The sequence below is a fragment of the Neisseria weaveri genome, assembly GCF_900638685.1.
In the GTDB taxonomy this organism is placed as follows: Bacteria; Pseudomonadota; Gammaproteobacteria; order Burkholderiales; family Neisseriaceae; genus Neisseria; species Neisseria weaveri.
Window position 1 is genome coordinate 1153433 of sequence record NZ_LR134533.1, and the last position, 57671, is coordinate 1211103.

Sequence of the window (57671 nt, forward strand, 5' to 3'; positions counted from 1 at the left end):
TAACAAACACCATGAATAATTTTAATATATACTGTTTATATCCTAATAAAAGTCTTATGGTCTTATGGATTCCATTATCGAATTACGCCATCTGAAAACCCTTTTGGCTTTGGAAGAAACCGGCAGCGTTTCATTGGCCGCCAAACGCGTTTTCCTGACACAATCCGCGTTATCCCACCAAATCCGCGCATTGGAAAACTACTACGAAACCCCTTTGTTTGAACGGAAATCCAATCCGCTGCGTTTCACTCCGGCCGGACAGCGTCTGCTGCAATTAGCCCGCGAACTGCTGCCGAAAGTGGCCGCCGCCGAACGCGATATGGCCCAAATCATCGAAGGCGAAGCCGGAGAGCTGAGATTGGCCGTCGAATGCCACACTTGTTTCGACTGGCTGATGCCCGCAATGGGCGAATTCCGCCCCCTTTGGCCGCAAGTAGAATTGGACATCGTTTCCGGCTTCCATGCCGACCCCGTCGGCCTGCTGCTAACCCACCGCGCAGACCTGGCTATCGTTTCCGAAGCCTTACCCCAACCGGGCATTACTTACCAACCGCTGTTTGCTTACGAAATGGTCGGCATTTGCGCCAAAGACCATCCCTTAGCCGAAAAAGACGTTTGGGAAGCCGAAGACTTCGCCGACGAAACGCTGATTACCTATCCCGTTCCCGACGATATGCTGGATCTGCTCCGAAAAATCCTGCTGCCGCGCGGCATCAATCCCAACCGCCGCCACAGCGAATTAACCATCGCCATTATCCAACTGGTTGCCAGCCGACGCGGTTTGGCCGCATTGCCGTATTGGACGGTTATGCCTTATTTGGAAAAAGACTATGTAATCGCCAAACCGATTACTTCAGACGGCCTCTACAGCGAACTGTATGCCGCCATGCGCGAGGAAGACAAAGACAAAAGCTATTTGGGCAACTTCTGCAAAATCGTTCGCGAACGCGGCTTCGCCGACCTGCCCGGACTCAGCGTTCTGCATTTGGACGATTAAACCCGAAACGTCAATTGTCAATTAAAGAAGGCCGTCTGAATTTTCAGACGGCCTTGTGCTTTCAACTCAAACCGATAAACGGTTTAGCGCACACCGCGAATATCGATAAACGCACCTTCATGCAGCTGCTTGAGCAGCTCGATAGTGGCCTGCTCGGTTTTTTTCTCGGCGATAAACTGGCGGACGGCATTTCTACGGCGCTCCTCCGGCGTACCCGCATCGCGGACATCCGTTAGTTTAATGATATGCCAACCAAATTGGGTTTTAACCGGACGGCTGACCTGACCGGCTTTCAACGTATGCACGGCATGTTCGAATTCCGGCACCATCTGACCGTCTGTAAACCAGCCCAAATCACCGCCGGCCGCCGCGCTGCCGTCTTGTGAAAACTGACGTGCCAACATCGCAAAATCCGCACCGCTGCGCGCTTGGTCATATAACTTGCGGATACCGCTTTCCGCCGCAGCCAAAGCGTTCGCACTCTCGCCTTTCAGCAGAATATGCTGCGCACGGTATTGGCGGATAGGTGCACCTTCAGGCAAGGCAATGCCCTGTTCGGACGCACGGGCAATCATGGCATCGATTTCGGCTTCGCTCACACGCGCATTCTGCATTACCGCCTGCTGCTGCACACGCTGCATAATAATGCCGTCGGCAATCTCGCGGCGTAAAGCCGCCCGGCTCAGGCCGTCTTTGGCCGCCGCCGCATACAAACCGTCTATATTGGTTTTTCTTTCGGCAGCCAACTGTTGCAGCGCGGCATCGATTTCGGCATTGCCTACACTGATATTGCGGCGTTTACCGGCTTCAATCATCAAAGTGCGGTTAATCAGCTGGCTTAAAACCTGACTGCGCAATTCCGCATCATCCACTTGGGCGTTTTTAGGCAGCGACGCTTTGGCCGTCGCCATCGCTTTGCGGACATCTTTATGCGTAATCACCGCACCGTCGGCCACAGCGGCAATACCGTCAACCAATTTGATATCGGCAGCAGAGGCCGTCTGAAAAGACAAGGCCACTGCAGCGGCTAAAATCAGAGATTTGAAATTCATTTTTTAACTACCTCGTTGGTTTTGCGATAGCCCGGAATGGCCAAACGCAATTGTTCGAATGGATTGTTACCGATATTGCTTAAATCTTTCAGCTGGAGGTTGAAAAACACGGCATTCTTACGGCTGTTCAAGCCGGTTACATAACGCTGCGCCACCACGCTGGCACTCCAACAGCCGCAACCGCTTTTATATTCCAAACCGGCCAGCATTTCCAACGGCTTTTTCACATTGAGCGCATAGTTGAAGCGGCCGACTGCATACAGATTTTTATTCAGCGGCCATTGTGCGCCCATATCGATCTGGCTCAGTTTGTCGTAGAAGTAACGTCTGTCTTCCTGCAGGTAAATTTTTTCGTTGCGACCGTATTTATAACGCAAACTCAATACTTTGCCGTCTTCAGGCTGATAACGGATACCGGCTACATAGCTGTCGAGCTGCTCTTGGTTTTGATTGTAGTGTACGTTTAAATCGACACGCACGCTGTTGGTCACCTGACCGTTGGCAAAAGCAACCCAATCCGAGCGGTTGCGGTTGTAGTAGCCGATGCTGCCGTCTTCCAACACGTTATCGTTTTTAAAATAAAACTTTTGACCAATACCGGCACGGAAATATTCCAAACCTGTTTCCGGATTCAAAATACGGGTTTGTACCGCAGTGGAAATGCTGTTTGCCGAATTGATGCGGTCGTTGCCGGAATAAAGGTTTTCGCGGAACAGCTGCTGGTAATTGAAGCTGTTTTCCGAAGAATCGAAGTTCGGCAGATCGTTTTGCGGTTTTGTCGGGATATAGTTGTAAAACAGGCGCGGTTCCAAAGTCTGCAGATAATCTTTGCCCAACCAGGAAGCCTTGCGTTCGAGATTCACACCGCTGTCTATGCTGAAAGTCGGCAATACACGGCTCACGCTGCGCTCCTTCAATTCGCCGAAACTGTCCAAATTATAGTAAGTGGCGTGTACGCCGATTTTCGGCCGCACATAACCCCACGAATTGTGAATATCCCAGCGCACACTCGGATACAGCACCGCCCGGTTGCCCGCCTGTTTGTTTTTGTGGGAGAAGCGGGTGAATTGGCCGAACACGTCGAAATTCAGGTTGTCATGATTTTTCTGCCAACGCCCCGACAAACGAGGCAACAAAGCGTAGGGCTCGTCTTTGAAACCGTCTTCGCTCTTTAACGTTTGGTATTTCTGTACGGTCAGATAAGCGCTCAACGATCCGCCCCATACTTGATCACGGTAATTCAGCCAAGCTTGGCGGTTAAGGTTTACATTGCGGGCAATGTCGTTGCGGCCGTAGAAATCGCGGTAATAATCGTGGTCGGAAACCTGATTGTAGTCCAAACGGCCTGTCAGGCTTGGGGTCAGCTGCTGTTGGTGCGACCACTGAAACTGGTAACGGTTGCGTTTGTCTCGACGGCGGTCGTACGGCATCCAGCGGCCCGACATTTTCCCGGAATATTCGGGACGCAAATAACGGAATTCGCCGTCCACATAAGCACCGCGTCCGCTAATCAAACCGGGCGCCACAGTCGCATCGTAATTGGGCGCAAGATTCAAATAATACGGCAGTTCCAACTCGAGGCCGTCTGAACCCGCGCCGACAGTCGGCACCAATAAGCCGCTTTTCCGGTTGCCGTTAAGCGGAAAATCCGCCCACGGCGTATAAAGAACGGGAACGCCGCCAAACACCAGCGAAGCATTTTTAGCCACACCGATACCGCTGTTTTGGTCGGCTTCGATGCTGTCGGCACGAATATACCAACTGGCATCGCCGGGATGGCAGGTATTGAATTTGGTATTGATCAGCTGATAACGCCCCCGGCCTTTCATCAATGCCTGTTCGCTGACGCTTTGCAGCCTGCGGCCTTCGTGTTCGGCTTCCAAACGCGCGTGGTCGGCGGTACCGGTCTGCTGCGTCAGATTGTATTCGATACGGCTGCCTTGTACGGTGGTGCCGTCTTGATGGAGAACAAAAGTATCGCCGGCTTTAATCGTATCGCGGCGTTGGTCGTATTCCACCCATTGCGCATTCAAAACCTGATCGTTGCGCTCGATGATCACTTCCCCTTCGGCCTTAACGCCGATACGGGTTTGGCCGATGATTTTGTCTGCCGTAATACGGGTATAGTCGGCAGGAAGCGTTTCGCCGCCGCTGCGGTTGATGACCGCGGCAACCCTTGCCGCCGCCTCTTTGCGCAAGGCTTCTTCGTCGCAAAGCAGGCAAGTGCTGCCCAACGATAAATCGTCGGCTGTCTGTGCGGCCGCGGCTGTGCTAAATCCCACACTCAACGCCAGCGCAATCGGCTTTAATGAAAATAATCGGGCCAAAGTCTCACCTTAAATCGGTTTTGCCAGTTAGAATAGCAGTTATTTTAACCTGAAAACGACCATGCAACGACAAACTGAATTAAAAAAATGGCTGGAAGAAATTTTTCCAAGCCAATCTTTTGACTTGACTTTCGCGGCGGCCGATGCCGATTTCCGCCGTTATTTCCGTGCTACTTTTTCAGACGGCCGCAGTGTTGTCTGCATGGATGCACCGCCGGATAAGATGAGCGTTGCGCCTTATTTGAAAGTGCAGCAGTTGTTTTCCATGGTCAACGTTCCGCAGGTATTGCATGTGGATGAAACGCAGGGCTTCATGGTGTTGAACGATTTGGGCAACACCACGTTTTTGACGGCTATGCGGCACGACGGCCGTGAAGCCGTGCATAAAATCCTGCTTTTGGAAGCCATCGACGAATTGATCGAACTGCAAAAACACAGCCGGCCGGATGTTTTGCCCGAATACGACCGCGAAGTAATGCTTCGCGAAATCAACCTGTTCCCCGAATGGTTCGTTGCCAAAGAATTAGGCAAACCGCTGAATTTCAAACAGCGCCAGTTGTGGCAGCAAGTAGTGGATACTTTATTGCCGCCTCTGCTGGAACAGCCGAAAGTGTATGTGCATCGCGATTTTATCGTCCGCAACCTGATGCTGCAGAAAGGCAGACCGGGCGTATTGGATTTCCAAGATGCGCTGTACGGCCCGATTTCTTATGATTTGGTTTCGCTGCTGCGCGATGCGTTTATCGAATGGGAAGAAGAATTCGTCTTGGATTTGGTAATCCGTTATTGGGAAAAAGCGCGTACCGCCGGTTTGCCGGTTCCGGCTGGGTTTGACGAGTTTTACCGTTGGTTCGAGTGGATGGGTGTGCAGCGTCATTTGAAAGTGGCAGGCATTTTCGCACGGCTGCATTACCGCGACGGTAAAGACAAATACCGCCCTGAAATTCCGCGCTTCCTGAATTACCTGCGCCGTGCTTCACGCCGCTATATCGAACTGGCACCGCTGTATGCTTTGCTGGTGGACTTGGTCGGCGACGATGAACTGGAAACGGGTTATACGTTCTAAGTATTGTTTTCAGACGGCCTCAATCACTGCGATACCGTTACGGCAATCAACTGTTTTTGCAAACATTCATCTGCACAAACAATATTTACCCAGCATAAACAGGTTTGTCTGCCGCTGTAAAAGGCCGTCTGAATTTTCAGACGGCCTCATCGATTTCTACTTTAATATTTTTCAGAAACCGGATTTATGAATCTACTTAACGCCCTTGCCAAAGTCGGCAGCCTGACCATGCTTTCGCGCATACTCGGGTTTGTCCGCGATACCATTATTGCCCGGGCTTTCGGTGCCGGCGCGGCAACGGATGCTTTTTTCGTTGCTTTCAAACTGCCTAACTTATTGCGGCGTATTTTTGCCGAAGGCGCATTTGCCCAGGCGTTTGTACCGATTTTGGCGGAATACCGGCAAAACCGTTCGGCTGAAGCCACTCAGGCCTTTGTTCGGCACGTTGCCGGTATGCTCACGTTTATCCTGACGATTGTAACCGCCGTCGGCGTATTGGCCGCGCCGTGGATTATTTACATTACGGCGGCGGGTTTTGCCAACCAGCCGGAAAAATTCCAGCTGTCGGTTGATTTGCTGCGCGTAACCTTTCCCTATATTTTGTTTATTTCGCTGTCTTCTTTTGTGGGCAGTATTCTCAATACTTACCACAAATTCAGTATTCCTGCGGTTACACCGACCTTGCTGAACATTTCGTTTATCGTTTTTGCCTTATTTCTCGTTCCGTATTTCGACCCGCCCGTAATGGCGCTGGCGTGGGCGGTGTTTGTCGGCGGGATTTTGCAGCTGGCTTTCCAATTGCCGTGGCTGTTTAAAATCGGTTTTCTGAAAATGCCCAAGCTGGATTTCAAACATCATGCGGTGCAGCGGGTATTGAAACAGATGGCTCCGGCAATTTTGGGGGTGAGCGTGGCGCAGATTTCTTTGGTGATCAACACAATTTTCGCTTCGTTTCTGCAATCGGGCAGCGTATCTTGGATGTATTACGCCGACCGCCTGATGGAACTGCCGACTGGTGTTTTAGGTGCGGCTTTAGGTACGATTCTGCTGCCGACTTTATCCAAACACGCGAGCAGCCAGAATACGCAAGATTTTTCCGGCCTGCTGGACTGGGGTTTGCGTTTATGCCTGCTGCTGGCCTTGCCGGCTGCGGTCGGTTTGGCGGTATTGTCGTTTCCGCTGGTGGCAACCTTGTTTATGTATAAGGAATTTACCCTGAACGATGCGGTAATGACGCAAAACGCGCTGATGGCTTATTCTTTGGGCTTAATCGGTCTGATTACCATCAAGGTGTTGGCACCGGCTTTTTATGCGCGCCAAAACATTAAAACGCCGGTCAAAATTGCGATTTTCACCCTTATTGTTACTCAAGTTATGAATTTGATTTTTGTCGGCCCCCTGCAGCATGTCGGCTTGGCTTTGGCCATCGGCTTGGGTGCTTGTTTGAATGCGGGTTTATTGTTTGTGCTGTTGCGGGTAAAAGGCATTTATACGCCCGGCAACGGTTGGCAGGCTTTTATTGTGAAGCTGTTTGCGGCATTGGCGGTGATGGCGGGCGGTTTATGGGCGGCACAGCATTATCTGCCGCTGGAATGGGTCGGCGTAACCGGCTGGCAGAAAGCTGCGCAATTAGGCGGTTTGGTAGCTTTGGGCGGCGGTTTGTATTTTACTTCTTTAGGGCTGCTCGGCTTCCGTCCGCGCCATTTCAAACGCTCCGAACGTTAAGCGTTTCCGGCGTTTTTTACGGCCGATAAAGGGGGCTGTTTATTGGATAATGATGAGGCCGTCTGAAAATTCCGGCATAAATTTTCAGACGGCCTTTTCATATCTTTGATTTCCGATATCCGTTTATTTGTTGTATGCTTTATTTACCGATACAGTTGGATACGCAACCTGTCTTACTGTTTATCAACAAAAAACATCTCCGTTACACCACAAAACCATGGCTGAATTCGACACACTATCCTGGCTGCAACTCTTTCTTCTGCTTATCCCTATCTCGGCAACGCTGCTGCCGCTGATTAACCACAGCCACTGGGGATTCCGCATATTCGATTTTCCACGCATCCAGATTGCCGTTTCAGGTTTGCTGTTCGGCCTGTTCAACCGCTTGTTTTCACCCAACAGCCATCCGGTTTTTATCGTTCTAGAAATTCTCAATATTGCTTGTTTCCTGTATCAGATTAAAGAAATATCGGCCTACACGCGCCTGACCAAAACCGAAGTGCTGCACTATCAAGGCCCGGATAACGAGCGTACCATCTCTCTCATTACCAGCAATGTCTTAACGCACAACCACCGGTCCGACCTGCTGCTGCGTCAAGTCGAACAATACCGACCCGACGTGGTACTGACTTTGGAAAGCGATGAATGGTGGGAAAAACAGCTGTCTTGTTTGGAAGAGCAGCAGGATTACCGCTATACGGTCAAAATCCCGCTCGACAACCTTTACGGCATGCATTTATACAGCCGCCTGCCGTTGAGAAATGTCGAAATCCGGCATTGGGTTGCCGAAGACATTCCGTCTATCGTCGCCGAGCTGCAACTGCGTTCGGGCGAATGGATCTATATTTACTGCCTGCACCCGATGCCGCCCAGCCCGACCGAAGCCGAAACGTCTACCGACCGCGATGCCGAATTGCTGCTGGTCGGCAAAGAAATCGCCAAATACGACCATTCCGTTTTGGTTTTCGGAGATTTGAACGATGTGGCCTGGTCGCGCACTTCATGCCTGTTCCAACAAATCAGCGGCCTGCTTGATCCGCGCAAAGGCCGCGGTCTATACAATACTTTCCATGCCAAATATCCGCTGTTACGCTGGCCGCTCGACCATATTTTCCACAGCAGCGATTTCATGATGAGCGACATCAGAGTGCTGCCTTATATCGGCTCCGACCATTTCCCGGTATACGGCAAATTCCAATTTGCCCCCAAAGCGGAAGCGATTCAGGAAAAAGAACAAGCCGATGCGGAAGAAAAACGCGAAGCAGAAGAAAAAATCGCCGAAGCCGATCCGCTGAAAGAAGTGGTGAGAGAAAAATACACGGAAAAATAAAACCAACGGAGATTAAACCGCCCAATCGGCATTAATATTATCCGCAACCCTATTTATCCACAGAGGCCGTCTGAAAAATTCAGACGGCCTCTTTTCATTAAAAATGCTATCATAAGCGGCTAAAATACAAACCCTTACCCAGAAAAAGGAGTCATCATGCCCTTATTAGACAGCTTCAAAGTCGACCACACACGCATGCACGCCCCCGCCGTACGCATCGCCAAAACCATGCGTACGCCCAAAGGCGACGACATTACCGTATACGACCTGCGTTTCTGCGTACCCAACCAAGAAATCCTTTCCGAAAAAGGCATTCACACTTTGGAACACCTGTTTGCCGGCTTTATGCGCGACCACTTAAACAGCAAAGATGTGGAAATCATCGATATTTCCCCGATGGGTTGCCGTACCGGTTTCTACATGAGCCTGATCGGTACGCCGGACGAACAACAGGTGGCCGATGCATGGCAAGCTTCCATGCAGGACGTGCTCAACGTACAAAGCCAAAACCAAATTCCCGAGCTAAACGAATACCAATGCGGCACATACCAAATGCATTCTCTGATTGAAGCACAAGACATCGCCCGCAATATTCTGGCACGAGACATCCGCGTCAACAAAAACGACGACTTAACTTTAGACGAAAGTCTGCTGCAATCATAATCATCAGGCCGTCTGAAAATTCAGACGGCCTCAATCATACAGGACACCCATGAAAGCCATGATACTCGCGGCCGGACGCGGCGAACGTATGCGCCCGTTAACCGATACCTGCCCGAAACCGCTGCTCAAAGCCGGTAAAGAACCATTAATAGGCTGGCATTTACGCCGTCTGAAAGCAGCAGGATTTGAAGACATCGTCATCAACCACGCCTGGCTCGGCCGACAAATCGAAGAAACACTGAAAGACGGCTCCGCCTACGGCGTGCGTATCCGTTATTCCGCCGAAGGCGCACAAGGCTTGGAAACCGCCGGCGGTATCGCCACAGCCTTGCCCCTGTTGGGCAACGAACCGTTTTTAGTCGTTAACGGCGATGTGTTAACCGATATCGACTTCAGCCAAGCTTACCAAACCGCCGAATCGATGCTGAAAAACCGAATGCTCGCCCATCTCTGGCTTGTGAATAACCCGCCGCATAACCCGAACGGCGACTTCGCCCTAAATTCAGACGGCCTCGTTCAGGCAGATACGGTTCCCAACCACACCTATACCTTCAGCGGCACCGGTATTTACCATCCGCAGCTATTCGACCATACACCGCCCCATCAGGCGGCCAAGCTCGCACCCTTGCTGCGGCAAGCCATGCAGAACCACAAAATCAGCGGCGAACACCATACCGGACTGTGGCTCGACGTCGGCACGGTCGAACGTTTGGAAGAAGCCAACCGTTTGGCCGAAAATTGGTCTTAAGCACCGCCCGATGCAATTTTCTACAAAAAAACGGCTGCAAACCCGAAAGTCTGCAGCCGTTTTATATGTTTCTATATACAGATAAACCCTTTTTTCACACAAACCGATAACGCCGCTGTGCAAACCAAGTTTATCTCGTTATCCACATTTAACTGCGGATACGTTTCAACACTTCTTCTTTACCGATTAAAGCCAATACCTCATCCACGCTAGGTGTTTTCGCCGTACCGCAAACCGCCAAGCGCAAAGGCATACCCAGCTTGCCCATTTTGATGCCTTCGGCATCGCAAAACGGCTTGAATAAGTCATGAACGGCTTCTGCATTCCAATCGCTCAAACCTTCCAGCTTCTCGGCAAAACGCAGCATACGGGCAGGTGCTTCTTCGTCCCAATGCTTGGCCACATCGGCCTCCGCAGGCGTGGCTTTTTCATAGAAATAAATGCATTCGTCCGCCAAAGTATTCAAATCTTGGGCACGGTCTTTCACCAAAGCCAATACATCTTCCAGTGCCGGTTTGTCGGTCTGGGCAATACCGCGTACCGCCAAACGCGGTTTAACCAGCTCTGCAAGCTCATGGTTTGCCGTTGCTTTGATATGTTCGGCATTGATCCAATACAGTTTTTTCAAATCCATGCGGCTGGGCGACGGGGAAACGTCTTTCAAATCAAACCATTCGATGAACTGTTCCATCGTAAAGAATTCGTCGTCACCGTGCGCCCAACCCAAACGGGCGAGATAATTCAGCATGGCTTCCGGCAGGATACCCATCGCACCGAAATCGGTAATCGCCACGGTATCGCCGCTGCGCTTGGAAATTTTCTTACCCTGTTCGTTCAAAATCATCGGTAAGTGCGCGTATTCGGGCAAAGCCGCACCCATTGCTTTTAAGATATTGATTTGCTTGGGTGTATTGTTCACATGGTCGTTGCCGCGGATCACATGGGTCACACCCATATCGTAATCGTCGACTACTACGCAGAAATTATAAGTCGGCGTACCGTCGGCGCGCGCAATAATCAAATCGTCCAAAGCTTCATTGGGAATGCTGATTTCGCCTTTGACCAAATCGTTCCATTTGGTTACGCCGTCTACCGGCGTTTTAAAGCGTACTACCGGCTCCACGCCTTCCGGCACGGACGGCAGGGTTTTGCCTTCTTCCGGGCGCCAGCGGCGGTCGTAAGTGGCCGTGCCTTCTTTTTCGGCTTTCTCACGCATGGCTTCCAATTCTTCTTTGCTGCAGTAGCAATAATAAGCCTGACCTTTTTCCAGCAGCTCGGCAATCACTTCTTTATAGCGGTCGAAACGGCGGGTTTGATAGACCACGTTGTCGGCATTGTCGTAATTCAAACCAACCCATTTCATGCCGTCGAGAATGATATTAACCGATTCGGCAGTCGAACGCGCCAAGTCGGTATCTTCGATACGCAACAGAAACTCACCTTTGTGTTTGCGGGCAAACGCCCATGAAAACAGAGCGGTACGTACACCGCCGATGTGCAGGTAGCCTGTCGGGCTGGGCGCAAAACGGGTTTTAACAGTCATATCGGGCCTTCTAAACAATTCGTTGCTTTAAAAGCCGTTATTTTATGCGTTTAGAGGCCGTCTGAACAGTTTTCAGACGGCCTTTATTGATTTCACTACATTCAACAATGCTACAATATCGCTTTTGCAAAACAAGCCGACAGATATGAAAAAATTCACGCAGCCCAAATCTTTCGAAGATGCACTAAAACGCTTGGAAACCCTAACCCAAGCCATGCAGAGCAGCGAAATGCCGTTGGAAGACGCGCTTGCCGCCTATCAGGAAGGCAACGAGTTGGTCAAATACTGCCAAGCCAAGCTCGCGGAAGTCGAGCAAAAACTGCAGGTTTTGGATGCCGGAGAACTGAAGGAGCTGGATCTTGAACAAAGCGAATGATCTCAAAGCTTGGCAGCATAAAGCTCAAGCGCATACAGAGCTGGTATTGGAACGCCTGATGCCGTCTGAAAAAAATGTCCCGTCCAAACTGCACGAAGCCATGCGCTATGTCACTTTGGGTGGCGGCAAACGCCTGCGGCCGCTCTTGGTTTTAGCCGCTTCCGAGCTGGGGGAAGCCGATGCCACCGCTGTCGAACAAGCCATGGCCGCGATTGAAATGATACATGTCTATTCATTAGTACACGACGATATGCCGGCTATGGATAACGACAGCCTGCGCAGAGGCAAGCCAACCTGCCATGTTCAATACGACGAAGCCACCGCCTTACTGGTAGGCGATGCCCTGCAAACCCAAGCATTCGACGTATTAAGCCGCCCTTGCGGCCTGCCTGCCGCCAGACAATTGAATATGCTGTCTGTTTTAGCAAAAGCTTCCGGCAGTTTCGGCATGGCCGGCGGACAAGCCATCGATTTAGCCAATGTCGGCAAACCCATGACCCAAACAGAGCTGGAACAGATGCACGGCTTAAAAACAGGCGCATTAATCCGCGCTGCCGTTGCTTTGGGTGCATTATCATGCCCCGGCTTGGACGATACCGCCCTGGCCGCATTAGACAACTATGCAACAAATCTAGGCTTGGCATTTCAAGTGATTGATGATGTTTTAGACTGCGAAGCCGATACGGCAACTTTGGGCAAAACCGCCGGCAAAGATGCCGATAACGATAAACCGACTTACGTCAAACTAATGGGATTGGAGCAGGCCCGAAGCTATGCCGAACAATTGATCGCCGAAGCAACCATCTATTTGGAATCTTTCGGTGAAAAAGCCGTTCATCTGCGTCTGCTGGCCGAATTTGTAACCGCACGAAAAAACTGAAAACTTATCCACAAACAAACAGGCCGTCTGAAAATTTCAGACGGCCTTAAATATTTATACAAAACAATTTATTAATTATAGGATCAATAAACCATTCCCAAGAAATCCACTAAATTATCCACAAGATTCTTTTCCGGCAAATAACCGATAAACCGTATTTTCAAGCATATTCGTTAATCTAAACCCTTAAAACTATCCACAAGGATAAAATCCTATTCCAACCTCATTGACATCTATTTCGGATGATTACATTGAATGTGGATAACCCAACTGGAAATCAACGTAAACGTCTTCCCGTTTCAGCATCAATAATCTGACTCGGCTGTTTCTGCCTGCCGATACGCCCGCCAACTATCCAAACTTCCCGACCGAATTGCCGCCGGACTTCCCGCTCGGTTTTACACGGGCGTTTTCCGGCACGGTTACATGAAGTAGACACCAAAGGCATACCTAAAATTGTGCATAAATTTCTAGCCAAATGGTGTTCGGGCACACGTACGGCCAATTTATTCCGGCCTTTCCCACGCAAAACCGGCAAAACCCGTTTATCCACATTCAATAGAAAAGTTTTCGGTGCAGGCCATTCCGATTCCAACATCAATTTAACCGCTTCCGACGGCTTTTCCAACAAAGACTGCAATTGGGATAAATCCGCACCGATTACAATCATGCCTTTATGCTGCGGCCGTTTTTTAACATGCACCAATTGGTTCAAAGCCCGCGAATGAACAGGCAGGCAGCCGATACCGTAACAAGATTCGGTCGGATAAGCCACCAATCCGCCATGCTTCAAGTGACTGATTAATTTGCGTTTAGCAGATGCAGAAAGAATACGGGAAAACGGAATCATATAAAATCGAAAGCCGTCTGAAATTCAGACGGCCTCTTTCATTTTCGGATTAACGCTTAACGGCCTTATCCGCAATATCCTTACGATACTGCATACCGTCAAAATGAACTTTGCCGAGTGCTTCATAGGCTTTTGCTTTAGCTTCCGCAACACCGTTACCCAAGCCGACAACGCATAATACACGACCGCCGTTAGTAACAATTTGCTGCTCTGCATTCAATGATGTACCCGCATGGAATACTTTGCCGATTTTGTCGGCTTCCGCCAAACCTGAAATCACATCGCCTTTTTTCGGAGTTTCGGGATAGTTTTCAGCAGCCAAAACCACACCGACTGCCGTCTGTTCATTCCATTCGGCTTGTACGCTATCCAGTTTGCCTGCCAATGCAGCTTCAAGCAAATCCACCAAATCACTATCCAAACGGCTCATAATAGGCTGGGTTTCAGGATCACCGAAACGACAGTTAAACTCAATAGTAAACGGTGCACCGTTTTTATCGATCATCAAACCGGCATATAAAAATCCGGTAAATTCATGACCTTCAGCTTTCATACCGGCAACAGTCGGTAGAATAATCTCATTCATTGCACGTTCGTAAACTTCCGGCGTTACCACCGGTGCGGGACTGTATGCACCCATACCGCCGGTATTCGGACCTTTATCATTGTCCAGCAAACGTTTATGGTCTTGGCTGGTTGCCATCGGCAACACATAGTTTCCGTCGACCATAACGATAAAGCTGGCTTCTTCGCCCTGTAGAAAATCTTCAATAACTACGCGCGCACCGGCATTACCCATTTTATTGCCCAATAGCATATCATCGATTGCCGCATGCGCTTCTTCCAACGTCATTGCCACAATCACGCCTTTTCCGGCAGCCAAACCGTCGGCTTTAATCACGATGGGCGCGCCTTTGCCATCAACATATTCATGCGCTTTTTCTGCATTTTCAAATGTCTGATATTGCGCGGTCGGAATATCGTATTTAGCCATAAAGGCTTTGGCAAAATCTTTCGAACTTTCCAATTGGGCTGCGTATTGGGTAGGACCGAAAATTTTCAATCCTGCTGCACGGAAATCATTTACAACACCCGCCGCCAATGGTGCTTCAGGACCAACAACGGTAAAAGCAATATTTTCCTTTTTGCAGAAATCAATCAATTCATTATGTGCGGATAAGGCAATATTTTTTAATTTAGGCTCAACCGCCGTACCTGCATTACCCGGCGCAACAAATACCGTTTCAACTTTCGGAGATTGTGCCAATTTCCAAGCCAAAGCATGTTCGCGTCCGCCGCTGCCGATAACGAGTAGTTTCATGATTTATCCTTAATCAATGCCAATATACGCAAATGAATCGAAGCCCGAATTATAGCCGATTTAACTGCTGAAATCAGCTTGAATGCCGTTTATTTTACAATTATTCCGATTACAAACAGACTTGACTCGAAATTGAAAAACCAAGGCCGTCTGAAATTCAGACGGCCTTGGTTATGAATCTTCTCCAACAATCTCACTGTTTACTTCAATAAAACGGGTATGCCGCCAAGCTGCAACACAAGCATCGTAATTAGCTAAAGGAATACGCACTGTCAAACGGCAATCCAACTGTAAATCCTGTTCGATGACTTCCGCACAATGCTGTTTGGCAATTCTGATAGCGTCATTCAAATGTGGATATTCACAACGGATAAAAACCGTTTTTTCCACATTTTTTTCCACAATCTCCGCTACCGACAAAGCTTCAGCAGTTGCAGTTTTATAAGCATGAATCAATCCGGGTACACCCAATAAAGTACCGCCGAAATAACGAACCACCACCACCAAAACATCTGTCAATTCGGCGGAATAAATCTGGCCTAAAATCGGACGGCCTGCACTGCCAGACGGCTCCCCATCATCATTCGCACGAAACTGAGTACCTTCAACACCGAGCCGGTAAGCATAACACCAATGCCGCGCTTTATGATGAGCTTCACGCAACGGCTCGACATAACGCTTCACATCCGCTATCGAATGGATAGGGTAAGCAAAAGCAATAAAACGGCTGCCTTTATCTTTAAACTCGGCTTCTGTCGGAGCAGCAATGGTTTTATAAACAGTTACGGTCATATTTAAATTCATCCTTTTCAGGCGGCCTGATAACAAAACCGGCCGTCTGAAAATAAAAGCAAAAACTTTATGCAACTTCCATTGCATAAAGTTTTTGAGTGTTTCACGTGAAACAATAGGAATCAGTTTTTCAACGCTTCAGTCAACTGTGGCACAATTTCAAACAAATCACCCACCAAACCGTAATCGGCAATATTGAAAATTTGCGCATCCGGATCTTTGTTGATTGCTACGATAACTTTGCTGTCCTGCATACCGGCAATATGCTGAATAGCTCCGGAAATACCGACTGCAATATACAATTCGGGCGCTACAACTTTACCGGTTTGTCCTACTTGATAATCGTTAGGTGCATAATCGGCATCTACCGCCGCGCGCGATGCGCCGATTGCCGCGCCCAAGACATCTGCCAACGGCGTTAAAACCGCTTGGAATTGCTCTGCACTACCCAACGCCCGTCCGCCGGACACCACTACTTTGGCTTGAGTCAATTCAGGACGGTCTGATTGCGTCAGTTTTCGATTAACAAACCGGCTTAAATTTTGAGCAGGCAATGCTTCTACTTGAACGGATTCCGCATTACCGGTTTGTGCATCTGCGGCATCAAAAGCAGTAGCACGGAAAGTGAGCACTAATTTATCCGCATTGCTTTGAACGGTTTCAAAAGCATTACCCGCATAAATCGGACGGACAAACGTGGTTTCATCAACCACTTCGGTCAAATCGGAAATCTGCGGAACATCCAATAAAGCAGCTACGCGCGGCAGCAAGTTTTTACCGAAAGCCGTTGCGGCGGCTGCGATATGTCGGTAATCGCAAGCCAATTTCACCACCAAAGGAGCCATCTCTTCTGCCAATCCCTCGCCGTAATGGCCGGCATCGGCAACCAATACTTTTGCTACACCGCTGATTTTTTTTGCCGACTCAACTACTGAACCCACAGCTTTACCGGCCACCAAAACGTGAACTTCACCCAGTTTTGCCGCAGCCGTAACCGCATGCAGAGTAGCGGGATTTAATTGCTGGTTATTATGTTCTGCAATAATCAATACGCTCATTTCATACTCCCTTAAATCACTTTGGCTTCGTTCTTCAGTTTTTCAACCAATTCACCGACATTGGCCAATTTGATACCGGCTTGGCGGGCTTTGGGTTCGGCAACTTTCAATACACTGATACGGGGAGAAATATCCACATTTAAATCGGCTGGAGCTAATTTTTCCAACGGCTTTTTCTTCGCAGCCATAATATTCGGTAATTTCACAAAGCGCGGTTCGTTCAAACGCAGATCCGTACTGATAACCGCCGGCAATTTGAGTGCAAGCGTTTCTTCGCCACCGTCGATTTCACGGGTAACGGTTACTTCTCCGTCTCCGACTTCCACTTTTGCTGCAAATGTCGCTTGAGCGGCATTCATCAATGCAGCCAGCATTTGTGCCGTTTGATTGGCATCATCATCAATCGCTTGCTTGCCCAATAATAAAATCTGCGGTTGCTCTTTGTCGGCAACAGCTTTCAATAGTTTGGCTACGGCCAAAGGTTCGAGTTTTGTATCGGTTTCCACATGAACGGCACGGTCTGCGCCCATTGCCAAAGCCGTACGCAGCGTTTCTTCGCATTTTTTTTCACCCAAAGAAACCGCAACGATTTCGGTAACCTTACCGGCTTCTTTCAATCGTACCGCTTCTTCAACTGCAATTTCATCAAATGGATTCATCGACATTTTGACATTACCGATATCCACATCCGAACCGTCGGCCTTTACCCGGACTTTTACGTTGTAATCCACCACGCGTTTGACAGCAACCAATGCTTTCATGGGTTCTCCTTAAACCGGACAAAAATCCGGGATAAAAAATTCAACTTTTCTGCAATACAGGTTTTATAAAAACAAACGACCAAATAATCTCGAACCGTGCTGCTTTTATAAAACCTGCCTGTTTTTCAGACGGCATAATACCGTTCTCAAACAAACAGCCGGTGTTTCTTTTCCATCCATATCCAAGCCCGTCCGCTTTTCAACCGTTGAAGAAACCGATTACTGCTTGGCAGAAATACATTTTTTCAAGCTCAGATAAACTTCTTCAGGCTTGGGAATTTGACCGATATTCCCCAAATTTTGCGCCCAATCCGAAGTTTGAACACCGGTTTTAACAGGGTCGGTGTCGGTATAAATCCCTATAACCGGTTTATCCAAAGCATTTGCCAAATGTAAAAGCCCAGTATCCACACCGATAATGCCTTCCGCTTTATCCAATAAATAAGCAGCCTGAAGCAGATTCATTTTTGGGCATACTTTGGCAAAAGGCAGTTTGGCAGCAATCGTTTCGGCTCTTAGCTTTTCAGTTTCATTTCCCCAAGGCAGATACACCTCAAGGCCGTCTGAATCATAAAGCTTCTGCAAACATGACAACCAATATTCAAGCGGCCATAATTTACTGTCGCGACTGGTTGCATGAAGTGCTACATAATACCGATCCGGCAAACCTTCGATTTTTGCTTCAATAGGCACATGCAAACCAAAACGGACAGGTTGATCAATCCGATAGCCGAACACCTGGGCAAACAAGGCCCGATTCCTCCATACCGCATCACGGCCTTTGGGAACGGAAAAAGTTTGATTATACGCCAAAGCAGCAAAAGCTTCACGAGCGCTGTGGAAATCCAAACCCTTAACCGGCGCATTAGAGATTTTGGCAAATACGGCACTTTTAAACAGACCTTGGCTGTCTAAAACAAAATCAAATTTTTCTCTCTGCAAGTCTTGTTTCAACCGACGCATTTCCTGCCAGGTTTCCGGTTTGGCCAACTGCTTACGCCACTGCCGCCAACGCATCACATGCACTTTTTTTACCAAAGGATGCAATCTGGCAATATCGGCAAAACCCGCTTCGCACAACCAATGCAATTCAATATCCAAACCTTGCCGTTTCAAATCTTCAACTGCCGGCAAAGTGTGGATTAAATCACCCATACTGGAAAGGCGGACGAGCAGGATTTTCATCATTCGATTCCGTTTGTTTTTAAAATTGATGTTTCACGTGAAACATTTAATTATAACTTATTGATTATTAATAAATTTATTAATTTGTTCCGCATTTTTCAAAATAAGGGCACCATGTTCGGCCATTTCTTGCCAAGCCTGTTTGATGGTTTCTTCGGCAATACCGCGACAAGCAGCTTCATTAACGATAACTTGCCAATCCCCACCTTTTAAAAGCTGTAAAACCGTTGTTTTTACACAATAATCCGTAGCCAAACCGCCTACAATCACGGTTTTTGCCGTTTTACTGTGCAGCCATTCCAGTAATCCCGTGCTCAGTTTTTCTTCGATATCGTGGTAACACGCTCCGTAAGGATGAAGCTCGGGATCCACGCCTTTCCAAACACAATAATCGTATTCGGAAACATCAGGCAAACCGTCGAGCAATTCGTAACCTTTTGTGCCGACCATAGCATGGGAAACCCATGTTACGTCAGCATTAGGCAAGCCGGTCGGTTTCAACATATCAGCAGGATTATCTACCAGCCATTTGGAAAACGGACTGTGAGCGTCTTTACTCATTACCCTCAAATCCGCCAATTTTGCTTGGGCGTTTAATTCATCCACAATCGTATCGCCGCCAGCGACCGGCAATTCGTCCGGGCACAAAGGCGTAAATGTTTTCTGCGCATCCACATCAATAGATACAATCATGTTTTCTTATCCTCAATCTGCGTAAAGCAAGAGCTTTTCATTATAGCAAACAAACCGGCCTTAGATACTTTGCAATATCTGCCGTTTGGTTTTCTATAAGTTTGCCGTCAGATTAAGGCCGTCTGAAAATTTGAATACCGCGGTCTTATATCAAAAACCGGTTTACCTGCTATACAATCTCAATTTATCCACATTTTTCAGACGGCCTTATGCAATACACTATTGAATCCATCGCTACCGTACATTCTCCTTATAAACAAAAATTCGGTATCGCCCGCCAACCCGGTTTGGTTCCTGCCGCAGAAATCTGTATAGAACTGCATTCCGATTTCCATATCGATTGCGTCAGAGGTTTGGAAAATTTCGAATATGTTTGGATAAGTTTTATTTTTCATGGAGTGCTGGGTGAAGGATGGTCGCCTTTGGTTCGTCCTCCCCGCTTGGGCGGTAAACAGAAAATGGGGGTATTTGCCACCAGAAGTCCGCACCGGCCTAATCATATCGGTTTGTCTTTATTGAAGTTGGAACGGATTGAAAACGGAAAAAATATCCGTTTGTATTGCAGCGGTGCCGATTTATTGGACGGTACGCCGGTCATCGACATTAAACCTTATATTCCTTTCGTTGAAGCCAAACCGAAAGCAGCCAGCGGATTTATCAACGGTAAACCCGATGAATTAAATGTTATCTGGCAACCGCAATGTGCAATAAACCGATTGTCTGAGAAAGAACAGACCCTTATTTTGCAAAGTATTGCTCAAGATCCCAGACCGGCGTATCAAAATATTCCCGAACGAGTTTACGTTATGGATATTCTACAATACGAAGTGAAATTTCAAATTCGAGACAATACTGCCGAAATTATTGATGTTATTCAAAAAACCAATTAAGAAATAAAATGTTTGTTCATTTAAAGTGTTGATGGATTTATGAGGCCGTCTGAAAATTTCAGACGGCCTTTGTTATTAGGTTTTTTATATAAATGGGTATTTTTAAAAAATACAGTTGTTTTTATTCTTAAATAAAAATTAAAAATAAACAGATGAATAAGATGAACAGCATATTTTAATGTGGATAACTTATTTTTTTAAATAAAAACATAAGTTTAAAAACCAAAAAAACCTAGGGATAAGTTGACGGTTCATTTGGGAAAAAACGGTATAAAAATCTTTGCAATCTGTTTTGGTGTGGATAACATTATTTTATCCACCTTTAAAACGACAGTTTTCAGACGGCCTTTGACTGTTTAATAACCTTATAAGTAAATACTATGAAAAAGATTAGATAACTCCTATATTTTTATCGTATTATCCTTGCAATATCATCAACAAAGGACTTGCCATGCTGCAAAGAACATTAGCCAAATCCATCAGCGTAACCGGAGTTGGCCTTCATTCCGGCGAACGCGTTGCCCTTACCCTGCACCCTGCGCCTGAAAACAGCGGCATTACTTTCAGAAGAACCGATTTATCTGGCGATCAGGCAGAAAAAATCGCCTTAACGCCTTATCTGATTAACGACACCCGTTTGTCTTCAACAATAGTTACCGATAACGGCGTCAGAGTCGGCACCATCGAACATATCATGTCCGCATTGGCCGCTTATGGTGTGGATAACGCATTAATCGAGTTGAATGCACCGGAAATTCCGATTATGGACGGCTCAAGTCTGCCGTTTATTTATCTGCTGCAAGATGCCGGAATCGTCGATCAAACCGCACGCAAGCGTTTTTTGAAAATTTTAAAGCAAGTGGAAGTGAAAGAACCCGGAAAATGGGTTCGTTTCAATCCCTACAACGGTTTTAAAGTAACGCTGACCATCGAATTCGACCACCCGGTTTTCAACCGCAGCAGCCCGACTTTTGAAATCGATTTCGCCGGAAAATCCTATGTAGACGAAATCGCACGCGCCCGTACTTTCGGCTTTATGCAGGAAGTCGAGCTGATGCGTTCCCATAATTTGGGTTTGGGCGGTAATTTGAACAATGCCATTGTGATTGACGACACCGATGTTTTAAATCCGGAAGGTTTGCGTTATCCCGATGAATTTGTCCGCCATAAAATTTTGGATGCGATCGGCGATTTATATATTGTCGGCCACCCGATTATCGGCGCGTTTGAGGGCTACAAATCCGGTCATGCCATCAACAATGCTTTGTTGAGAGCCATTTTAGCCGACGAAACTGCTTATGAGTGGGTGGAATTCCAAGATGAATCCGATCTGCCGCCGGCATTTCACAGTTTGTCGCAAGCAGCTTGAGTAAACTTAATGCGAGGCCGTCTGAATTTCAGACGGCCTTTTTTATACACATCAATCTTAAAACAACTATGTTTAAACCATGTTGATAAAATAGTTTACTGATTGAAAAATAGGAAGAAAAAATCAAATGCTTAAAGTTTAACCATATAAAAATACACGGATTCTGTTTATTCCGCTCTGAACGGATTGTGGAAAAATATCTTAAGATTTTATTTAATTTGAAGTTTTTTACATATGATTAAAATATAGTCAATAAGGAAAGCTGTAAACATCCTCTCAAATAAACAAGCAAACAGCTTTATATTGCGACTGTTCTGTATAGATTAAAAACCGTGCTGCTGAAAGCATGCTACATAACTGTTTTGTTTTACTTCATTCCGCAAAGGATAAATGCCCGTTCAAACTGTGTACGGCAATGTTTTTATCCACAGAAAAATTTCAAACCATAAAATTATCCACAATAACAAACATAGACCAAGCCGTATTGTCCCGATACTTTTATACCGTTTATCTAAATGAAAAATATAATAAAAATACAGTTATCAACAGATAAATTCCTCACTCTACATCAAAATCTTTTTATTATTTAATATTTATTTAATTAGTTATTTCATGCTTAAGGCCGTCTGAAATTTTTTTACAAAAATATCAAATAATCCAGATATTAGAGATTGTTTAATAACAGGCAATCAGTTAAAGTACCGACCATATAATTTCACATACTTAAGGAAACCTGATGAAAGGCAACATCGGTGTGATCGGTTTGGCCGTAATGGGTCAAAACCTGATTCTCAATATGAATGACAAAGGGTTTAAAGTTGTCGCATTTAACCGTACTACTTCCAAAGTCGATGATTTTTTAAACGGTGCTGCAAAAAATACCGATATTATCGGTGCTTATTCTTTGCAAGATTTGGTAGATAAACTGGAAAAACCAAGAAAAATCATGATGATGGTTCGTGCCGGCTCGGTAGTTGACGATTTTATCGCCCAATTGCTCCCCTTATTGGACGAGGGAGACATCATTATTGACGGTGGCAATGCCAATTATCCCGATTCAACCAGACGTACCCGTGAGCTCGCCGAAAAAGGCATCCGTTTTATCGGTGCAGGTGTGTCCGGTGGCGAAGAAGGTGCAAGAAACGGCCCTTCTATTATGCCCGGCGGCAACGAATCGGCCTGGCCCGAAGTTAAAGAAATTCTGCAAGCCATTTCGGCAAAAACACCGGAAGGCGAGTCCTGTTGCAATTGGGTCGGGCGCGACGGTGCCGGACATTTTGTGAAAATGGTTCACAACGGCATCGAATACGGCGATATGCAGCTGATTTGCGAAGCTTACCAATTTATGAAAGACGGTTTGGGGCTGACTTATCCACAAATGCATGAAATTTTCAGCGCTTGGAACCAAACCGAGTTGGATTCTTACTTAATTCAAATTACTGCCGATATTTTGGGTTACAAAGATGAAAACGGCGAACCGTTGGTGGAGAAAATTCTGGATACCGCAGGCCAAAAAGGTACCGGAAAATGGACAGGTATCAATGCTTTGGATTTAGGTATTCCTTTAACGTTGATTTCCGAATCCGTTTTTGCCCGTTGCGTTTCCGCTTTCAAAGATCAGCGCGTCGAAGCCGCCCGTTTGTTTGGTAAAACCGTTACCCCTATTGAAGGCGATAAATCAGAATGGGTGGAAGCCTTGCGTGAAGCATTATTGGCTTCAAAAATTATTTCTTATGCACAAGGTTTTATGCTGATCCGTGAAGCCAGTGAAACCAATAACTGGGATTTGAATTACGGCAATACCGCTTTATTGTGGCGTGAAGGCTGTATTATCCGCAGCGCATTCTTGGGCAACATCCGTGATGCTTACGAAAACAATCCGGATTTGATTTTCTTGGGTTCGGATGCCTATTTCAAAGCCATTTTGGAAAAATGTCTGTCTGCTTGGCGTAAAGTAGTGGCTAAATCGGTTGAAGCAGGCATTCCGATGCCTTGCATGGCTTCTGCGATTACTTTCTTGGACGGTTATACTACCGAGCGTTTGCCTGCCAATCTGTTGCAGGCCCAACGTGATTACTTCGGTGCGCATACTTACGAACGGTATCGACAGACCGCGCGGTGAATTTTTCCACACCAATTGGACCGGTAAAGGCGGCGATACCGCTTCTACTACTTACGATATTTGATTTTATCCGCTTGTTGGTTGGCAAAAGGCCGTCTGAATTTTCAGACGGCCTTTTTCATTTGAGTTATACACAAATAGGATAATTGATTTAATGGGAGATTATTTGCGTGGATAATTATAACTTTTTGAAAATAATAAATTAAATTTATTCCAATCAAGGCAGGTAATTAAAAATTTATTTTGCCCACATCTTTATCCACAAAGTTGTTCACACCACGTTTTTCGGATTACCGCCGACAAAGCTGTGGATATTGTCTGAAAGAATATCAAACAGGCGGTTGTGTGCTTCGGTGCTTGCCCATGCGATGTGCGGCGTAACAATCAAATTCGGCAAACGGGATTTAAGCAACGGATTGCCGTTTCGGGGCGGCTCTTCCGTTAACACGTCTACACCGGCTCCGCCCAATTGGCCGTATTTCAAAGCGGCGATTAATGCATGTTCGTTTACCAAGCCGCCGCGTCCGCAATTAATCAGAATGGCACCGGGTTTCATTTGCTGTAATTCTTTTTCGCTAATCATATCGGCCGTCTGTTCGGTTAGCGGATAATGCAGCGAGACTACATCTGCACTGCTTATCGCTTCATTAAATGCCGTGTAGCCTTCCCGAATTGCGGAAGCATGTTTGTGTTCGCCGAAAATTACCTTCATTCCGAAAGCCTGTGCATAAGTTGCCAAAGTCGTTCCGATATTGCCGCGTCCGAAAATGGCCAAGGTTTTGCCTTTCAAATCGCGTATCGGGGCACCGAAATGGCAGAAGTGCGGTGAATTTTGCCAGATTTCCGCAGCAATATCGCGCTGATAGGCCGGCAGGTTGCGCATTAGCGCGATCATCATCATGAAAGCGTGTTCGGCAACGGATTCATTGCCGTAAGCGCGAATATTGCAAACGGTAACCTTGGCGGCTTTCGCGGCTTCCAAATCGATATTGTTGGTGCCGGTTGCTGCAACGGCAATCAGTTTCAGTTGCGGATTGTCGGCGATGTGTTGGCGGTTAATCACGACTTTATTGGTGATGACGATGTGTGCGTCTTTAATTCTCGCTGCCGTTTCATCAGCCGCAGTTTGGCCGTATTCGGTCAAAGTGTGTGGAAAATCAAAGTGAAACGGGCGTTTCGGCAGCGTGTCGCCGTCCAATACGACAATATTCAGTTTCATAAGTATCCTTTGCTATCAAATATTTTGATTTAATAAATTTTTTCTAAATGTGGATAGTTGTAATTAACTTTCATTTTAACTTGATAATAATTATTATTTTTGCAATTAATTTTCATACAGTTTTTTCAGACGGCCTTTGCCGTCAGTCGGAGAAGTTTATGTTAAAAACCATTACCTTTGCCATTCTGCATTTCGGCGTTGCGTTTACGGTGGCCTATGTGTTGACCGGCAGCATCGGTATTTCGAGTGCGGTGGCTTTGATCGAGCCGATTGTGAATACGGTGGTTTTTTATTTTCATGAAAAAGCCTGGAAGCGTTATGAAGATAAAAAAGGCATCAAAATCACTACGCAAAGCAAGATTCCTTTGCATCAGTGTATCGGCAACTAAAGCCTGTTCCGGCCGGTTGTGTTTTAAAAAAAACGGCCGTTGTGTGATAATCCTGCCGTATTTTTAATCTTTTGCAAAGGGCAGAACGATGGGTTTGATTATTGAAGATATTGTAACCGGCCACGGTAAAGAAGCGGAAAAAGGTAAGGAAATCACCGTTCATTACACCGGTTGGTTGGAAGACGGTACCAAATTCGATTCGAGTTTGGACCGACGCCAGCCGTTGACCATTACTTTGGGTGTCGGCCAGGTTATTCAAGGCTGGGACGAAGGTTTCGGCGGGATGAAGGAAGGCGGTAAGCGTAAGCTGACGATTCCTTCTGAAATGGGTTACGGCGAGCGCGGTGCGGGCGGTGTGATTCCGCCGAATGCGACTTTGATTTTCGAAGTGGAACTGTTGAAAGTTTACGAATAAGTTATCCCCGATAAACTTGTAAAAAAAGTATTTAAATTTCAGTTTGTTGGTGTTTAAATTCACAAGATTTACAAAGTTATCCCTATATTTATCCACAAGGCCGTCTGAATTTCTTTATTTTTCAGACGGCCTTTTCTATTTTTCCGTCAATGAATTTAAGTTTTTTTATAACCGGTAAATTCTGTTTCGGGTTTTACGGTTGTGTATCTATGCAGTTGACCGGCTGCAGGCTTGGCAGGGCTTCGGTTATAATGCTGCTTTTAATCGATTAAACCGTTCGGTTTATCCACAAGAAAAAGGTTTTGAGTATGAGTTTTCCGGCTTGTCCGCAATGCGGTTCCGAATTTACTTATCACGACGGTATGCAGTTGGTTTGTCCCGAATGCGCCCATGAATGGCAGGAAGGCGAGGCGGCTGTCGAAGAAACGGCGGTGGTTAAAGATGCCAACGGCACGCCTCTGGCCGACGGTGATACGGTGGTGTTGATTAAAGATTTGAAGGTCAAAGGCAGCTCGCTGGTGATTAAACAGGGAACGAAAGTAAAAGGCATCCGCTTGCAGGAAGGCGATCATGATATTGCCTGTAAAATCGACGGCAGCGCGATGAATTTGAAATCTGAATTTGTGAAAAAAGCATAACGGCTGGTGTGCTTTAATTAAAAAAACGGCGGAATCAATCCGCCGTTTTTTTATGTTTTGCAGTTAACCGATATTTGTTTGTCTTAAGCGGTTTGCAGACCGGTTACGGGCTTGGGGTTGCCGGTATTGTGCAAAGTTTGATAGCTGGGTTTGAGCTGGCGGGCAATCAGGCTGAGTTGCTGCCACAATATTGCGTTTTGTCTGCATTCGCCGATTTCGTTTTTTAATGTGGCAAGTTTGTTTTCCAGCTCGGAAAAGGCCGTCTGAAAAGTGTCGGGCGTATGGGTTTGGATATGCTCCAAAATGTCGGCGGTTTGTTCGGCTGCTTCGTAAAAGCTGTGGATAAATCCGCTGTCGCTATGTGGTTCCATTTGGTTGCGGTAGGCGCCGAGCGCGGAAATATAGCCGATCAGGGCATAGTTGATTTTCAACAGGCTGAGGCCGTCTTGAAGTTTGTTGCCGTATTTTTTCGGTTCGCTGCTCATGTCGGACAGTGTGCTGCTTAAGGCTACGGCTCTTTCGTGTGTTTGGCGGCGTACGCTGCGGTAGACAACGTCGTCTGTGCTGCCGTATTGAAGCTGGCGGATAATCTGGCGCAGGTATTTGCCGTTGTGGCTGACGGCACGGCCTGCGGTTCGGTTGAGGGTCAGGTATTGCCAATCCGGCCACAGGTAGGAAACGGCTGCCCAGGCAATGGCCGAGCCGATAACGGTATCGACAATGCGCGGCAAAGTGGCGGCATAGACATCGAATCCGGCCAGAGAGAAGCTGGTTAGGGCTTGGACGGTAATGAAAAATGTGGAAAAGCTGTATTTGTTGGTTCGGAAAAAGAAAAACAGCGTGGTCGAAGCAATAATTATCCACAGCTTGGTTTCTACTGAAGGCGTGAAATACGGTACGAGCGAGCCGACAATCACGCCCAAAATGGTGCCGGCGATACGTTGGTTTACGCGGCTTTTGGTGGCCGAATAGTTGGGCTGGCAGACAAACAGCGCGGTCAGCAGAATCCAGTAGCCGAGATGGAGGTGCAGCAGTTCGACGATGACGCAGGACACAAATACCACGATGGCCAAGCGTACGGCATGGCGGAAAACGGCGGATTCGAGGTTGAATTGGTTGACCAAAACGCGCCAGGCATTTTTCAGGCTGCCGTTTTCGAGAGCGGCAATCCGGGTTTGTTCGGAATGTTCTTCCAAGGCATGATTGGCAGTATTTTCCAGATTGCTGAATTGGTGGTCGATGCTGAACAGGTTTTCAAGCAGGCGCTGGAGGGCGTGGGCTTCGGTGTTGTTGCCGTGGGTTTGGATATAGATTTTCAATGATTGGCGGCAGCCGTTGATGGCGCGTTCCAGACGCCGGCTGTATCGGTAAGGCCGGCTGATACGCAGGCTTTCGGCGATATCGCGGCAGGCTTGGCCCTGCAGTTCCATGAGGCGGTGGATGCGGAAAATCAGGTCGGTATTTTTCAATTTTTCCGCCAGTTCCCGGTAATCGACGTGTGCCGAACTGATGCGCTCGTGAATGTCCTGCGCGGTAAAGTAGTAATGCAGCATACGGGTGGTACGCGGATGGCGGTGTTGGCCGCGCATGCGGTAAAACAGTGCGCTGCGGCATTGGTTGAAAACCGAAATCACGCCGGTGTTTTTCATGGCCAGATCGATTTGCCGGTTTTCCAGCCAGTCGGCTTCATCGGGGTCGAAAAAAGCGGCTTTGGCATCGAAATAATCGCCTAAAGCGGCATAGGCGTCGGCCATGTTTTCCTGAACCGGCCGGTGCGGAAAAATCATGTGCATGATGAGCGTGGTGGTGCTGTACAGCAGTGTGCCGCATAAAATCATCAGCGGATTGGTAAACCAGGCGTTGTCGGGCGTATGGGTGAGCGAAGTATAGGTGGCGACGGCCAGCGTGCCGAAAGCGATGGTGCGGTAGCGCGTGCCGACCGCGCCCGAAAACGTGAACACAAACGTCATCAGGGTCATGGCCAAAACAAACCAAATGCCCTGCCCCAATGTGCTTTGTGCGGCCAAAGAAGCGGTGGAAAAAGCGATGACGGTAACCACGATATTTTTCAGACGGCCTGTGAGACGGTTGTCCAAATCGACCAAGCCGCCGGCGATAATGCCTAAAACAAACGGCATGGATAATTGCGGAATGTCGAAATACCAGACCAGCGAAGCGGCGGTGAAAACGCTGAAGAAAATCGGCAGCGTGGCAATGACTTTGGGATTGATCGGCGGTGTTCTCATGGTTGTTTGCGAATGCGTTCGGGTAAATGGAAAAAGGGTTGAGGATAAATATTGCAAACCGGCTTGGTTTGTTTGGCTGTTTTCGATGGTGGGTAAAGCAAAAGGCCGTCTGAAAATTTTTGACATCATGCCGTATCGGATACCGATGACGTTATCCGCAGTATAACGCCGGTTTGCTGCCTGAAATTTTCAGACGGCCTGCGGACAAATAACCATAACGCGCCGTCTTGGCGGTAGGTTTACTGCTGTTTGACCGTTTCGGCGATTTTCTCCGCCATTTTTTGGCTGGCTCCGCGGTGTTGTTCGATAAATGCGGCGGCTTGTTCGGCATAGCGTTGGCGCAGTTCGGAATCGGCAAGCCAGTTATCCACAGTATTCCGCCATGCTTCGGCAGAAGCGGTTTGCTTTGCCGCACCGCATGCCAATGCGCTTTGACAGGCGGCAGCGAAGTTGTAGGTGGAAAAGCCGAATAGTGTCGGAATGCCGCAAGCAATCGGTTCGATGATGTTTTGGCAGCCGGTATCGACCAAGCTGCCGCCGACAAATGCGATATCGGCAGCCAGATAATAGCCGAACAATTCGCCCATGCTGTCGCCTATCCAAACCTGCGTATCCGGTGCAACGGCCTGATTATCGCTGCGTTTCTGTGTTTTAAAGCCCAATCTTTCCGCTGTTTCAAAGGCCGTCTGAAAACGTTCGGGATGGCGCGGAACGATTACCAACAAAGCATCGCCCGCTTGTCCTTTCCATGCTTTCAGCAGCAGCTCGGCTTCGTCCGTGCCTTTATATTCGCGCGTGCTGGCGCAGACGACAACGGGGCGTTTACCGATATATTGCTTGAACATTTTGGCGGTTTCATACATTTCGGCAGGTGGTGAGATGTCGTATTTGGTGTTGCCGCATACATGAATGTTGGACGCGCCGATTAAATGCAGCCGTTCCGCATCGGCGGCGGTTTGCGCATAACAGCCGCTCAGTTTCTGCATGGCCGGAGCCACAAGGCTGTGGATTTTCAAATAGCCGTTTTGTGATTTTTCCGATAAACGTGCGTTGGCCAAAAACAGCGGAACCTGATGTTTTCCGCAGGCTTCCATTAAGTTCGGCCAAATTTCCGTTTCCATCAGAATGCCGAATTGCGGGCGGTGCTCGCTGAGAAACTGCGCTACCCATTCGGGATGGTCGTAAGGCAGATAGCGGCATTGTGCATCGGGATACAGCGATTCCGCCGTTGCCCGTCCTGTCGGCGTCATTTGCGTCAGCAGCAGCGGCGCGTCGGGAAAATCGGCGCGTAAGGCGTGTATCAAGGGCTGTGCGGCACGGGTTTCGCCGACGGAAACGGCGTGTATCCAAATCGGCTGCCGTACCGCGTTGGGGAAAGGTTCGCCGAAACGTTCGCCCCAATGCTCCAGATAAGCAGGATTTTTTCGGGCGCGTTTGCGTAAATAACGGCGGATTAGCGGCGGTGCAATGCGCCAAAGTCGGGTATAGAGCCAGCGGAGAATCATAAAGTGGGTTGCTTGGAAGAATTGTGCTTATTTTACAGCAAATAAACTGAAGTTTTGCGGCGGTGTTTGGGCTTGGGTCAGGGTTTTATCCGAATAGGCCGTCTGAAAATTCAGACGGCCTTTTAGATTAAGCCAAGTCTGTGTTTATATATTGCCGGTGTAAGAAAGGCCGTCTGAATTTTCAGACGGCCTTTTCATCATTGCCGATAAGTTTTATTCGGGACGCATTTGCGGGAACAAAATCACGTCGCGGATAGACGGCGCGTCGGTGAGCAGCATCACCAAGCGGTCCAAGCCGATGCCGCTGCCGCCGGTGGGGGGCAGGCCGTATTCCATGGCGCGGATGTAGTCGGCATCGTAGTGCATGGCTTCGTCGTCGCCGGCATCTTTCTGCGCCACTTGCGCTTTAAAGCGGGCGGCTTGATCTTCGGGGTCGTTTAACTCCGAATAGCCGTTGGCCAACTCGCGGCCGACGATAAACAGCTCGAAGCGGTCGGTCAGGCCGGGTTTGGTGTCGGATGCGCGCGCCAGCGGCGACACTTCCACCGGATAGTCGATGATAAACGTCGGGTTCCACAGTTTGCTTTCTGCACAGCCTTCAAACAAGGCCAGTTGCAGGCTGCCGATACCGGGCGACGGCGGGATTTTTTCGCCGTGTTTCACGATTTCTTTTTTCAGCCATTCGGCATCGTTCAACTGCTCATCGGTATATTGCGGGTTGTATTTTTTGATGGCTTCGAGAATGGTCAAACGCTCGAACGGGCTTTCCAAATCCACTTCTTTGCCGTTGTAGCTCACTTTGGCGGTGCCGCACACTTCTTTGGCAGCATGGCGGATCACGCCTTCGGTCATTTCCATCATGCGCTCGTAAGTGCAAAACGCTTCGTAGAATTCCATCATGGTGAATTCTGGGTTGTGGCGGGTGCTCATGCCTTCGTTGCGGAAGCTGCGGTTGATTTCAAACACGCGCTCCAAACCGCCTACGACCAAGCGTTTCAGATAAAGTTCGGGGGCGATGCGCAGGTAAAGCGGCATGTCGAGTGCGTTGTGGTGGGTAACGAAGGGCTTGGCCGTGGCACCGCCGGGAATCGGGTGCATCATCGGGGTTTCCACTTCGAGATAACGTTCGTTAACCATGTAGTTGCGCACGGCTTGGATGATTTTGCTGCGTTTGATAAAGGTGTCGCGCGAATCTTGGTTGGTAATCAGATCGGCGTAACGCTGGCGGTATTTCTGCTCTTGGTCGGTCAGGCCTTTGTGTTTGTCGGGCAGCGGGCGCAGTGATTTGGTGAGCAGATGCAGCTTGGATGCGCGCACGGTCAACTCGCCGTGATTGGTTTTGAACAGCGTGCCTTCCACGCCGATGATGTCGCCCAAATCCCAATGTTTGAAGGCGTTGTGCACGTCTTCGCCCACGCCTTGGTTGTTTACATACACCTGAATCTGGCCGCTCACGTCTTGGATGGTGGCGAAGCTGGCTTTACCCATGGCGCGTTGCAGCATCATGCGGCCGGCCACTTTAACGGGGATTTCCTGCGGGTCGAGTTCGGCTTTTTCCAGCGAACCGTATTGCGCCTGCAAATCGCCTGCGAAAGCATCGCGCTTGTATTGGTTGGGGAAGGCGGTGCCGTGTTTGCGCAGTTCGTTTAATTTTTCGCGGCGCAGCGCGATGATTTGGTTTTCGTCGAGTTGTACGTCTTGTACGTCGGCTTGTGGATTATTTTGTTCGCTCATGGGAATTTCCGGAAAAATAAGACAGGCCGTATGAAAAGGCGGCCTGATTTAGTTAAATATTTTTCGGCATTTTACGCGGTTTCGCCGTTTTTTTCTATGTTTCGGCTGATTTTGCCGGGCAGCAAAAAGCCGCGGCAGGGAGACGGCTGCCACGGCTTTGGGGAGGACGGCGTTTATTTCAATACGGTGCGCGTCCAACGGTTTACCCAGCTTTTCTGTTTGCGGGTCATTTGTGCGGTTCCGGGCGTATCGTGTTTTTCCGGAATTTTGGCAAAATCGAACACTTGCGGCAGTGCCGTACCCGGTACGGCAGGATAAACCCACATTTCAGACGGCACGGCTTGCTGAACTTCTTTGCTTTGCAGGAAAGACACCAGCTTCACCGCCAATTCGGGCTGTTTCGCACCTTTCAAAACCGCCGAGCCTTCGATTTGGCGGAATACGCCGCCGTTCAAAAACAGATTGCCGGTCGGCGGCGTGGTGTATTTGCCTTTGCTGAAGTGGACTTCGGCAGCCGGGCTGGTGGCGTAGCTGACAATCAGCGGACGCGAACCGCCGTTTTGGCTGAAATCAGTATAGTAGGCATCGCTCCAGCTTTTGGTTACTTTTACGCCGTTTTTACGCATATCCGCCCACCATTTGAAAGCATTGCCCTCGCCCATGCCGGCGATGTTGGCCATCAGGAAGCCCAAGCCGGGGCTGGAGGTGGCGGGGTTGGGTACGACCAACAGGTCTTTGTATTCGGGTTTGGTTAAGTCTTGCAGCGATTTCGGCAGAGGCAGGCCTTTTTGTTCGAACCATTTTTTATCGTAGTTTAACGTAACATACGCATAGTTCACGGCCAATGCGCCCGGCAAACCGGCAACAGTCTTCACGCTGCGCGGCTGATGTGGGGAAAGAATGCCGTTTTGCGAGGCTTTGCCGATATTGGCGTTGTCCAAACCGTAAACCGCGTCGGCAATCGGGTTGGCTTTGCTCAAAATCAGTTTGTTGAGCATTTCGTTGCTGCTGCCGGCTTTGATCAATACCACTTTCGCATCATTGGCCTGCTCGAAACGCGCAATGGTTTCTTTGGGCAGGCTGAACGATTTGTGTACCGCCAGACGCACTTCGGTTTGCGCCCAGGCATTCCATGCCAACAGGCACAGACCTAAGCCGAATAAGGTTGGTTTTTTCATGAAGTTTCTCCTTGCCGGAAATCAAACGGGAAATATCAGACGGCATTATACCGTTTGGCCGTCTGAAAATAAGTTTATTTGCGGTATCGGCGCGTGTATTCGATATACATTGTCCAAGGCCGTCTGAATTTTCAGACGGCCTGACCGTAAGGCGGAACGGTATCGGCCGTATTCATACGGTATCAGTTGCTATATGATACTTATCAGTAGATTGTTGTGTTTGACTTTTGTTTCGGGTAAACGATTTGATGAACGACCGTACTGTTTGGCTGTTTGATTTGGACAATACGCTGCACCATGCCGATGCTGGCATTTTTACTTTGATCAACCGGCATATGACCGCTTATCTGGCGGAACGTTTGGGCTTGGACGAAGAAGCCGCATCCGCTTTGCGCCAAGACTACTGGCACCGCTACGGCGCAACGCTCACGGGCTTGAGACACCATCATCCCGAGATTTGCGTCGACGAGTTCCTCCGCAGCAGCCATCCCTTGCCCGAGATACTGTCGGCACTGGTTCCCATGGAAAGTGTGGCGGAAACTTTAGGCCGTTTGCAAGGTCGAAAAACTGTTTTTTCAAACGGTCCTTCGTTTTATGTACAGAGTCTGACAGAGGCTTTGGGCATCCGCAGCCATTTCGAAGCAGTGTTGGGCACGGACGACTTCGGTTTGTTGAGCAAACCCGACGAACAGGCGTATCGGATTGCCTGCCGCCTTATCGGCGCAGATCCGGCCGACTGCATAATGGTCGACGACAGCGCAGACAATCTGCATCAGGCCAAAGCCTTGGGCATGCGGACGGTTTGGTTCGGCGCACATACGCATCCTCTGCCGTTTGTCGATTTCGCCGCAAAAGACCTGCCTGCTTTGGCAGATTGGGCGGAAACATTAAATCTCGCTCCGGCTATATAAACCGTTGCCGTACTCGGCTACAATATTATTCCAACTGTCATTCTGTTTATATTAATTTTTGAAATAGAGGGATTCCGTTATGCGTTATTCAGCACTGATTCTGATCGGCTTGGCACTCACAGGCTGTTCTTGGGAAACTTATCAAAACGCCGAAGGCAAAACCGCGCTGCGCCAGAAACACGCACCTGGTACGGCGGTGGTGTATCAGGACGGTTCTTATTCGCGCAATATGCAGTACAACCAATACCGCCCCGAGCAGCGTGTCGTGAAGCCCGCACCGGCCGGACACGATGTGCGCGGTACGCATTGGCAGAAGCCCGAAATGAAATAATGCGTTTTGAAGCAGTCGGAAATTTTCAGACGGCCTTATCACAAATATCGACTAAATAAAGAGCAAAACAATGACTACAACACCTTTGCATATCGTGATTCTCGCCGCCGGCAAAGGCACGAGAATGTATTCCAAGCTTCCCAAAGTGCTGCATGAAATCGGCGGCAAGCCGATGGTTGCCCGGGTAATTGACACGGCGCAAGCCTTGAATCCGGCCGGAATTACCGTCGTAATCGGGCACGGCAAAGAAAAAGTTTTGGAGCGTGTCAAACGTGATGTGAATTGGGTTGAGCAGGCCGAACAGCTCGGTACCGGCCACGCTGTTAAAATGGCTCTGCCGCACCTGCCCAAAGAAGGCCGCACGCTGGTGTTGTACGGCGATGTGCCGCTTACCGATGCGGAAACCCTGCAAAAACTGCTCGAAGCCGCCGGCAACGAAGTCGGCCTGCTGACCGATGTGCTCGACGACCCCACCGGCTACGGCCGCATCATCCGCGAAGGCGGCAAAGTGGTGGCGATTGTCGAAGAAAAAGATGCCGACGATTCCCAAAAAGCCGTGAAAGAAACCAACACCGGCATTCTCGTGTTGCCCAACGCCAAGCTCGAAGGCTGGCTGAATTCATTGCAAAGCAACAACGCCCAAGGCGAATATTACTTAACCGATCTGATCGCACTCGCCAATTCAGACGGCATCGCCGTGCATCCCGTGCAGGTTGCCGCCTCTTACTTGGCGGCGGGCGTCAACAACAAAGTACAGCTTGCCGAATTGGAACGTATTTTCCAAAACAATCAGGCGCAAGCCTTGCTCAAAGCCGGCGTTACCCTGCGCGACCCCGCCCGCTTCGATTTGAGAGGCCGTCTGAAACACGGCCAAGATGTCGTGATTGACGTAAACGTGGTGATTGAAGGCGATGTCGAACTGGGCGACGACGTGGAAATCGGCGCCAACTGCGTTATCTGCAATGCCAAAATTGCCTCAGGTACCAAGATCGCCCCGTTCTCCCATCTTGAAGGCTGTGAAGTCGGCGAAGACGGACGCATCGGCCCGTTTGCCCGTCTGCGCCCGAATGCGAAATTAGACAGCGGCGTACATATCGGCAACTTCGTCGAAGTGAAAAACACCGTGATGGGCAAAGGCAGCAAAGCCAACCATCTGGCTTACTTGGGCGACGCCGAAATCGGCAGCAAAACCAATATCGGCGCGGGTACGATTACCGCCAACTACGACGGTGTGAATAAACACAAAACCGAAATCGGTGATGAAGTCCGCATCGGCTCCAACGTCGTACTGGTGGCTCCGGTGAAATTAGGCAACAAAGTCACCATCGGCGCAGGCAGCTCGATTACCAAAAACTGCGAAGACAACGCCCTCGTCCTCGCCCGCGCGCGCCAAACCGTGATTGAAGGCTGGATTCGTCCTGAAAAGGAAGAAAAGGAATAATCCCGGTATCGGTTTGATGATAATTGAGAAAGGCCGTCTGAAAATTCAGACGGCCTTATTTATTGAAAAACACAGATTTTTCAGACGGCCTTATGTCGGGATAGATGAAGTTTGCCGTCACAAGCCGGCTGCATGACGATTTTTATGCTGAAAAGATATGTGTAAATAAAACCGATAATTATGAATAAATCCTAATTTGTTACCAAGGAAACATTCACAATAGTTTGATTATTGGCTTAAGATAAATCCAGCAGCAATCTTGGGCAATTCCGCATACAGGCTGTTGATTCTGAACGGTTTGGCCGGACAGCAATGATTATTGAAGTTATTTTCTTATATTATTCATACAGCTATGAAAAAAATCAAACTATACGGCCTGAAGCAACTCAAATACAGGTAAGATTTTTTATATGAGGCCGTCTGAAAAAAAGCCGGTCTTATTCCTCCAACCAACTGATACTAAGGAACAATTATGTGCGGTATCGTCGGCGCCATCCGCGCCAATCACAATGTAGTAGATTTTCTGACCGACGGTTTGAAGCGTTTGGAATACCGCGGTTATGATTCTTCGGGCATTGCCGTGAATATGGACGGCAAAATCAAGCGTGTCCGCCGTGTCGGCCGCGTGGCTTTGATGGAAGAAGCCGCCAAAGAAAAAGGCATGTTCGGCCATATCGGCATCGGCCACACCCGTTGGGCCACCCACGGCGGCGTTACCGAGCCGAACGCGCATCCCCATATTTCCAGCGGCACGATTGCGGTGGTGCACAACGGCATCATCGAAAACTTCGAAGAAGAACGCGCCCGCCTGCAAAAGCTCGGCTATATCTTCGAATCGCAAACCGACACCGAAGTGATTGCCCACAGCGTGAATCATGAATATCTGCAAACCGGTGATCTGTTTACAGCGGTACAGGCCGCCTGCAAACGTTTCCACGGTGCATTTGCGATTGCGGTTATGGCGCAGGACAATACCGAAAACATGGTAGTGGCGCGCATGGGCTGCCCGCTGCTGGTGGCATTCGGCGAAGACGAAACCTTTATCGCTTCCGACGTTTCCGCCGTGATTGCCTTCACCCGCAACATTGCTTATTTGGAAGACGGCGACATCGCCCTGCTGACTGCCAAAGGCGTAGAAAAACTGATCGATAAAAACGGCGAGCCTGCCGAGCGTGCGGTAAAAGTTTCCGAATTGTCGCTGGCTTCGCTCGAACTCGGCCCGTACAGCCACTTCATGCAAAAAGAAATCCACGAACAGCCGCGCGCAATTGCCGATACCGCCGAAGTATTCTTGGAAGGCGGTTTCGAGCCGGAAAACTTCGGCGACAAAGCGCGTGAAGTGTTCAACGAAATCGACAGCATTAAAATTTTGGCCTGCGGCACATCCTATTATTCCGCATTAACCGCCAAATACTGGCTGGAAAGCATTGCCAAAGTGCCGACCGACGTCGAAATCGCCAGCGAATACCGCTACCGCGACGTGATCGCCAACCCCAAACAACTGGTGATTACCATTTCCCAGTCGGGCGAAACCCTCGACACCATGGAAGCCCTGAAATACGCCCAATCACTCGGCCACAAACACAGCCTTTCCATCTGCAACGTGATGGAATCCGCCCTGCCGCGCGAAAGCGAATTGGTACTGTACACCCGTGCCGGTGCCGAAATCGGCGTAGCGTCCACCAAAGCCTTCACCACCCAACTGGTGGTATTGTTCGGCTTGGCCGTTACCTTGGGTAAAATGCGCGGCCACGTTTCCGAAGCACAGGCTCAGGCTTATGTTGAAGAACTGCGCCAATTGCCGGGCAGCATTCAGCATGTGATGAATCTCGAGCCGCAAATTGCCGCTTGGGCGCAGAAATTTGCCGAGAAAAACAGCGCATTGTTCCTCGGCCGCGGCATCCACTACCCGATTGCGCTCGAAGGTGCGTTGAAGCTGAAAGAAATCACCTACATCCACGCCGAAGCCTATCCGGCAGGCGAATTGAAACACGGCCCGTTGGCTTTGGTAGATGAAAACATGCCGGTGGTGGTGATTGCGCCGAACGACGTGTTGCTCGACAAAGTGAAAGCCAACATGCAGGAAGTCGGCGCGCGCGGCGGCGAACTGTTTGTGTTTACCGATCTCGACAGCAACTTCAACGAAGACAAAGGCGTGCACGTTATCCGCACCCCGCGCCATGTCGGCGTATTGTCTCCGATTGTTCATACGATTCCGGTGCAACTTTTGTCTTACCATGCCGCACTTGCTCGCGGCACCGATGTAGATAAGCCGCGCAATCTGGCTAAATCGGTTACGGTGGAATAAACCGATCGGCAGTTAAACAGAGGCCGTCTGAAAATTTTCAGACGGCCTTTTTCAGCCTTTATGTAAAACCGGGCAATACCGATGACAAATAAGTTATCCACATAATCGGTTGTGTTATGATTGCCCTCTTTTCGACACTTTTGGTAAAGGGTTTGGATTATGTCTTGGTCGGCAGCTGACAGCGCGTCTTTATACGGTATCCGCCATTGGGGCGACCGTTATTTTTCCGTAGGTGAAAACGGTCATGTGATGGTGAAGCCGAATGACGGCAGCGATATACAGGTGGATCTGTATGATTTGGTTTCCCAGCTTCAGGAGCGCGGGCAGGACTTGCCGATGCTGTTCCGTTTTCCCGATATTCTGCAGGACCGTGTGGCGCGGCTGTGTGCGGCGTTTAACCGCTCTATCCGCAAAAACGAGTATCAGGGCAAATATACGGCGATTTATCCGATTAAGGTGAATCAGCAGGAATCGGTGGTGAAAAACATTATCGTGCCGAAAAACGATCAGGTTTCGATCGGTTTGGAGGCCGGTTCCAAGCCGGAATTGATGATTGTGCTGGCGTTTGCACCCAAAGGCGGAACCATCGTCTGCAACGGCTACAAAGACCGCGATTTTATCCGTTTGGCTTTGATGGGCCAGCGTTTGGGGCATCAGGTTTTTATCGTTATCGAAAAAGAATCCGAAGTGGATTTGGTGATTGAAGAATCTAAAAACTTGGGCATCAAAGCCAATCTCGGCTTGCGCGTGCGCCTGTCTTCGTTGGCTTCCAGCAAATGGGCGGACACCGGCGGCGATAAAGGCAAATTCGGTTTGTCGGCGGCACAGTTGATTTCTGCTGTGGATAAGTTGACGGAGGCCGGTTTGCAGGATACGGTCAATCTGATGCATTTCCACATGGGTTCGCAAATTTCCAATATTGCCGATTACCGTGCCGGCTTTAAAGAAGCCGTGCGTTATTTTGCCGAGCTGCGCGGTTTGGGGCTGCCGATTGAGTATGTGGACGTAGGCGGCGGCTTGGGCGTGGATTACGACGGTACGCACTCGCGCAACCCGAGTTCCATCAACTACGATATGGGCGAGTATTCGCACACCATCGTTTCCATGCTGGCGGAATATTGTAATGAAAACAATATGCCGCATCCGAATATTTTTTCGGAATCCGGCCGCGCAATGACTGCGCATCATGCGGTGTTGGTGATGAACGTCACCGATGTCGAGCGTTTGCCCGATCAGGTTCCGCAGATTGAAGACGAAGAAAACTTATCGTTTGCCACCAAAAAACTGATTGCCTATCTGGATATCAACGACAGCGATATGGTCACGGAAACCTATTACCGTATCGGCCATTATCTGACCGAAGTTACCGAGCTGTATTTGGAAGGTAAGGTGTCGCTGAAAGAAAAAGCTCTGGCCGAGCAGCTGCATGCCGTGTTGTGCCGCCGTCTGAAACAGCAGCTTCAAGTCGGCCAGCGTTCTCAGCGTCAGGTGTATGACGATCTGACCGATAAACTGGCTGATAAATATTTCTGTAATTTCAGCGTGTTCCAAAGTCTGCCGGACACTTGGGCGATTGGTCAGGTGTTGCCGATTATGCCGGTGCACCGTTTGAACGAGCGTCCGACCCGCCGTGCGGTTTTGCAGGATTTGACTTGCGATTCAGACGGCAAAGTCAGCCAATATGTCGACCAGCAAAGTATCGAATCCAGCATGCCGATTCATGCCTTGAACGGCAAAGAGCCGTATTTGCTCGGCGTGTTTATGGTGGGCGCGTACCAGGAAATTCTCGGCGATATGCATAATCTGTTCGGCGATACCGATTCGGTGAACGTATATGTGCGCGACAACGGCGAGATTGTGTACGGCGGTATGGAGGAACACGATACTATCGAAGATATGCTCAACTATGTGCATTTGTCGCCGGAAGAAGTGTTGAACAAATTTGAAGAAAAATCCCGTTGGGCGAAGCTGCCGAACAATGAGCGCAACAGCTATTTCGCCGAATTCTGCCGCGGCTTGAAGCAAAGCTCGTATTTGAGTTTGGAAGACGAAGAATAAGGCTTTGCCGCAAACGCCCGATTCGGTTTGCTCCAGTAGTTTGATTTGATGAACACCATGAAAGGCCGTCTGAAATTTTCAGACGGCCTGCTGCTTTCTGCTAAAATTCCGACATACCTTTATTTCGGAAATCCATTATGAATATCCCCGCTATCCAATCTGCTTTGGCTGCCGTTGCCGTTCCCCGCAGCAGCCGCACGCTCGGCGGCGAAAAAGCCGTCAAACTGGTTGAGGAACGTGCAGACGGCCTGCATATTGCTTTGCAGTTCGGTTTCCCTGTCAACTTTATCCGTGAGGAATTGGTGCAAAATATTCAGACGGCCTTAAGCGGTCTGGTTGAAGGCCGAGACCTGCATGTGGATATGTCGGCGCAGATCGAAACGCACAAGGTTCAGCCGGGCGTTACCACCATCAAAGGTGTGAAAAACATTATCGCCGTTGCTTCCGGAAAAGGCGGCGTCGGCAAATCGACCACCACCGCCAATCTGGCCACCGCTATGGCAAAGATGGGCGCGCGAGTGGGCGTGTTGGATGCCGATTTATACGGCCCGAGCCAGCCGACCATGTTGGGCGTGGCCGACGGCAAGCCCGACCAAAACAACGGAAAATTAGTACCGGTGGTGTCGGAAAACGGTATCCAAGTGATGTCTATCGGCTTTCTGATCGATCCCGACCAAGCCGTCGTGTGGCGCGGGCCGATGTTGAGCCAGGCTTTGCAGCAGCTGTTGTTTCAAAGCGAATGGAACGATGTCGACTATCTCTTTATCGACTTGCCGCCGGGGACAGGCGACATCCAGCTGACGTTGTCGCAAAAAATTCCGGTTACCGGCTCGGTGGTGGTTACCACGCCGCAAGACATTGCCTTGATTGATGCGCGTAAGGCGGTGGATATGTTCGGCAAAGTCAATATTCCGATTTTCGGCGTGCTGGAAAATATGTCGGTACACATCTGCTCGAATTGCGGCCATGCCGAAGCGGTATTCGGCAGCGACGGCGGCAAAGAGTTGGCGGAGAAACTGCAAGTGCCGTTGCTGGGGCAGTTGCCGTTGAGCCTGCCGGTTCGCGAAGCCATGGACAGCGGCACGGCCCCCGCCCTGTTTGCCGAACATCCGGCCATTGCCGGGCTCTACACCGCCGCCGCCTGGCAATTGGCGCAAGCCGTAGCAGACAAAGGCCGCGATTTCAGCAGCCGTTTCCCGAAAATCGTGGTTGAGTAAACTAAAATCCGAAAAGGCCGTCTGAAAATTTCAGACGGCCTGTTTTGCAGGCAAGATGTTGTCTGAATCTGCCGATTATTTATTTATCATCATATCGCGCTACAGTCTGCTACAAGAAGCGTAAAATATGATATAAAGCCCAGTGAATCTTTTTCAAAGAAACCGCGTTTGCCGGCTTTTTTCCGTATCGGCAGACGGTATTTTTGAAAAGGTTTCTTTCCTGCCTACAACTAACCCCGTATTTGGAGTGCTCTCATGGAATTAGTGTTTATCCGTCACGGACAAAGCGAATGGAATGCCAAAAACCTGTTTACCGGCTGGCGTGATGTGAAGCTGAGCGAAAAAGGTATTGCCGAGGCGACTGCCGCCGGTCAGAAACTGAAAGAAAACGGCTACCAGTTCGACATCGCGTTTACTTCCGTATTAACCCGCGCCATCAAAACCTGTAACATCGTTTTGGAAGAAAGCGACCAGCTGTTTGTGCCGCAAATCAAAACCTGGCGTTTGAACGAGCGCCACTACGGCCAATTACAGGGTTTGGACAAAAAGCAAACCGCCGAAAAATACGGAGACGAGCAAGTGCATATCTGGCGCCGCAGCTACGACACCCTGCCTCCGCTGCTGGATCCGTCTGACGAATTTTCCGCACACAACGACCGCCGCTATGCCGGTTTGCCTGCCGATGTCGTACCTGACGGCGAAAACCTGAAAGTGACGCTGGCTCGCGTCTTGCCTTTCTGGCACGACCAAATCGCACCGGCCATTTTGAGCGGCAAGCGCGTATTGGTTGCCGCTCACGGTAACAGCTTGCGTGCTTTGGTAAAACACATCGAAGGCATTTCCGACGACGACATCATGGGCGTGGAAATTCCGACCGGTCAGCCGCTGGTGTATAAATTGGACGACAATTTGAAAGTGATTGAGAAGTTCTATTTGTAATCACTTGCCTGCTGTAATGCCAAAGGCCGTCTGAAAATTCAGACGGCCTTTTTATATTCGGTATTTCAACGTAGCGCCAAAACCATAATGGAAACGGTTTCCCCGTTCACTTCGCGTTTGTCGGTTTCCTGCCAGCCGTAGCGTGCATATAAGGCCTGCATATCCGGCGTATAGAGATAGAGCTTGTCGATGGACAGTTCGCGGGCGGCGGCAATACAGGTATCGACCAATGCGCCGCCTGCGCCGCAACCGCGGTGTTCGGGCAAAACAAACACATCGCCCAGCCAATACCGCTCCGCTTCATGATGCTTCAAATCATATTCTTTCAGTGAAGCCGAGCCGAGCAGATGGCCTTCGGCATCTTCGGCCATCCATACTTTCGGTAACACGGATTTGCAGGCCAATGCGTTGCGGTAGCGGTCGAGAATTTTCTCCATATTGCTCCACGGTGCGAAATCATGCCATTCGGTATGCAGCGCTTGAGCCAGTTCGTCGATATGGCGGCTGCATTCTGTTAAAGGCTTAATCGTTACAGTCATAAATTCAAAAAAGAACAGATAAAAAAACAGCATTATATGTTCAGACGGCCTGAACTCAAGCCTTTTCTCCGAGTCTGAAAGAAGATGGCTGTTGAGAAAGTAAAGCAACGGATTTCCGCTTCGGCACGGCAGCGGCAGTCTGTACAGTGTCAAAAATAAGCTGTCCGCCTCTTAACGCTGCTTTACCATAAAGCGTGCTTCGCGGATAATTACGCCCGATAGGTTTTTGGGTTATTGAATACAGAGTAATGAGGGAGTAACACAATCATGGCATTTTTAAAGTTAACCGCACAAAACGTACAAGGAAAAACCGTTTTAATCCGTGCCGATATGAACGTGCCGTTTAAAGACGGTGCCATCAGCGACGACACCCGCATCCGCGCATCGCTCGCGTCGATTCAATATTGCTTGGACAACGGCGCATCGGTGATTGTGATGTCGCATCTGGGCCGCCCCACCGAAGGCGAATTCAATCCGGAAGACGACGTGGCTCCGGTTGCCGCCCACTTGGGCAAATTGTTGGGCAAAGAAGTCAAAGTGTTGAACGACTGGCGCGAAAACAAACCCGTTTTGGCGGCAGGCGGAGTGGCCATGCTGCAAAACGTGCGCATCAACAAAGGCGAAAAGAAAAACGATTTGGAATTGGGCAAAGCTTATGCCGCGTTGTGCGACGTGTTTGTCAACGACGCATTCGGCACCGCCCACCGCGCCCAAGCCTCTACCGAAGCCGTAGCCCAAGCTGCACCCGTGGCCTGCGCCGGTGTGTTGATGGCCGGCGAATTAGACGCTTTGGGCAAAGCCCTCAAAGAGCCTGCCCGTCCGCTGGCTGCGATTGTGGCCGGCAGCAAAGTATCGACTAAACTCACCATTCTCGAGAGCTTGGCCGACAAAGTTGACCAATTAATCGTCGGCGGCGGCATCGCCAACACCTTCCTGCTGGCTGCGGGCAAACCCATCGGCAAATCGTTGGCCGAACATGATTTGGTGGAAGAATCGAAAAAAATCATGGAAAAAATGGCGGCTAAAGGCGGCGTGGTTCCGCTGCCGACCGACGTGGTGGTGGCCAAAGCGTTTGCCGCCGATGCCGAAGCAACGGTAAAAAATATCGACAATGTGGCCGAAGACGACATGATTCTCGACATCGGCCCGCAATCTGCCGCAGCCTTGGCCGAAGCCTTGAAAAAAGCCGGCACGGTGGTGTGGAACGGCCCCGTGGGTGTGTTCGAGTTCGACCAATTCGCCGGCGGCACCGAAGTGCTGGCCAAAGCAATTGCCGACAGCAGCGCCTTCTCGATTGCCGGTGGCGGCGACACTTTGGCGGCGATTGCCAAGTTCGGCATCACCGACCAAATCAGCTACATTTCCACCGGCGGCGGTGCGTTCCTTGAGTTTTTGGAAGGCAAAGAGCTGCCTGCCGTGGCGGTTTTGGAAAAACGCGCGTAAAGCAGCTTGGGCCGTTTGATTGGAAAATATCCGTTTTTTCAGACGGCCCCAGCCTTGCCGTACAAGACAGGCAACCGCCCAAACCGGCTTGAATTTCACTGCCTTGTGTCGTGTATGAATATTTAACTGTGTATAATAGCGCAATAATTTTTATTTGAATTTCATTATTCTGGAGATTTGTTATGGCACTTGTTTCCATGCGTCAACTGCTTGACCATGCAGCCGAAAACAGCTACGGCTTGCCGGCATTCAACGTAAACAATTTGGAACAGATGCGTGCAATCATGGAGGCGGCCGACCAAGTTAATGCTCCCGTGATTGTTCAGGCTTCCGCCGGTGCGCGTAAATATGCCGGTGCGCCTTTCCTGCGTCATTTGATTTTGGCGGCGGTTGAAGAATTTCCGCATATTCCCGTTGTGATGCACCAAGACCACGGCGCGTCGCCCGACGTTTGCCAACGTTCCATTCAATTGGGCTTTTCGTCCGTAATGATGGACGGTTCGTTGTTGGCCGACGGAAAAACCCCTTCTTCATACGAATACAATGTGGAAGTTACCCGTAAAGTGGTTGAATTTTCCCATGCCTGCGGTGTTTCCGTAGAAGGCGAAATCGGCGTATTGGGCAACTTGGAAACCGGTGAAGCCGGCGAAGAAGACGGCGTAGGCGCGGTCGGCAAACTGAGCCACGACCAAATGCTTACCAGCGTGGAAGATGCCACCCGTTTCGTGCGCGATACCGGTGTAGACGCTTTGGCGATTGCCATCGGCACCAGCCACGGCGCATATAAATTCACCCGTCCGCCCACAGGCGACGTGTTGCGTATCGACCGTATCAAAGAAATCCACGAAGCCCTGCCGAACACCCATATCGTGATGCACGGTTCCAGCTCCGTTCCGCAAGAATGGTTGAAAATCATCAATGAAAACGGAGGCAATATCGGTGAAACCTACGGCGTGCCGGTGGAAGAGATCGTAGAAGGCATCAAACACGGCGTGCGCAAAGTGAATATCGATACCGACTTGCGCTTGGCCTCTACCGGTGCCATCCGCAAATTTATGGCGGAAAATCCTGCCGAATTCGACCCGCGCAAATATCTGGCCAAATCCGTTGAAGCCATGAAGCAGATCTGCGTCGACCGCTATCTGGCGTTCGGCTGCGAAGGCCAAGCGTCTAAAATCAAGCCGGTATCTTTGGATGTGATGGCGGAACGTTATGCCAAAGGCGAATTGAACCAAATCGTTAAATAATACCGATTATTTGAGACAAAGCCCCCAAATGTTTCAGGGGGCTTTTTATATGGTTGATAAGGTTTTTATCGGTCATTGATTATTGAGGCCGTCTGAAAATTTTCAGACGGCCTCAAAGCTTGCATGGAATAATCAGTTCGAAGCAGTTTATTTCTTACAGGCTGCCGTGACTTTTTTTACTGCCGCATCCAGTTTTTTACCGTCGATTTCGCCGAAAACGGTTTCTTTGTGTCCGCATTTGACCGCTTCAACCGTTGTAAACGGCAGGCCGCCGACGGTATTGCCTAAAGATTTCATAAAACCGCGGCTGTCTTTGCCGTCGTAACGCCAAATCGGATAGCTGACCGGAGTCTGCTTTAAAAAAGCACCGATATTTTCAGGGTTGTCCAGCGCGATACCGACCATATCGACGCTGCCTTTTTTCTGCTTTTTATACCAAGCCGACATTTCCGGCATTTCTTTTCGGCAGGGCTTACACCATGTCGCCCATAGGTTTACAATGCGTACGGGTGCTTTGAGCGACGACAGAGATTGCGTTTTTGCGTGTTGCCAGTCTTTCAAATCCTGAGCGTGAACCACGCCGGATAGCAGCACGGCTGCTAAAAATACGGATAAGGTTTTCATTGCAGATCTTTCCGGCAAAAATGACAGATACCCGCCTATTATAGCTTTTTTCAGACGGCCTCAGAGGCGTTCATCGGTTTTACTGGAATGTTTTTGAGATAGAACAAAAGCTTACTGATTATTTCGTCCAATAATTCAAACTCTGATGCACGGATTCGGTGCGTAAGATATATTCGAAATAGGCGCGGCTATCAACCGATTGTTTATCAGTAACCACATATACCCATTTCCCGGTATTGGGATTTTCCCAACGGCTGAAATACAATCCCGAAGCATGGGCAGCCATACGCAAAGAATGTTCCGCACGTTTGCGTTGGCGGATGTTGCGGGCAAGTAAAGGATTGCGCTGAAGATAATCAGACAACTTCTGCCGGGTTTTATCGCGCTGTTCTTGGGTGCGCTCGATCGGCATAACAGTATAAGGTAAGGTTTGTAATATATTCATATGTTTTTCCTTAAAGTCATACTGGTTTTAAATCGGCTGCATCGTATCGTTTTTTCACCGTTTGCATTCGGTTGTGATATTTACAGAAATGCATCGAAATTAGAAGCATACATCATATTCAGACGAGGCGACAAAAATTAACGCTTAGTTTACAATCATATACATTATTTTAATTTTAAACCTAGTATTCCAGGAAAACAATCATGACCGAACAAGTTATGCTGTATCATAATAACCGTTGCAGTAAATCCCGTGCAGCAGTTTCCCTGTTGCAGGTTAGAGGTGTAAAGTTTAAAGAAATCAATTATCTAGATACGCCTCCGACATTGGCGGAATTGCAGGATCTGTTTGGCAAACTCGGATTGTCCAGCCCGCGTGACATGATGAGGGTTAAAGACAATCTTTATAAAGAGTTAAATTTGGATAATCCTGATTTGGATAATAATCAACTGTTTAACGCTATTGTCGAGCATCCTATACTGCTGGAGCGTCCGATTGCGGTTGTCGGAGGTAAAGCGGCCATCGGCCGACCGTTGGAAAACATAGAGGCAATTTTATAAAGCGGAAATCATCCGACAGCTTGCATGATGAATATATCGATTTTCCGAAGCCGCAGCGGTTTGCGTTATTACCTGATACGCGGTGTCGCCTTAAGCCTGTGTACCGTGTTGCTGGCATTTGCAGGCTGTGTTTGGTCTGTATACCGAACCGGCAAACAGACGTTGCCGCCGTCGGTACGTGCGGATGCCGCAGTTGTTTTGGGTGCGGCCGCTTGGGATAAAAGACCTTCGCCCGTATTCCGAGAGCGTATCAATCATGCCATCGCGCTTTATCAAAGCGGCCAAGTTGGAAAATTAGTGTTTACGGGCGGTTCGCCCAAAAAAGGCTTTATGACCGAAGCCCAAGTCGGACGCCGATATGCTTTGAAACAAGGTATTCCTGCCCACGACATCTTTTTTGAAAATACCTCCCGGGATACTTATCAGAATTTATACAACATCCAGCCGCTGTTAAGGATGCACAGTATCGACAGTATTATTATTGTCAGCGACCCTTACCACTTGGCCCGGGCGCAGGCGATTGCAGAAGACTTGGGCTTGAAAGCCCAGATATCGGCCACGCCGACCAGCCGCTATATCGACACCGCTAATAAAGCCAAATTCCTGCTTCAAGAAAGTTATTCGCTGTTTGCTTATTATGGCGGCAGCCGGTTTGAGAAATTATGGTCGATGGTTACGCGTTGATCGGTGGTAACGATAAAAAATGCTTGACAATAGCGTATGCGTTTAACTATAATTCACAGCTTATCGGGTCGTTAGCTCAGCCGGTAGAGCAGCGGACTTTTAATCCGTTGGTCGAAGGTTCGAATCCTTCACGACCCACCAAATTTAAAACAGACCGTAAACTGTGTTTACGGTCTGTTTTGTTTTATTTATAACGTTTATATTTGTTTTATCTTAAATATCAGGAATGAGGCCGTCTGAATTTTCAGACGACCTTATGTTATGCTTACCGTAGTGAAAACACGTTAAGCGGAACACCAAAGGGACTGTCCGGTTAACAGGCGGTTTGAGTCGGTTTGAAAGCAAGAAATGAAAAATAAAGTATGGACCTTTTTGAAACAGGGTATTCAGTTTTTGGTTCTTTGTTGGGTGATTTCGACAGCCGTCGACTGGTGGCGGAAACCGGAGCAGCCGGTTGATTTTGCCCGACAGCCTGTTACGCTGTTGTCGGGTAAAACGGTAACGTTGAACGATTTGAGTAAGGAGCAAACGGCGGTCGTTTATTTTTGGGGTTCATGGTGCGGTATCTGCACTTATACGTCGCCGACGGTCAACCGCCTGTATGAAGCCGGTATTCCGGTAGTGTCGGTTGCTTTACAGTCGGGTTCGGACGACGAGGTTCGGGCTTATTTGGCTGATAAACAGTTTGGTTTCGATACGGTTAACGATTCCGACGGGCGTTTGTCGGCTTCCTGGAAAGTGGCGGCCACGCCGACCATCGCTGTAATGAAAAACGGCAAAATGGTGCACAATACCAGTGGTTTAAGCAGCTATTGGGGGTTGCGTACACGTATTTGGTTGTCGGATCTGCTTTATTGAAAACGCGGTCTGTTGAAATTTCAGACGGCCTTTTATCGCCCGACCGTGTTTCGCAGGGTTTTCACCTGTTGCGGTATCAAAAAACGGTTTGTTTGCTATACAATTGCCTGTCGGTTTTGAGTAAGGACGGTTTCCAATGTATTTATGGTTCAAATTCCTGCATCTGTTTTTTATCATTTCCTGGTTTGCCGGTTTGTTTTACCTGCCGCGTATTTATGTGAATCTTGCGCAGATTGATACCGGTAACCGCATCGAATACCAACGGCTGCTGGGTATGGCGCAGCGGCTGTTTAAATTTATGACTCCGTTGGGCATCGGTGCAGTAGCGTTCGGTTTTGTCATTCCGTTTGTTACCGGCTGGTGGGGGCAAGGCTGGGTGCATACCAAAGTGACCATCGGCGTTATTCTTTTGGGCTACCATTTCTACTGCTACCGTCTTTTGGTTGATTTTCAGGAAGGTCGCAACCGCTATTCGCACAAATGGTATAGGGTATTCAATGAAATTCCGGTTGTCTTAATGATTGCCGCTTTATATCTTGTTGTCTTCAAACCTTTCTGAGAGGCCGTCTGAAAAATGACCGTGGAAATCGAACGCCGTTTTTTATTGGAAAACGATACTTGGCGCAGCCAAGCCGGTGCACCGCGCCTGATGAGCCAAGGTTACCTGAGTGTGGAAAAAGAGCGCACCATACGCGTGCGCATTGTCGGCGACCAAGCCTGGCTGACATTGAAAGGCTATATTTCCGACGTATCCCGCAGCGAATTTGAATACGAAATCCCGGTAGAACATGCGCGGCAGATGATGGAGACCATGTGTCCGTTTAAGCTGGAAAAACGCCGCTATGAAATCGAATACAAAGGTTTTCTGTTTGAAATCGACGAATATTTCGGCGATAACGCCCCTTTGGTTGTTGCGGAATTGGAGCTGCCGTCCGAACACACCGCGTTTGAGAAGCCCGAATGGCTCGGTGAGGAAATTACGTCCAACGGCAAATTTACCAACGCTTATTTGAGCAAGCATCCTTATTCGCAATGGGAACGGGAATAGGGCGTTACCGTCACCGCTATTGAGCCGTGACGGATAAGCCGTACCGCATTGCAGCTGCCGGTTGTGTTATGGCAGACCCGAACGGCAGATAAAAAAAGGCCGTTTGAAAATTCAGACGGCCTTTCAATACATTTTCCCCGATATTCAGAAAGGATTTAGATACAGTGCTTGTCAGAGCATGTGAGTAAGTGTTAACCAAGAGGCAGGGCGCCCCAATACTTTTAACGCTTTAAGCCGATACAACCAACCCCCATCGATTGCCCGACTTTATTTTTTATTAGAATCAGCGCCCCCGCTACTGTGCTTGTATGACACTTGACCAGTGCGATATTTATGACGCCGAGATTCTAATTTGACTTTTTCCCTTATTGTTTTAATTATATTTATCTACACAATAAATATAATTAAAGTTATATTTAACGCGATAACAGCGACGCGTATGTGTGAGTAAGCGTTTTCAAGTTGTGAACAGTATCTACAAAATTAATTACAAGTTGAACAACCTTTTCCCGAGCGGTCAAAAAATAAGCTTAAAAGTATCTGCTCTATAATCCATGTTGCTATTTATGCAATAAAAAGTGGTTTTTTAATCTTTTGGCGCAATTAATTTTGATAAAAATGAAATCGGCCGCTGTCTAAGCCGAACCATCAAAATCCGCTGCCTTAAAACCGTATATTCAAACCGTATTCTGAAAAGAAAAAGCAAAACTGCTAAAATATCTCTGTTCCGCTTGATGGCCGGCCACCGCAATAACCGGGCTTTCAGACGGCCTGCTATTGTTTAACCGAAGGAATTGTCTATGAACCGCAACGAACAGCTCTTCAACCGTGCCAAAAACATCATCCCCGGCGGGGTCAACTCGCCCGTGCGCGCATTCGGCAGCGTCGGCGGCGTGCCGCGCTTTATCAAAAAAGCGCAAGGGGCGTATGTGTGGGACGAAAACGATACCCGCTATATCGACTATGTAGGCTCGTGGGGGCCCGCGATTGTCGGCCACGCCCATCCCGAAGTGATCGAAGCCGTGCGCGAAGCAGCCTTGGGCGGTTTGTCGTTCGGTGCGCCTACCGAGGGCGAAATCGTGATTGCCGAAGAAATCGCCAAACTTGTGCCCAGCGTGGAACAGGTGCGCCTTGTCAGCTCCGGCACCGAAGCCACCATGAGTGCCATCCGCTTGGCTCGCGGTTTTACCCAACGCGACAAAATCATCAAGTTCGAAGGCTGCTACCACGGCCATTCCGACAGCCTGCTGGTTAAAGCGGGCAGCGGCCTGCTCACGTTCGGCAATCCCAGCTCCGCTGGCGTGCCCGCAGATTTCACCCAACACACGCTGGTTTTGGAATACAACAACGTCGCCCAACTCGAAGAAACCTTCTCCCAAATCGGCAACGAAATTGCTTGCGTCATTCTCGAACCGTTTGCCGGCAACATGAACTTGGTGAGGCCGTCTGAAAACTTCATCAAAGCCCTGCGTTCGCTTACCGAACAACACGGCGCGGTGCTGATTTACGACGAAGTGATGACCGGCTTCCGCGTGGCATTGGGCGGCGCGCAATCGCTGCACGGCATCAAACCCGACTTAACCACCATGGGCAAAGTGATCGGCGGCGGCATGCCGTTGGCGGCGTTCGGCGGCCGCAAAGACATCATGGCCTGCATCTCCCCGCTTGGCGGCGTGTATCAGGCGGGCACGCTGTCTGGTAACCCCGTGGCCGTGGCCGCCGGTTTGAAAACCCTCGAAATCATCCAACGCGAAGGCTTCTACGAAAACCTCGCCAAGCTCACCGAACAACTGGTTAAAGGTTTTCAGACGGCCTCGAAAGAAGCCGGCGTTACTTTCAGCGCCGATTACGTCGGCGGCATGTTCGGCCTTTACTTTGCCGACAGCACGCCGCAAAGCTATGCCGACATGACCCGCTCCAACATCGAAGATTTCAAACGCTTCTTCCACGGCATGCTCGAGCGCGGCGTGGCGTTCGGCCCGTCTGCCTACGAAGCCTGCTTCATGTCTGCCGCGCATACGCCTGAATTGATAGAAGAAACTGTTACTACCGCCAAAGAAGTATTTGCCGAGATGGCTAAATAAACTGCTTGGCTTTCAATAAAAATACAGAGGCCGTCTGAAATTTTCAGACGGCCTGTTTAATATACTTATAGTAAATAAGGTTATTAATTGAGGTGGTTTGGAATATCAGACGGCCTCAGGTTTAAACCGTCTCAAATTTAAGACGCGCGCAGAATTTTGCGGATGGCTGCCAATTGGCGTCGGCTCACGGCCAAAGGCTCGCTGATGTCCAATACCTGTGCGGCCCAAGTGGCATTGCCTTCGTCTTCGTCATTGTCGAGACGGATCAGGCAATCCAAAGTGTGGCGGAACACCAAAGTATTGCGGTGTACGCGGATGACTTTGTCGCCCAAGATTTCTTCCCAATGAACCAAAGTTTTCGGCAATTCATAGCTTTGGCCGTCACCGGTAAACAGAAAAACCGTTTTATGCTCGGCCAAGAGATAACGCGCCTGCTGCCACGGGATTTCGATCATGCGGTCGCGGTTGAACACTTTGAAATGGGTAAAGTTGTCGGACAATTCTTTTTTCTTTTCCCGAACACGATCCAAAGCGGTTTGCAAACGGGAAATTTTAATCGGCTTGAGCAGGTAATCCACCGCTGCCAGCTCGAAAGCACGCAGCGCATGTTCTTCGTAAGCCGTGGTAAAAATAACTTCCGGCTGCTTCTTTGCGATGCGTTTTATCCTCTCGACCAATTCCAAACCGGTAATTTCGGGCAGGCCGATATCTGCAAAGACAATGTCTGCCTCATGCATACTCAGCCAGTCCAATGCCGGTTGGGCGTGATGGAATACCTTGAGCAGCACGATGTTGCATTCATCGAGCAAAACGCGCAAGCGCTCCGCAGCCAGTACTTCATCTTCAACAATAATCGCGCTCAGCATATTTACACAATGGTCTCTAGTTGTTCTTGTGTGAGTATCGTAACGTGAAGAATTGTTTATATCAATACTGAAAGGTGTAAAGATATGTCGGCTATGATATGTGCATTATTGAGTGAAAAGCGATTTCCATGCCGATAAAAAACGGCCGAAACTTTCTTGCTCGGCCGCGTTGTCGTAAATGGGGAAAAATCGGCAGGTAAAATTTGCCGCTGGCATTATCAACTTATTAATTCATCTGTAATTTTTTGTAAAAACCGGAGTCTTGACTCCGATACGGAACCTTGCTCGGCAGCGGCTTTGACGGCACAACCCGGCTCGGCGCGATGGGTACAGTTATGAAAACGGCATTGACCGGCCAAGTCGCGGAAATCGGGAAAATAATACAACAATTGCGAGGCGTCCAAGTGGTGCAGGCCGAATTCCTGCAGGCCGGGGGAGTCGATCAATTGGGTTTCGCCGTCCAAATCATAGAGTTGGGCATGGGTGGTGGTGTGCCTGCCCGAATCCAGTGCGGCGGAGATATCGCCGACGCGCGCGGTTTGGCTGCCCAGAAGGGCATTGGTCAAAGTGGATTTTCCCATGCCGCTTTGGCCGAGGAAAATATTGGTATGGCCGTGTAAAACAGGTCTGAGGCTGTCGGCATTGTCCAGCGCGCTGACTTCGATCACCGGATAGCCTAAAGACTCGTAGAACTTCAAGCGCTCGCGCCAAAATGCGGTTTCGGGCAAATCGGCTTTGTTCAGCAGTATAACGGGACGGATATTGCCTGCTTCGGCAGCCAGCAGGGCGCGCTGCAGCAGTATTTCGCTGGGGCTGGGCACGGCGGCCATGACAATCAGCAGCTGGGTTACATTGGCGGCAATCAGCTTGGTTTTCCAGCTGTCTTGGCGGTAGAGCAGGCTTTCGCGCGGCAGATAATCTTCGATAACCGCCTGCTGTTCGTTGATGGGGGTAATTTTGACGCAGTCTCCGCACGCAAAATCCACCCGTTTTTTGCGGGTGGTGGCATCAAAAGTGTGCCCGTCGGCCGTGCGTACGATGTAGCGGCGGCCGTAACTGGTGATGATTTGTGCGGTGTTGTCGGTCATAAAGAAAGGCCGTCTGAAAAATTAATCATATGCGGATTCTACCGTAAGCGGCTGCGCCGTGTCGGTTTTTCGGCCGACAGGGCGTGGTATGCCGTTTATGAAAAGCTTTCTGCCGGAGGCCGTCTGAAAATTCAGACGGCCTTTTTCAATGCGCGGATACGGGCACGCGCTCCGGGATGGGAGGCATAAAAACGTTCGTACCATTTGTCGCTGACCAAACTGGCGGCATTGCTGCGGTAGAGTTTGGTCAATGCGGAAATCAAGTGTTGCGCCGATACGGTTTGTGCGGCAAAACGGTCGGCTTCAAACTCGTTTCTGCGCGACATCAGGCTGGCCAACGGGGTAAATGGAAACGTAAATACCGGCAGCACCAGCAAAAACAGCACCAAAGCCATTGCATGGCTGGCATGGCCGACGCCTAAGCCTTGATAAAACGCGGCCTGAGGCATCAGCCAGCCTAATACCGCCAACACGCCCAAAGCCAAAACGAAGGTAACGGCCATCTGCCGGATGATGTGTTTGTGTTTGAAATGCCCGAGTTCGTGTGCCAAGACGGCTTCGACTTCGTCCGGTTCCATGTCTTTCAGCAGCGTGTCGAAGAAGACGATCCGTTTGTTTTCGCCCAAGCCGGTGAAATAAGCATTGCCGTGCCCGGAACGCTTGCTGCCGTCCATCACAAAAATACCGTTGCTGCGGAAGCCCGTGCGCGACAGCAAATCTTCAATCTGATTTTTCAGACGGCCTTCAGGCAAAGGTTCGAACTTGTTGAACAGCGGTGCAATCCATTTCGGAAACGCCCACATCAGCAGCAGAGAAAACGCCAGCCACAACAGCCATACCCAAAACCACCAAGCCGCGCCGGCTACGCCCATCAAATAAATCACCGCATACAGCAAGGGCACGCCCAACACGGCGGCCAGCAGCAGGCCTTTCACACGGTCGCCGAAAAACGTTGCCATGCTGCTGCGGTTAAACCCGAATTTGGCTTCCAAACGGAACGTCGCATACCAGTCAAACGGAATCGACAAGACACTGCCCGCCAACACAAACAGCGCAACCAACAGCACGCCTTGTGTCAATAGGCCGTCTGAAAATTTCATGCTCAAACCGGCCAACAGATTCAAACCGCCGCCGAATGTAAACACCATCAGCAAAAAGGCGTCGAACAAAATCCGATAACGCGCCAAACGCTGCTTGGCCAAAGTATAAGCCGCCGCTTTTTGGTGTTCGTCCAGCGAAACCGTTTCGCTGAAATCTTCCGGCACGCTGCCGTAATGAAGGCGCACGGCACGGCTCTGACGGATGGAAAGATAGAGTTGCAAAGCTGTGGAAAACACGAAGAAAAACAGGAAAACCTGATAAACCAATTGTTCCGTCATAAACCGCCTTAGAAATAAATATTGAATAATCAAAAACTTGAGAAATAGAATGTTGCCGAAAAAATCAGTTATCCACAGATTTTTGTGGCACAAATCATACACGCTCTGCCCACAGCCGGCCGGTATGCTGGCATTTTAACAGGGGACGGATTAGAATCCCAATCAGCAACTTTTCATGTTTTCATTCTGTTCTTCCAATCAGAGAAAACATAATGAATTACCGCCCTTGTTTAACAAGGGCTTTTTTTTCTCTATCGAAACCATGCTCGAAATCCTCTACCGCGACGCACTCTGCATCGCCGTCAACAAACCTGCCGGTATGCTGGTTCACCGCAGCTGGCTCGACCGCCACGAAACCCGTTTTGTCATGCAGACCCTGCGCGACCAAATCGGCTGCCATGTTTTTCCCGTGCACCGCTTAGACCGCCCCACTTCGGGCGTCTTGCTGTTTGCACTCAACAGCGACGCCGCCCGGTTCATCACGCAGCAATTCGAGCACAAACAGATACGTAAAACCTATTGGGCCGTGGTTCGAGGCCGTCTGAACGGCAGCGGCACCATCGACTATCCCTTAAAAGAAGAAGCCGACAAAATCGCCGATCCGTTTGTCGATCCCGACAAAGCGGTGCAGGAAGCCGTAACCGGCTACACCTGTTTGGCCGGAATCGAGCTGCCTTTCGTGTCGGCCAAACGCTACCCGACTTCGCGTTATTCGTGGGTGGAGTTAACGCCGCACACCGGCCGGAAACACCAACTGCGCCGCCATATGAAGCATATTTTCCACCCGATTGTCGGCGACACCACGCACGGCGACAACGCGCAAAACCGGGCCGTTGCCGAGCATGTCGGCACCACGCGTTTAATGCTGCACGCCCGTTCGCTGACGTTTGTCAGCCCTGAAACCGGCCAAACCGTCGAGACAACCGCTCCCGTTGACGAAGCATGGGACATTTGGCTGCAGCGGTTCCGACATCCATAGTGTTTCATATTCGGGCATTCGGTTTTGACGGTAGCGGTTTTATATTCGTAATCCATTGATTTTTATCTTTCGATTAACAAGAGGCCGTCTGAAAATTCAGACGGCCTCCCGTGTTTCTTTCCATGATGCGGGCAACCCGACAGCGCATTTCTGATAGAATCACGGCTCTGATTAAACGGCTTAACATTATGAATATTTTTTACGAAGAATCTGGACAGTTTAAAGTAGCGTTTATCGTTCAGAAAAACAACGCTACCTATCAGGTCGACACCCAGCACGGCAAGCGCACCAAAGTCAAAGCCGCCAATATCTTTATCGAATTCGAAGGCGATATGAATGCTTTTCTCGAAAAAGCCAACGCCGAAGCCGCCGAAATCGACACCGATTTACTGTGGGAAGTGTGCGGCGAGGCAGAGTTTTCCGCCGAAGACATTGCCGAAGAATATTTCGGCCACAAACCTGCCAAAACCGAGCTGGCGGCCACACTGATCGCCTTATACGCCGCGCCCATGTATTTCTACAAAAAGGCCAAAGGCATTTTCAAAGCCGCTCCGGAAGACACCCTCAAACAGGCACTGGCCGCCATCGAACGTAAAAAACAGCAGGAAGCCCAAATCGACGCATGGATAGAAGAATTAAAACAAAACCGCCTGCCGTCTGAAATTTCCGCCGATTTGAAAACCATTCTGCATGCGCCCGATAAGCAGACGTTGACCTACAAAGCCTTTACCAAAGCCGCCGAAATCATGAAATTGTCGCCTTTTGCGTTGGCACAGCAAACCGGCGGCGTCCACTCCGTTTCCCAATACCTGCAAGACGGCTTTGAAATCAAATATTTCCCTAAAGGTACGGCAATCGGCAATATCGACATTCCCGAATTGGCCGCGCTGCCGCGTGCCGGCGTATCTGCATTCTCGATTGACGATGAAAGCACCACCGAAGTGGACGACGCCCTCAGCCTGACCGATTTAGGCAACGGCGGCAAGCGCGTCGGCATCCACATTGCCGCTCCGTCTTTGGCCGTTGAATCCGGCAGTCCGATTGCCGAAGCCATCAACAACCGCCAAAGCACGGTTTATTTTCCCGGCGGCAAAATCACTATGCTGCCCGACAACTGGATTGCCGCCTTCAGTTTGGACGAAGGCGCATACCGCCCGGCCATCAGTATTTATTTTGATGTAGATGCGGAATTTAATGTCGGCGAACCCGTGTGCAAAATCGAAGCGGTCAATATCGTTAAAAACCTGCGTATCCAAGACATCGAACCGCACTTCAACGCCGAAACCGGCCTGAACCCCGACAACGGGGAAGCATTCAGCCACCATCATGAGCTGGCGTGGTTTTACCGGTTTGCCGTTGCCCGTCAAAAAGCCCGCGACAAATATGAGCCGGAGCGTGCGCCGCAATACGATTACAGTATCGGGCTGGCCGAAGACGGAACGGTGTCGGTTTCCCGTCGGGAACGCGGTTCGCCCATCGATACGCTGGTGAGCGAAATGATGATTCTGGCCAACAGCACTTGGGCGGAAATGCTGGACAGCAACGATCTG

Annotated in this window: 51 protein-coding genes, 1 tRNA gene and 1 pseudogene (1 of these 53 cut by a window edge); 32 read left to right on the forward strand and 21 right to left on the reverse strand. The window is 49.3% G+C overall.

Annotation, left to right across the window (positions count from 1 at the left end; all coding sequences use genetic code 11):
- Nucleotides 1-64: 64 nt before the first annotated feature.
- Nucleotides 65-997: a LysR family transcriptional regulator gene (locus EL309_RS05665; RefSeq protein WP_004284458.1), complete on the forward strand. Its 933-nt coding sequence runs from the start codon at nt 65-67 to the stop codon at nt 995-997.
- 83 nt (nt 998-1080) lie between these two features.
- Here EL309_RS05665 and EL309_RS05670 read toward each other — a convergent pair whose 3' ends face one another.
- Both EL309_RS05670 and EL309_RS05675 read right to left on the reverse strand, forming a co-directional pair.
- Nucleotides 1081-2049 (reverse strand): peptidylprolyl isomerase, encoded by a 969-nt coding sequence (locus tag EL309_RS05670; RefSeq protein ID WP_004284459.1) that lies wholly within the window; start codon nt 2047-2049, stop codon nt 1081-1083.
- On the reverse strand, nt 2046-4376 hold the full coding sequence (locus tag EL309_RS05675) for an LPS-assembly protein LptD (protein WP_004284460.1): 2331 nt from the start codon (nt 4374-4376) through the stop codon (nt 2046-2048). The genes EL309_RS05670 and EL309_RS05675 overlap by 4 nt, the downstream gene beginning before the upstream one ends.
- 61 nt (nt 4377-4437) lie before the next feature.
- On the opposite strand from EL309_RS05675, the gene amgK reads away from it, so the two are divergent.
- The 5 genes from amgK (at nt 4438) to murU (ending at nt 9908) form a co-directional block, all read left to right on the forward strand.
- Complete coding sequence (gene amgK, locus EL309_RS05680) at nt 4438-5442, forward strand: N-acetylmuramate/N-acetylglucosamine kinase AmgK (RefSeq protein WP_004284461.1); 1005 nt, start codon at nt 4438-4440, stop codon at nt 5440-5442.
- 186 nt (nt 5443-5628) lie between these two features.
- Complete coding sequence (gene murJ, locus EL309_RS05685) at nt 5629-7167, forward strand: murein biosynthesis integral membrane protein MurJ (RefSeq protein WP_004284462.1); 1539 nt, start codon at nt 5629-5631, stop codon at nt 7165-7167.
- A 217-nt stretch (nt 7168-7384) separates the two neighbouring features.
- Complete coding sequence (locus EL309_RS05690; protein WP_004284464.1) at nt 7385-8497, forward strand: endonuclease/exonuclease/phosphatase family protein; 1113 nt, start codon at nt 7385-7387, stop codon at nt 8495-8497.
- A gap of 156 nt (nt 8498-8653) precedes the next feature.
- Entirely contained in the window at nt 8654-9160 is a 507-nt protein-coding gene (luxS, locus tag EL309_RS05695) for an S-ribosylhomocysteine lyase (protein ID WP_036494464.1), read from the forward strand.
- 49 nt (nt 9161-9209) lie between these two features.
- A complete protein-coding gene (murU, locus tag EL309_RS05700) occupies nt 9210-9908 on the forward strand; it encodes an N-acetylmuramate alpha-1-phosphate uridylyltransferase MurU (RefSeq protein WP_004284468.1) in 699 nt (232 codons plus the stop codon).
- Between the two features lie 148 nt (nt 9909-10056).
- Here the strand turns inward: murU and gltX are convergent, their stop codons facing one another.
- Nucleotides 10057-11451, reverse strand: a complete 1395-nt coding sequence (gene gltX, locus EL309_RS05705; RefSeq protein WP_004284469.1) for a glutamate--tRNA ligase — start codon at nt 11449-11451, stop codon at nt 10057-10059.
- Nucleotides 11452-11596: 145 nt separating this feature from the next.
- Between gltX and EL309_RS05710 the strand changes: the two genes are divergently transcribed.
- The gene (locus EL309_RS05710) at nt 11597-11827 is read left to right on the forward strand and encodes an exodeoxyribonuclease VII small subunit (RefSeq protein ID WP_004284470.1); all 231 of its coding nucleotides are present in this window, start codon (nt 11597-11599) and stop codon (nt 11825-11827) included.
- A complete protein-coding gene (locus tag EL309_RS05715; RefSeq protein WP_004284471.1) occupies nt 11811-12707 on the forward strand; it encodes a polyprenyl synthetase family protein in 897 nt (298 codons plus the stop codon). The genes EL309_RS05710 and EL309_RS05715 overlap by 17 nt, the downstream gene beginning before the upstream one ends.
- A 277-nt stretch (nt 12708-12984) precedes the next feature.
- On the opposite strand, the gene EL309_RS05720 is transcribed toward EL309_RS05715, so the two are convergent.
- The 7 genes from EL309_RS05720 to EL309_RS05750 form a co-directional block, all read right to left on the reverse strand.
- Nucleotides 12985-13557, reverse strand: a complete 573-nt coding sequence (locus EL309_RS05720) for an L-threonylcarbamoyladenylate synthase (RefSeq protein WP_004284473.1) — start codon at nt 13555-13557, stop codon at nt 12985-12987.
- Between the two features lie 49 nt (nt 13558-13606).
- Nucleotides 13607-14878: a phosphoribosylamine--glycine ligase gene (gene purD / locus EL309_RS05725; protein ID WP_004284474.1), complete on the reverse strand. Its 1272-nt coding sequence runs from the start codon at nt 14876-14878 to the stop codon at nt 13607-13609.
- Between the two features lie 171 nt (nt 14879-15049).
- Nucleotides 15050-15670 (reverse strand): IMPACT family protein, encoded by a 621-nt coding sequence (locus tag EL309_RS05730; protein WP_040669932.1) that lies wholly within the window; start codon nt 15668-15670, stop codon nt 15050-15052.
- A 122-nt stretch (nt 15671-15792) separates the two neighbouring features.
- A complete protein-coding gene (locus tag EL309_RS05735; protein WP_004284476.1) occupies nt 15793-16728 on the reverse strand; it encodes an electron transfer flavoprotein subunit alpha/FixB family protein in 936 nt (311 codons plus the stop codon).
- An 11-nt stretch (nt 16729-16739) separates the two neighbouring features.
- On the reverse strand, nt 16740-17489 hold the full coding sequence (locus EL309_RS05740; protein ID WP_004284478.1) for an electron transfer flavoprotein subunit beta/FixA family protein: 750 nt from the start codon (nt 17487-17489) through the stop codon (nt 16740-16742).
- A 219-nt stretch (nt 17490-17708) separates the two neighbouring features.
- Nucleotides 17709-18674 carry a lipopolysaccharide heptosyltransferase I gene (gene waaC / locus EL309_RS05745; RefSeq protein WP_040669927.1) on the reverse strand — a complete coding sequence of 322 codons (966 nt, stop codon included), beginning with the start codon at nt 18672-18674 and terminating at the stop codon, nt 17709-17711.
- 57 nt (nt 18675-18731) lie between these two features.
- Nucleotides 18732-19367, reverse strand: a complete 636-nt coding sequence (locus EL309_RS05750) for a nicotinamidase (protein ID WP_004284481.1) — start codon at nt 19365-19367, stop codon at nt 18732-18734.
- Nucleotides 19368-19576: 209 nt separating this feature from the next.
- On the opposite strand from EL309_RS05750, the gene tsaA reads away from it, so the two are divergent.
- The 3 genes and pseudogenes from tsaA (at nt 19577) to gnd (ending at nt 23812) form a co-directional block, all read left to right on the forward strand.
- Entirely contained in the window at nt 19577-20257 is a 681-nt protein-coding gene (gene tsaA, locus EL309_RS05755) for a tRNA (N6-threonylcarbamoyladenosine(37)-N6)-methyltransferase TrmO (protein WP_004284482.1), read from the forward strand.
- Nucleotides 20258-20708: 451 nt separating this feature from the next.
- The gene (lpxC, locus tag EL309_RS05760) at nt 20709-21626 is read left to right on the forward strand and encodes a UDP-3-O-acyl-N-acetylglucosamine deacetylase (protein ID WP_004284485.1); all 918 of its coding nucleotides are present in this window, start codon (nt 20709-20711) and stop codon (nt 21624-21626) included.
- 736 nt (nt 21627-22362) lie between these two features.
- Nucleotides 22363-23812, forward strand: a pseudogene (gene gnd / locus EL309_RS05765) (decarboxylating NADP(+)-dependent phosphogluconate dehydrogenase).
- Between the two features lie 207 nt (nt 23813-24019).
- On the opposite strand, the gene EL309_RS05770 reads toward gnd, so the two are convergent.
- Nucleotides 24020-24967, reverse strand: a complete 948-nt coding sequence (locus EL309_RS05770) for a D-2-hydroxyacid dehydrogenase (RefSeq protein WP_004284487.1) — start codon at nt 24965-24967, stop codon at nt 24020-24022.
- 158 nt (nt 24968-25125) lie between these two features.
- Between EL309_RS05770 and EL309_RS05775 the strand changes: the two genes are divergently transcribed.
- The 3 genes from EL309_RS05775 to EL309_RS05785 all read left to right on the forward strand — a co-directional run bounded on the left by EL309_RS05775 (nt 25126) and on the right by EL309_RS05785 (nt 26409).
- Nucleotides 25126-25356, forward strand: coding sequence for a DUF2061 domain-containing protein (locus EL309_RS05775; protein ID WP_004285629.1), 231 nt, complete (start codon nt 25126-25128; stop codon nt 25354-25356).
- Between the two features lie 88 nt (nt 25357-25444).
- Nucleotides 25445-25771, forward strand: a complete 327-nt coding sequence (locus EL309_RS05780) for an FKBP-type peptidyl-prolyl cis-trans isomerase (protein ID WP_004284489.1) — start codon at nt 25445-25447, stop codon at nt 25769-25771.
- A 308-nt stretch (nt 25772-26079) separates the two neighbouring features.
- Nucleotides 26080-26409 (forward strand): zinc ribbon domain-containing protein YjdM, encoded by a 330-nt coding sequence (locus EL309_RS05785; protein ID WP_004284491.1) that lies wholly within the window; start codon nt 26080-26082, stop codon nt 26407-26409.
- A gap of 83 nt (nt 26410-26492) precedes the next feature.
- On the opposite strand, the gene yccS is transcribed toward EL309_RS05785, so the two are convergent.
- The 4 genes from yccS to EL309_RS05805 all read right to left on the reverse strand — a co-directional run bounded on the left by yccS (nt 26493) and on the right by EL309_RS05805 (nt 33072).
- Complete coding sequence (gene yccS / locus EL309_RS05790) at nt 26493-28655, reverse strand: YccS family putative transporter (protein WP_126382119.1); 2163 nt, start codon at nt 28653-28655, stop codon at nt 26493-26495.
- Nucleotides 28656-28894: 239 nt separating this feature from the next.
- Nucleotides 28895-30160, reverse strand: coding sequence for a lipid IV(A) 3-deoxy-D-manno-octulosonic acid transferase (gene waaA / locus EL309_RS05795; RefSeq protein ID WP_004284494.1), 1266 nt, complete (start codon nt 30158-30160; stop codon nt 28895-28897).
- Nucleotides 30161-30373: 213 nt separating this feature from the next.
- Nucleotides 30374-31894 carry a lysine--tRNA ligase gene (gene lysS, locus EL309_RS05800; protein ID WP_004284496.1) on the reverse strand — a complete coding sequence of 507 codons (1521 nt, stop codon included), beginning with the start codon at nt 31892-31894 and terminating at the stop codon, nt 30374-30376.
- Nucleotides 31895-32067: 173 nt separating this feature from the next.
- Nucleotides 32068-33072, reverse strand: coding sequence for a thiamine ABC transporter substrate-binding protein (locus EL309_RS05805; protein ID WP_004284497.1), 1005 nt, complete (start codon nt 33070-33072; stop codon nt 32068-32070).
- Nucleotides 33073-33320: 248 nt separating this feature from the next.
- On the opposite strand from EL309_RS05805, the gene EL309_RS05810 reads away from it, so the two are divergent.
- The 7 genes from EL309_RS05810 (at nt 33321) to EL309_RS05840 (ending at nt 42277) form a co-directional block, all read left to right on the forward strand.
- Nucleotides 33321-33983, forward strand: a complete 663-nt coding sequence (locus tag EL309_RS05810; RefSeq protein WP_004284498.1) for a pyrimidine 5'-nucleotidase — start codon at nt 33321-33323, stop codon at nt 33981-33983.
- Nucleotides 33984-34062: 79 nt separating this feature from the next.
- Nucleotides 34063-34314, forward strand: coding sequence for a hypothetical protein (locus tag EL309_RS05815; RefSeq protein ID WP_004284500.1), 252 nt, complete (start codon nt 34063-34065; stop codon nt 34312-34314).
- Nucleotides 34315-34384: 70 nt separating this feature from the next.
- Nucleotides 34385-35755, forward strand: a complete 1371-nt coding sequence (gene glmU / locus EL309_RS05820) for a bifunctional UDP-N-acetylglucosamine diphosphorylase/glucosamine-1-phosphate N-acetyltransferase GlmU (RefSeq protein WP_004284501.1) — start codon at nt 34385-34387, stop codon at nt 35753-35755.
- 472 nt (nt 35756-36227) lie between these two features.
- Nucleotides 36228-38063 carry a glutamine--fructose-6-phosphate transaminase (isomerizing) gene (gene glmS, locus EL309_RS05825; RefSeq protein WP_004284504.1) on the forward strand — a complete coding sequence of 612 codons (1836 nt, stop codon included), beginning with the start codon at nt 36228-36230 and terminating at the stop codon, nt 38061-38063.
- Nucleotides 38064-38222: 159 nt separating this feature from the next.
- A complete protein-coding gene (speA, locus tag EL309_RS05830) occupies nt 38223-40121 on the forward strand; it encodes an arginine decarboxylase (RefSeq protein WP_004284505.1) in 1899 nt (632 codons plus the stop codon).
- Nucleotides 40122-40258: 137 nt separating this feature from the next.
- Complete coding sequence (gene apbC, locus EL309_RS05835) at nt 40259-41338, forward strand: iron-sulfur cluster carrier protein ApbC (RefSeq protein WP_004284507.1); 1080 nt, start codon at nt 40259-40261, stop codon at nt 41336-41338.
- A 255-nt stretch (nt 41339-41593) separates the two neighbouring features.
- A complete protein-coding gene (locus EL309_RS05840) occupies nt 41594-42277 on the forward strand; it encodes a 2,3-diphosphoglycerate-dependent phosphoglycerate mutase (RefSeq protein WP_004284508.1) in 684 nt (227 codons plus the stop codon).
- A gap of 65 nt (nt 42278-42342) precedes the next feature.
- Here EL309_RS05840 and EL309_RS05845 read toward each other — a convergent pair whose 3' ends face one another.
- Complete coding sequence (locus tag EL309_RS05845) at nt 42343-42849, reverse strand: GNAT family N-acetyltransferase (protein WP_004284510.1); 507 nt, start codon at nt 42847-42849, stop codon at nt 42343-42345.
- A gap of 234 nt (nt 42850-43083) precedes the next feature.
- Between EL309_RS05845 and EL309_RS05850 the strand changes: the two genes are divergently transcribed.
- Nucleotides 43084-44259 (forward strand): phosphoglycerate kinase, encoded by a 1176-nt coding sequence (locus EL309_RS05850; RefSeq protein WP_004284512.1) that lies wholly within the window; start codon nt 43084-43086, stop codon nt 44257-44259.
- A gap of 182 nt (nt 44260-44441) precedes the next feature.
- A complete protein-coding gene (gene fba, locus EL309_RS05855) occupies nt 44442-45506 on the forward strand; it encodes a class II fructose-bisphosphate aldolase (protein ID WP_036494459.1) in 1065 nt (354 codons plus the stop codon).
- A gap of 147 nt (nt 45507-45653) precedes the next feature.
- Here fba and EL309_RS05860 read toward each other — a convergent pair whose 3' ends face one another.
- Together EL309_RS05860 and EL309_RS05865 are read right to left on the reverse strand one after the other, a co-directional pair.
- On the reverse strand, nt 45654-46130 hold the full coding sequence (locus EL309_RS05860) for a TlpA disulfide reductase family protein (protein WP_004284515.1): 477 nt from the start codon (nt 46128-46130) through the stop codon (nt 45654-45656).
- A 118-nt stretch (nt 46131-46248) separates the two neighbouring features.
- Entirely contained in the window at nt 46249-46575 is a 327-nt protein-coding gene (locus EL309_RS05865) for a hypothetical protein (RefSeq protein ID WP_004284517.1), read from the reverse strand.
- Nucleotides 46576-46778: 203 nt separating this feature from the next.
- On the opposite strand from EL309_RS05865, the gene arsC reads away from it, so the two are divergent.
- The 7 genes from arsC (at nt 46779) to hemL (ending at nt 51809) form a co-directional block, all read left to right on the forward strand.
- The gene (gene arsC / locus EL309_RS05870) at nt 46779-47135 is read left to right on the forward strand and encodes an arsenate reductase (glutaredoxin) (protein ID WP_004284520.1); all 357 of its coding nucleotides are present in this window, start codon (nt 46779-46781) and stop codon (nt 47133-47135) included.
- A gap of 27 nt (nt 47136-47162) precedes the next feature.
- Entirely contained in the window at nt 47163-47819 is a 657-nt protein-coding gene (locus EL309_RS05875; protein WP_172795991.1) for a YdcF family protein, read from the forward strand.
- A gap of 65 nt (nt 47820-47884) precedes the next feature.
- Nucleotides 47885-47960: transfer RNA gene (locus tag EL309_RS05880), tRNA-Lys, on the forward strand.
- A 207-nt stretch (nt 47961-48167) separates the two neighbouring features.
- Nucleotides 48168-48677 (forward strand): protein disulfide oxidoreductase, encoded by a 510-nt coding sequence (locus EL309_RS05885; protein WP_004284522.1) that lies wholly within the window; start codon nt 48168-48170, stop codon nt 48675-48677.
- 136 nt (nt 48678-48813) lie between these two features.
- Nucleotides 48814-49236: a CopD family protein gene (locus EL309_RS05890; RefSeq protein ID WP_004284523.1), complete on the forward strand. Its 423-nt coding sequence runs from the start codon at nt 48814-48816 to the stop codon at nt 49234-49236.
- 15 nt (nt 49237-49251) lie between these two features.
- Entirely contained in the window at nt 49252-49725 is a 474-nt protein-coding gene (locus EL309_RS05895) for a CYTH domain-containing protein (RefSeq protein WP_004284524.1), read from the forward strand.
- Nucleotides 49726-50525: 800 nt separating this feature from the next.
- Nucleotides 50526-51809, forward strand: coding sequence for a glutamate-1-semialdehyde 2,1-aminomutase (hemL, locus tag EL309_RS05900; RefSeq protein ID WP_004284525.1), 1284 nt, complete (start codon nt 50526-50528; stop codon nt 51807-51809).
- A 137-nt stretch (nt 51810-51946) separates the two neighbouring features.
- On the opposite strand, the gene EL309_RS05905 is transcribed toward hemL, so the two are convergent.
- From EL309_RS05905 to EL309_RS05915, 3 genes are all read right to left on the reverse strand, one after another.
- Nucleotides 51947-52675, reverse strand: a complete 729-nt coding sequence (locus EL309_RS05905) for a LytR/AlgR family response regulator transcription factor (RefSeq protein WP_004284526.1) — start codon at nt 52673-52675, stop codon at nt 51947-51949.
- Nucleotides 52676-52893: 218 nt separating this feature from the next.
- Nucleotides 52894-53763: a ribosome small subunit-dependent GTPase A gene (rsgA, locus tag EL309_RS05910; protein ID WP_004284527.1), complete on the reverse strand. Its 870-nt coding sequence runs from the start codon at nt 53761-53763 to the stop codon at nt 52894-52896.
- A gap of 131 nt (nt 53764-53894) precedes the next feature.
- Complete coding sequence (locus tag EL309_RS05915) at nt 53895-55142, reverse strand: M48 family metallopeptidase (RefSeq protein WP_004284529.1); 1248 nt, start codon at nt 55140-55142, stop codon at nt 53895-53897.
- A 262-nt stretch (nt 55143-55404) separates the two neighbouring features.
- On the opposite strand from EL309_RS05915, the gene truC reads away from it, so the two are divergent.
- The gene (gene truC, locus EL309_RS05920; RefSeq protein ID WP_040669938.1) at nt 55405-56121 is read left to right on the forward strand and encodes a tRNA pseudouridine(65) synthase TruC; all 717 of its coding nucleotides are present in this window, start codon (nt 55405-55407) and stop codon (nt 56119-56121) included.
- A gap of 188 nt (nt 56122-56309) precedes the next feature.
- Nucleotides 56310-57671, forward strand: partial view of a ribonuclease catalytic domain-containing protein gene (locus tag EL309_RS05925; RefSeq protein ID WP_004284532.1) — the 5' portion only. It continues 510 nt past the right edge of the window; the window shows 1362 of its 1872 coding nt (coding positions 1-1362); the start codon lies at nt 56310-56312; its stop codon lies beyond the right edge, outside the window.

Coding starts and splice junctions, on each gene's coding strand:
- EL309_RS05665 (WP_004284458.1), top strand. CDS start 65: ATGGATTCCATTATCGAATTACGCCATCTGAAAACCCTTTTGGCTTTG.
- EL309_RS05670 (WP_004284459.1), bottom strand. CDS start 2,049: ATGAATTTCAAATCTCTGATTTTAGCCGCTGCAGTGGCCTTGTCTTTT.
- amgK (WP_004284461.1), top strand. CDS start 4,438: ATGCAACGACAAACTGAATTAAAAAAATGGCTGGAAGAAATTTTTCCA.
- murJ (WP_004284462.1), top strand. CDS start 5,629: ATGAATCTACTTAACGCCCTTGCCAAAGTCGGCAGCCTGACCATGCTT.
- EL309_RS05690 (WP_004284464.1), top strand. CDS start 7,385: ATGGCTGAATTCGACACACTATCCTGGCTGCAACTCTTTCTTCTGCTT.
- luxS (WP_036494464.1), top strand. CDS start 8,654: ATGCCCTTATTAGACAGCTTCAAAGTCGACCACACACGCATGCACGCC.
- murU (WP_004284468.1), top strand. CDS start 9,210: ATGAAAGCCATGATACTCGCGGCCGGACGCGGCGAACGTATGCGCCCG.
- gltX (WP_004284469.1), bottom strand. CDS start 11,451: ATGACTGTTAAAACCCGTTTTGCGCCCAGCCCGACAGGCTACCTGCAC.
- EL309_RS05710 (WP_004284470.1), top strand. CDS start 11,597: ATGAAAAAATTCACGCAGCCCAAATCTTTCGAAGATGCACTAAAACGC.
- EL309_RS05720 (WP_004284473.1), bottom strand. CDS start 13,557: ATGATTCCGTTTTCCCGTATTCTTTCTGCATCTGCTAAACGCAAATTA.
- purD (WP_004284474.1), bottom strand. CDS start 14,878: ATGAAACTACTCGTTATCGGCAGCGGCGGACGCGAACATGCTTTGGCT.
- EL309_RS05730 (WP_040669932.1), bottom strand. CDS start 15,670: ATGACCGTAACTGTTTATAAAACCATTGCTGCTCCGACAGAAGCCGAG.
- EL309_RS05735 (WP_004284476.1), bottom strand. CDS start 16,728: ATGAGCGTATTGATTATTGCAGAACATAATAACCAGCAATTAAATCCC.
- EL309_RS05740 (WP_004284478.1), bottom strand. CDS start 17,489: ATGAAAGCATTGGTTGCTGTCAAACGCGTGGTGGATTACAACGTAAAA.
- waaC (WP_040669927.1), bottom strand. CDS start 18,674: ATGAAAATCCTGCTCGTCCGCCTTTCCAGTATGGGTGATTTAATCCAC.
- EL309_RS05750 (WP_004284481.1), bottom strand. CDS start 19,367: ATGATTGTATCTATTGATGTGGATGCGCAGAAAACATTTACGCCTTTG.
- tsaA (WP_004284482.1), top strand. CDS start 19,577: ATGCAATACACTATTGAATCCATCGCTACCGTACATTCTCCTTATAAA.
- lpxC (WP_004284485.1), top strand. CDS start 20,709: ATGCTGCAAAGAACATTAGCCAAATCCATCAGCGTAACCGGAGTTGGC.
- EL309_RS05770 (WP_004284487.1), bottom strand. CDS start 24,967: ATGAAACTGAATATTGTCGTATTGGACGGCGACACGCTGCCGAAACGC.
- EL309_RS05775 (WP_004285629.1), top strand. CDS start 25,126: ATGTTAAAAACCATTACCTTTGCCATTCTGCATTTCGGCGTTGCGTTT.
- EL309_RS05780 (WP_004284489.1), top strand. CDS start 25,445: ATGGGTTTGATTATTGAAGATATTGTAACCGGCCACGGTAAAGAAGCG.
- EL309_RS05785 (WP_004284491.1), top strand. CDS start 26,080: ATGAGTTTTCCGGCTTGTCCGCAATGCGGTTCCGAATTTACTTATCAC.
- yccS (WP_126382119.1), bottom strand. CDS start 28,655: ATGAGAACACCGCCGATCAATCCCAAAGTCATTGCCACGCTGCCGATT.
- waaA (WP_004284494.1), bottom strand. CDS start 30,160: ATGATTCTCCGCTGGCTCTATACCCGACTTTGGCGCATTGCACCGCCG.
- lysS (WP_004284496.1), bottom strand. CDS start 31,894: ATGAGCGAACAAAATAATCCACAAGCCGACGTACAAGACGTACAACTC.
- EL309_RS05805 (WP_004284497.1), bottom strand. CDS start 33,072: ATGAAAAAACCAACCTTATTCGGCTTAGGTCTGTGCCTGTTGGCATGG.
- EL309_RS05810 (WP_004284498.1), top strand. CDS start 33,321: ATGAACGACCGTACTGTTTGGCTGTTTGATTTGGACAATACGCTGCAC.
- EL309_RS05815 (WP_004284500.1), top strand. CDS start 34,063: ATGCGTTATTCAGCACTGATTCTGATCGGCTTGGCACTCACAGGCTGT.
- glmU (WP_004284501.1), top strand. CDS start 34,385: ATGACTACAACACCTTTGCATATCGTGATTCTCGCCGCCGGCAAAGGC.
- glmS (WP_004284504.1), top strand. CDS start 36,228: ATGTGCGGTATCGTCGGCGCCATCCGCGCCAATCACAATGTAGTAGAT.
- speA (WP_004284505.1), top strand. CDS start 38,223: ATGTCTTGGTCGGCAGCTGACAGCGCGTCTTTATACGGTATCCGCCAT.
- apbC (WP_004284507.1), top strand. CDS start 40,259: ATGAATATCCCCGCTATCCAATCTGCTTTGGCTGCCGTTGCCGTTCCC.
- EL309_RS05840 (WP_004284508.1), top strand. CDS start 41,594: ATGGAATTAGTGTTTATCCGTCACGGACAAAGCGAATGGAATGCCAAA.
- EL309_RS05845 (WP_004284510.1), bottom strand. CDS start 42,849: ATGCTGTTTTTTTATCTGTTCTTTTTTGAATTTATGACTGTAACGATT.
- EL309_RS05850 (WP_004284512.1), top strand. CDS start 43,084: ATGGCATTTTTAAAGTTAACCGCACAAAACGTACAAGGAAAAACCGTT.
- fba (WP_036494459.1), top strand. CDS start 44,442: ATGGCACTTGTTTCCATGCGTCAACTGCTTGACCATGCAGCCGAAAAC.
- EL309_RS05860 (WP_004284515.1), bottom strand. CDS start 46,130: ATGAAAACCTTATCCGTATTTTTAGCAGCCGTGCTGCTATCCGGCGTG.
- EL309_RS05865 (WP_004284517.1), bottom strand. CDS start 46,575: ATGAATATATTACAAACCTTACCTTATACTGTTATGCCGATCGAGCGC.
- arsC (WP_004284520.1), top strand. CDS start 46,779: ATGACCGAACAAGTTATGCTGTATCATAATAACCGTTGCAGTAAATCC.
- EL309_RS05875 (WP_172795991.1), top strand. CDS start 47,163: ATGAATATATCGATTTTCCGAAGCCGCAGCGGTTTGCGTTATTACCTG.
- EL309_RS05885 (WP_004284522.1), top strand. CDS start 48,168: ATGAAAAATAAAGTATGGACCTTTTTGAAACAGGGTATTCAGTTTTTG.
- EL309_RS05890 (WP_004284523.1), top strand. CDS start 48,814: ATGTATTTATGGTTCAAATTCCTGCATCTGTTTTTTATCATTTCCTGG.
- EL309_RS05895 (WP_004284524.1), top strand. CDS start 49,252: ATGACCGTGGAAATCGAACGCCGTTTTTTATTGGAAAACGATACTTGG.
- hemL (WP_004284525.1), top strand. CDS start 50,526: ATGAACCGCAACGAACAGCTCTTCAACCGTGCCAAAAACATCATCCCC.
- EL309_RS05905 (WP_004284526.1), bottom strand. CDS start 52,675: ATGCTGAGCGCGATTATTGTTGAAGATGAAGTACTGGCTGCGGAGCGC.
- rsgA (WP_004284527.1), bottom strand. CDS start 53,763: ATGACCGACAACACCGCACAAATCATCACCAGTTACGGCCGCCGCTAC.
- EL309_RS05915 (WP_004284529.1), bottom strand. CDS start 55,142: ATGACGGAACAATTGGTTTATCAGGTTTTCCTGTTTTTCTTCGTGTTT.
- truC (WP_040669938.1), top strand. CDS start 55,405: ATGCTCGAAATCCTCTACCGCGACGCACTCTGCATCGCCGTCAACAAA.